The sequence below is a fragment of the Variovorax sp. 10N432 genome (assembly GCF_056394465.1).
This window is the reverse complement of record NZ_JBFTHX010000046.1, coordinates 1-43,709: the sequence shown is the minus strand read 5'-3', so window position 1 is coordinate 43,709 and position 43,709 is coordinate 1. Positions and strand designations below refer to the sequence as shown.

Annotated in this window: 44 protein-coding genes and 1 pseudogene; 22 read left to right on the top strand and 23 right to left on the bottom strand. The window is 61.3% G+C overall.

Going from position 1 to position 43,709, the window contains the following annotated elements; all coding sequences use genetic code 11:
- Positions 1-68: 68 nt before the first annotated feature.
- Positions 69-806 (bottom strand): J domain-containing protein, encoded by a 738-nt coding sequence (locus AC1DF3_RS31995; protein WP_478142097.1) that lies wholly within the window; start codon positions 804-806, stop codon positions 69-71.
- Positions 807-918: 112 nt separating this feature from the next.
- Here AC1DF3_RS31995 and AC1DF3_RS31990 point away from each other — a divergent pair, with 112 nt between their 5' ends.
- The 4 genes from AC1DF3_RS31990 to AC1DF3_RS31975 all read left to right on the top strand — a co-directional run bounded on the left by AC1DF3_RS31990 (position 919) and on the right by AC1DF3_RS31975 (position 3,005).
- On the top strand, positions 919-1,200 hold the full coding sequence (locus tag AC1DF3_RS31990) for a hypothetical protein (protein WP_478142096.1): 282 nt from the start codon (positions 919-921) through the stop codon (positions 1,198-1,200).
- Positions 1,201-1,352: 152 nt separating this feature from the next.
- Entirely contained in the window at positions 1,353-1,910 is a 558-nt protein-coding gene (locus tag AC1DF3_RS31985) for a hypothetical protein (RefSeq protein WP_478142095.1), read from the top strand.
- 177 nt (positions 1,911-2,087) lie between these two features.
- Entirely contained in the window at positions 2,088-2,435 is a 348-nt protein-coding gene (locus AC1DF3_RS31980) for a KTSC domain-containing protein (protein WP_478142094.1), read from the top strand.
- 81 nt (positions 2,436-2,516) lie between these two features.
- The gene (locus tag AC1DF3_RS31975; RefSeq protein WP_478142093.1) at positions 2,517-3,005 is read left to right on the top strand and encodes a GNAT family N-acetyltransferase; all 489 of its coding nucleotides are present in this window, start codon (positions 2,517-2,519) and stop codon (positions 3,003-3,005) included.
- Between the two features lie 363 nt (positions 3,006-3,368).
- Here AC1DF3_RS31975 and AC1DF3_RS31970 read toward each other — a convergent pair whose 3' ends face one another.
- Positions 3,369-3,887 (bottom strand): H-NS family nucleoid-associated regulatory protein, encoded by a 519-nt coding sequence (locus tag AC1DF3_RS31970; protein ID WP_478142092.1) that lies wholly within the window; start codon positions 3,885-3,887, stop codon positions 3,369-3,371.
- A 435-nt stretch (positions 3,888-4,322) separates the two neighbouring features.
- Between AC1DF3_RS31970 and AC1DF3_RS31965 the strand changes: the two genes are divergently transcribed.
- A complete protein-coding gene (locus tag AC1DF3_RS31965; RefSeq protein WP_478142091.1) occupies positions 4,323-4,673 on the top strand; it encodes a hypothetical protein in 351 nt (116 codons plus the stop codon).
- 407 nt (positions 4,674-5,080) lie between these two features.
- Here AC1DF3_RS31965 and AC1DF3_RS31960 read toward each other — a convergent pair whose 3' ends face one another.
- The gene (locus AC1DF3_RS31960; protein ID WP_478142090.1) at positions 5,081-5,296 is read right to left on the bottom strand and encodes a hypothetical protein; all 216 of its coding nucleotides are present in this window, start codon (positions 5,294-5,296) and stop codon (positions 5,081-5,083) included.
- A 338-nt stretch (positions 5,297-5,634) separates the two neighbouring features.
- On the bottom strand, positions 5,635-6,834 hold the full coding sequence (locus AC1DF3_RS31955; RefSeq protein WP_478142089.1) for an IS256 family transposase: 1,200 nt from the start codon (positions 6,832-6,834) through the stop codon (positions 5,635-5,637).
- 331 nt (positions 6,835-7,165) lie between these two features.
- On the opposite strand from AC1DF3_RS31955, the gene AC1DF3_RS31950 reads away from it, so the two are divergent.
- The 4 genes from AC1DF3_RS31950 (at position 7,166) to AC1DF3_RS31935 (ending at position 8,750) form a co-directional block, all read left to right on the top strand.
- Complete coding sequence (locus AC1DF3_RS31950; protein WP_478142088.1) at positions 7,166-7,687, top strand: P-loop nucleotide/nucleoside kinase family protein; 522 nt, start codon at positions 7,166-7,168, stop codon at positions 7,685-7,687.
- 169 nt (positions 7,688-7,856) lie between these two features.
- On the top strand, positions 7,857-8,057 hold the full coding sequence (locus AC1DF3_RS31945) for a hypothetical protein (RefSeq protein ID WP_286508959.1): 201 nt from the start codon (positions 7,857-7,859) through the stop codon (positions 8,055-8,057).
- Between the two features lie 83 nt (positions 8,058-8,140).
- Positions 8,141-8,374: a toxin-antitoxin system YwqK family antitoxin gene (locus AC1DF3_RS31940; protein ID WP_478142087.1), complete on the top strand. Its 234-nt coding sequence runs from the start codon at positions 8,141-8,143 to the stop codon at positions 8,372-8,374.
- Between the two features lie 55 nt (positions 8,375-8,429).
- The gene (locus AC1DF3_RS31935; RefSeq protein ID WP_478142086.1) at positions 8,430-8,750 is read left to right on the top strand and encodes a hypothetical protein; all 321 of its coding nucleotides are present in this window, start codon (positions 8,430-8,432) and stop codon (positions 8,748-8,750) included.
- A gap of 97 nt (positions 8,751-8,847) precedes the next feature.
- On the opposite strand, the gene AC1DF3_RS31930 is transcribed toward AC1DF3_RS31935, so the two are convergent.
- Together AC1DF3_RS31930 and AC1DF3_RS31925 are read right to left on the bottom strand one after the other, a co-directional pair.
- Positions 8,848-9,195, bottom strand: a complete 348-nt coding sequence (locus AC1DF3_RS31930) for an AsnC family transcriptional regulator (protein WP_478142085.1) — start codon at positions 9,193-9,195, stop codon at positions 8,848-8,850.
- A 38-nt stretch (positions 9,196-9,233) separates the two neighbouring features.
- Entirely contained in the window at positions 9,234-9,608 is a 375-nt protein-coding gene (locus AC1DF3_RS31925) for a response regulator transcription factor (protein WP_478142084.1), read from the bottom strand.
- A 636-nt stretch (positions 9,609-10,244) separates the two neighbouring features.
- Here AC1DF3_RS31925 and AC1DF3_RS31920 point away from each other — a divergent pair.
- Positions 10,245-10,490: a hypothetical protein gene (locus AC1DF3_RS31920; protein ID WP_478142083.1), complete on the top strand. Its 246-nt coding sequence runs from the start codon at positions 10,245-10,247 to the stop codon at positions 10,488-10,490.
- A gap of 732 nt (positions 10,491-11,222) precedes the next feature.
- Here AC1DF3_RS31920 and ligD read toward each other — a convergent pair.
- Entirely contained in the window at positions 11,223-14,639 is a 3,417-nt protein-coding gene (ligD, locus tag AC1DF3_RS31915) for a DNA ligase D (protein WP_478142082.1), read from the bottom strand.
- Between the two features lie 254 nt (positions 14,640-14,893).
- Between ligD and AC1DF3_RS31910 the strand changes: the two genes are divergently transcribed.
- Positions 14,894-15,082: a DUF3606 domain-containing protein gene (locus AC1DF3_RS31910; RefSeq protein ID WP_478142081.1), complete on the top strand. Its 189-nt coding sequence runs from the start codon at positions 14,894-14,896 to the stop codon at positions 15,080-15,082.
- Between the two features lie 40 nt (positions 15,083-15,122).
- Here AC1DF3_RS31910 and AC1DF3_RS31905 read toward each other — a convergent pair whose 3' ends face one another.
- Positions 15,123-15,437 (bottom strand): hypothetical protein, encoded by a 315-nt coding sequence (locus AC1DF3_RS31905; RefSeq protein ID WP_478142080.1) that lies wholly within the window; start codon positions 15,435-15,437, stop codon positions 15,123-15,125.
- Between the two features lie 142 nt (positions 15,438-15,579).
- Between AC1DF3_RS31905 and ku the strand changes: the two genes are divergently transcribed.
- Positions 15,580-16,488, top strand: coding sequence for a non-homologous end joining protein Ku (gene ku, locus AC1DF3_RS31900; RefSeq protein WP_478142079.1), 909 nt, complete (start codon positions 15,580-15,582; stop codon positions 16,486-16,488).
- Between the two features lie 242 nt (positions 16,489-16,730).
- On the opposite strand, the gene AC1DF3_RS31895 is transcribed toward ku, so the two are convergent.
- Positions 16,731-16,973 carry a hypothetical protein gene (locus AC1DF3_RS31895; RefSeq protein WP_478142078.1) on the bottom strand — a complete coding sequence of 81 codons (243 nt, stop codon included), beginning with the start codon at positions 16,971-16,973 and terminating at the stop codon, positions 16,731-16,733.
- A gap of 190 nt (positions 16,974-17,163) precedes the next feature.
- A complete protein-coding gene (locus AC1DF3_RS31890) occupies positions 17,164-18,252 on the bottom strand; it encodes a mandelate racemase/muconate lactonizing enzyme family protein (RefSeq protein ID WP_478142077.1) in 1,089 nt (362 codons plus the stop codon).
- Positions 18,253-18,392: 140 nt separating this feature from the next.
- Here AC1DF3_RS31890 and AC1DF3_RS31885 point away from each other — a divergent pair, with 140 nt between their 5' ends.
- The 8 genes from AC1DF3_RS31885 to AC1DF3_RS31850 all read left to right on the top strand — a co-directional run bounded on the left by AC1DF3_RS31885 (position 18,393) and on the right by AC1DF3_RS31850 (position 28,921).
- A complete protein-coding gene (locus tag AC1DF3_RS31885; RefSeq protein WP_478142076.1) occupies positions 18,393-19,184 on the top strand; it encodes an FCD domain-containing protein in 792 nt (263 codons plus the stop codon).
- Positions 19,185-19,442: 258 nt separating this feature from the next.
- Positions 19,443-21,395 (top strand): sensor histidine kinase, encoded by a 1,953-nt coding sequence (locus AC1DF3_RS31880; RefSeq protein WP_478142075.1) that lies wholly within the window; start codon positions 19,443-19,445, stop codon positions 21,393-21,395.
- Positions 21,396-21,719: 324 nt separating this feature from the next.
- The gene (locus AC1DF3_RS31875) at positions 21,720-22,076 is read left to right on the top strand and encodes a hypothetical protein (RefSeq protein ID WP_478142074.1); all 357 of its coding nucleotides are present in this window, start codon (positions 21,720-21,722) and stop codon (positions 22,074-22,076) included.
- 76 nt (positions 22,077-22,152) lie between these two features.
- Positions 22,153-23,385: a TolC family protein gene (locus AC1DF3_RS31870; RefSeq protein WP_478142073.1), complete on the top strand. Its 1,233-nt coding sequence runs from the start codon at positions 22,153-22,155 to the stop codon at positions 23,383-23,385.
- Positions 23,382-24,896, top strand: coding sequence for an efflux RND transporter periplasmic adaptor subunit (locus AC1DF3_RS31865; RefSeq protein WP_478142072.1), 1,515 nt, complete (start codon positions 23,382-23,384; stop codon positions 24,894-24,896). Before AC1DF3_RS31870 ends, AC1DF3_RS31865 begins: the two co-directional genes overlap by 4 nt.
- The gene (locus tag AC1DF3_RS31860) at positions 24,893-28,057 is read left to right on the top strand and encodes an efflux RND transporter permease subunit (protein ID WP_478142071.1); all 3,165 of its coding nucleotides are present in this window, start codon (positions 24,893-24,895) and stop codon (positions 28,055-28,057) included. Before AC1DF3_RS31865 ends, AC1DF3_RS31860 begins: the two co-directional genes overlap by 4 nt.
- Positions 28,050-28,574 (top strand): DUF411 domain-containing protein, encoded by a 525-nt coding sequence (locus AC1DF3_RS31855; RefSeq protein ID WP_478142099.1) that lies wholly within the window; start codon positions 28,050-28,052, stop codon positions 28,572-28,574. The genes AC1DF3_RS31860 and AC1DF3_RS31855 overlap by 8 nt, the downstream gene beginning before the upstream one ends.
- Entirely contained in the window at positions 28,571-28,921 is a 351-nt protein-coding gene (locus tag AC1DF3_RS31850; protein ID WP_478142070.1) for a copper-binding protein, read from the top strand. Before AC1DF3_RS31855 ends, AC1DF3_RS31850 begins: the two co-directional genes overlap by 4 nt.
- A gap of 91 nt (positions 28,922-29,012) precedes the next feature.
- Here AC1DF3_RS31850 and AC1DF3_RS31845 read toward each other — a convergent pair whose 3' ends face one another.
- The 11 genes from AC1DF3_RS31845 to AC1DF3_RS31795 form a co-directional block, all read right to left on the bottom strand.
- Complete coding sequence (locus tag AC1DF3_RS31845) at positions 29,013-31,229, bottom strand: copper-transporting P-type ATPase (protein ID WP_478142098.1); 2,217 nt, start codon at positions 31,227-31,229, stop codon at positions 29,013-29,015.
- Positions 31,230-31,642: 413 nt separating this feature from the next.
- On the bottom strand, positions 31,643-32,296 hold the full coding sequence (locus AC1DF3_RS31840) for a methyltransferase family protein (RefSeq protein ID WP_478142069.1): 654 nt from the start codon (positions 32,294-32,296) through the stop codon (positions 31,643-31,645).
- Positions 32,277-32,525, bottom strand: a complete 249-nt coding sequence (locus AC1DF3_RS31835; RefSeq protein ID WP_478142068.1) for a DUF2933 domain-containing protein — start codon at positions 32,523-32,525, stop codon at positions 32,277-32,279. The genes AC1DF3_RS31840 and AC1DF3_RS31835 overlap by 20 nt, the downstream gene beginning before the upstream one ends.
- A 28-nt stretch (positions 32,526-32,553) precedes the next feature.
- A complete protein-coding gene (locus AC1DF3_RS31830) occupies positions 32,554-32,964 on the bottom strand; it encodes a hypothetical protein (RefSeq protein WP_478142067.1) in 411 nt (136 codons plus the stop codon).
- A 171-nt stretch (positions 32,965-33,135) separates the two neighbouring features.
- On the bottom strand, positions 33,136-33,390 hold the full coding sequence (locus AC1DF3_RS31825; protein WP_478142066.1) for a heavy-metal-associated domain-containing protein: 255 nt from the start codon (positions 33,388-33,390) through the stop codon (positions 33,136-33,138).
- A gap of 605 nt (positions 33,391-33,995) precedes the next feature.
- Entirely contained in the window at positions 33,996-35,084 is a 1,089-nt protein-coding gene (locus AC1DF3_RS31820; protein WP_478142065.1) for a methyltransferase, TIGR04325 family, read from the bottom strand.
- Between the two features lie 109 nt (positions 35,085-35,193).
- Complete coding sequence (locus AC1DF3_RS31815) at positions 35,194-35,538, bottom strand: copper-binding protein (RefSeq protein WP_478142064.1); 345 nt, start codon at positions 35,536-35,538, stop codon at positions 35,194-35,196.
- A gap of 61 nt (positions 35,539-35,599) precedes the next feature.
- The gene (locus AC1DF3_RS31810) at positions 35,600-36,106 is read right to left on the bottom strand and encodes a cupredoxin domain-containing protein (protein WP_478142063.1); all 507 of its coding nucleotides are present in this window, start codon (positions 36,104-36,106) and stop codon (positions 35,600-35,602) included.
- A 31-nt stretch (positions 36,107-36,137) separates the two neighbouring features.
- Entirely contained in the window at positions 36,138-37,556 is a 1,419-nt protein-coding gene (locus AC1DF3_RS31805) for a multicopper oxidase family protein (protein WP_478142062.1), read from the bottom strand.
- A 23-nt stretch (positions 37,557-37,579) separates the two neighbouring features.
- Positions 37,580-39,007, bottom strand: coding sequence for a TolC family protein (locus AC1DF3_RS31800; protein ID WP_478142061.1), 1,428 nt, complete (start codon positions 39,005-39,007; stop codon positions 37,580-37,582).
- Positions 39,008-39,453: 446 nt separating this feature from the next.
- A complete protein-coding gene (locus AC1DF3_RS31795; protein WP_478142060.1) occupies positions 39,454-39,840 on the bottom strand; it encodes a DUF2946 family protein in 387 nt (128 codons plus the stop codon).
- A gap of 333 nt (positions 39,841-40,173) precedes the next feature.
- Here AC1DF3_RS31795 and AC1DF3_RS31790 point away from each other — a divergent pair, with 333 nt between their 5' ends.
- The gene (locus AC1DF3_RS31790) at positions 40,174-40,584 is read left to right on the top strand and encodes a hypothetical protein (RefSeq protein WP_478142059.1); all 411 of its coding nucleotides are present in this window, start codon (positions 40,174-40,176) and stop codon (positions 40,582-40,584) included.
- A gap of 357 nt (positions 40,585-40,941) precedes the next feature.
- Positions 40,942-41,754, top strand: coding sequence for a methyltransferase, TIGR04325 family (locus tag AC1DF3_RS31785; protein ID WP_478142058.1), 813 nt, complete (start codon positions 40,942-40,944; stop codon positions 41,752-41,754).
- 501 nt (positions 41,755-42,255) lie between these two features.
- Here the strand turns inward: AC1DF3_RS31785 and AC1DF3_RS31780 are convergent.
- Both AC1DF3_RS31780 and AC1DF3_RS31775 read right to left on the bottom strand, forming a co-directional pair.
- Positions 42,256-42,459: pseudogene (locus AC1DF3_RS31780) on the bottom strand (transposase); the annotation flags it as partial.
- A gap of 69 nt (positions 42,460-42,528) precedes the next feature.
- The gene (locus tag AC1DF3_RS31775) at positions 42,529-43,563 is read right to left on the bottom strand and encodes an SEC-C metal-binding domain-containing protein (protein ID WP_478142057.1); all 1,035 of its coding nucleotides are present in this window, start codon (positions 43,561-43,563) and stop codon (positions 42,529-42,531) included.
- Positions 43,564-43,709: the final 146 nt, after the last annotated feature.

Below are 43,709 nucleotides of genomic sequence, written 5' to 3'. Positions count from 1 at the left end.
CACCAAGATCATGGACGACTGAGATACCATGAACCCCTTCACTCGCGTGCTTCCGTGATCGTCCACGATCACCTTGAAACACCGTCCGCGATCACGCTGAAACCAGCGTCCACGATCGCTGAAATGCGCACCCTCTCCTTGAGCCATGAGACTCGGCGTGCCAGGAACCATGCTATGACCGCCCCAAGGAGCAGTGAGCCCATTGGTGCGGCCATGACGTCCCAGAACTGACTGCTGAACATCTGGTCCGCGAAGGACAGCTTGTCCAGCCCATTGCCCTGGTGCTTGGAAATCTCGATGGCCCGGTAGCGCCCCCCGACAAAGCATGCCAAGACCACGTACCAAAAGAACGGCAATTTCTGAGCTTGGGCCGCAGGCTTGGCCTCAGCGGCTGGGGGAGGCGCGGCAACTTCCGCTTTGAAGGAAGACGCGGCCTCGGTGCTTGTCCGCGAAGCGCTGACCGGCCGCTCCGGCAAATCACCGCCTAGGACGGGCGCGATTGCGCGACCCGGCAGAGCCGTGGTGGCGTATACAGCTGGCTTGCCCATGCTGGATGATGGTTTCGGGCGCTTCATCGTAAGGTCATAGGTTGCACGGCGAATCGGGTTCGACAGCACTTCAAACGCCTCATTGAGCCGGTCGATGTGGGCGCGAGCTTCCTCCCCGCCGTCGCTCCCGTCTGCGTGATGCCTTTGCGACAACGTCTCGAATGCTGCTCGGGACAAGGTCTTAAAAGCTGCCTGGATGACTGCCTCGCTCGCGCCTGGGGATACTTGCAGGAGGTCGTAGTAGGTTTGGTTGGTCATTGGTGGGGTACCGCTTTCTTGGTCGCAGTCAGTGCGAAGGAGGTCGTCCGTTTAAAGGACAGGGCCACGCCCCGCCAATAGCGAGGGGAAGCTGACTCCCAAAGCGCGAGTGTTGTCGTGGCTGGCCGCGGTTCGCCAGCGCGCCGGCTTGCGCGTGCACTATCAATATCAATCGACGGCTTCAATGGGTTTGAAGGCTCGCATCATCGCCCTGCGTGCCGGCACAATTTACGGCTACCGATGGCATATTCGTGCGTTCTGCCACACACCAATCGATTTTCTTGATTTCGTGCTCGCTCGAAAGCTTGGCGTCCAATCGCACGAGGAAGGTTACCGGCAGCACCCGGCCAGAAGCAGCCGGTCGAGCCCGACCTCCAGTTCCACGAATGGATGAGCTGCTCACCGATTTGCATGTGTGTGCACGCTAACGTCAAGAATCGGAATGGAATGGCGCCAGCCGTTCAGCGTAGATTGCCTGCACGGGAGCCACTGCACCTTGGGAAAAGCTGGTTAGAGTTCAGCGTCACCTCAAATTGCAGGAAATGAATGGGCAAATCGGCATCGAGACTCGCGTTGGTAGAGGCACAGAAGTGGCTTGCCGAGATGGAGGCTGCTACAGCTCTTGACGACCTAGCTCACGCTTGGGAGCTCTTTCTCATCTACCACCAGCGAGTGTGGAACAAGAGCGAAGCTCATTATCGAGGCGAGCCATTCTGGACCGGCATAAGGGCAAGGTACTCGACACGCCGGAAGCAGGACTTGGTCCTTGAGTACGTTCACCAGGCTCGGCACGCAGACGAACATGGCGTCGATTTAATCTCGGAAGTCGCCAGTGCTCAGACGCGAGTGATGGGTCTTGGAACAATCATCGGCGGCAAGATTGTTGGAGGCGGAGACTTCGACTTAGCTCCGGGAAGTACGGTCAGCGTGCTTATAGACCCGGCAACAATCGTCGCGCGTGAAGTGACAAATCGAGGAGTGAGATTTGCAGTTCCATCTGTTCCTGGAAACGGTCGCCCGCACTCCGTAATCGCTATAGCTCGCCATGCGCTTCAGTTCTATGACGACCTCTTTCGTGATATCGATGCCGCAGGGGGCGACTAGCGGCCAGCGACGTTGAACGCGGCGCCCACGCTTCGAGTACCTCCACAGTTTTGAGGAGGATTCGACCCGCAGGATTGCGCTGCTCCGCCGGACCGATGAGGTCGCGTTAGCCCTGTGGCAGGATGCGGGGCCAGAAGCAGACGGCAAACCGAACCGAGTAACTACACTGGAGGCACGTTGAAGCCCATCCTCTTTTCCGCACTAGTCTTGATATCCCAAGTCGCCACGGCGGAGACCGTACAAGTCAAGTATCACGGTGTCGTTTCACTCGACGCCTTCGCGTGTGCGGAGGTCCAGGAGGGCAGTGACGTTTCGCGCATTTGCTACGACAAAGCAGAGCGATACATGGTCATTCAGCTCAAGACGACCTACTACCACTACTGCGAAATCGACGCCGCGACAGTGCAAGGCCTCCAAAGTGCCACTTCGAAACGGCGGTTCTTTGAAACCCGCATTCGCGGAAGTGGCTCGGACGGACCATTCGACTGCCGGACGCATCCTATCCCGAAGAAGTATCGGTCGTAGGCGTTCGGCGTCGGCAATTGGCCAGTTCCGGACCTTCGCTGCTGCCGCTCAACGAATAACGTCAAGCCCTCTTTGCCGCCCATGAACATCCAGGAAGCCCGCCCCTCTGATGTGCCAATGATTGCTTCCGTCCTGGAGGAGGCGGCGCAGTGGTTGGCCGGCGACGGCCGAGCGCTTTGGACTGCCGCTGATATTGCCAACGAACGCGTTCTGCGAGACGCGAGTGCCGGGCTCTTCCACGTAGCTCGCGACGGCGAGCAGCTGGCTGGCGTCATGAAGTTCGAGTTGGAGGATGCCCTTTTTTGGCCTGAGGTTCCGCCAGGCTCCTCAGCCTTCGTGCACAAGCTCGCCGTGCGCCGAGCGTGGGCGAAGAAAGGGGTCTCGACCGAGTTGCTGTCATATGCCAGAACTCGCGCGCAACAACTTGGACGTGCTCACCTTCGCCTGGATTGCGTCGCCAACCGTCAAGGGTTGCGAAGTCTCTATGAAGGCTTCGGATTCACCCTGCACAGCGTCATCCAGATAGGGAGTACCTCGTTTGCGCGGTATGAACTCCCGACCGCAACATAGCTCCGGCAACAAGCGGCCAATACCGGGCGGTCACCGGCGCCTCAGAATTCGCGGGATAGCGGACGTTCGCGGCACGCCCACGACTGCCGGTTCGACCGGCGGCAGGCGTCTGTGGCACTCGCCTAGTGAATGATGCCTGTGACAAAGATGGCGAGGCCGGAGGCGCTGATTGCAAGGCCGATGACTGTTTGGAGTTTCATGCGCTCATGGTGCCATCGGGCGCCGCCTGACAGGTTTGCGAATCTTGATGCGCGCTATTGAGCGGAGCTATTCCGCGCGCGACCTGTCGCCACAGGCGTTGGCTGCAACAGGCTACAGTCGACCAACTGCAGCCATTCGCGGTTGGTGCAAAACCCCCGGGGGCTAGACCGCAAGCTCTCCGAGCGTTCTGCCGGAGGCAACCAACTCCTTGAGCCACTTCGGCTGGGGACCCATTCCTGCCCAAGTCTTGCCACTCGCCGGGTCCGCATACTGCATTCTCGCGCGTCGCTTGTTCGCTCCCTTTGAGGCTTTGCCAGAAGCCAGCCTCGAAACCGCCTTCGCCTTGGCCACGGCCTTGCTCACCAAAAAGTCATCAAGGGACTTGCCCGCTTCTAGTTCCGTGCGCAGCCATGCCGGGCGGGGCCCCTTGCCTCCCCAGGCCTGACCCTGTCCATTGGCATACTTGGCCATGGAAGCATTCGAAGCCTTGCCTGAGGTCTTCTTGGCGACGACGCGCCTAGATGCGGAACCGAAGCCGAGTTGCCCGGCTGTAATACCGTACTCAGCGATTGCTACTTTGATGCGCTCAACGACGCCGCTCACCTCTTGCATTCGCAACTTCTCCGCCTCGAGTTGAAGTGCTTGGATTTGCTTTCGAACTTGCTCGTAGGTCTGAGCCATCACGTTCTCCTGAAATTTGACACGTGCCCAACTGTATCCCTTCAACCTGACGAATCCAGTCAATCTGCGGAAGCTGTAATCGGAATAGCCGGGCAAGTCGGGAGTCATCCGATGCGAGATGAAGGTCGGCCATGGGCCCCAGGCGAAGATGACGAAGTCGATGTTCGTCGAGCCTTGAATGAGGCGCGCTTTTTCACCAACTTTGGAACGACGAGGGTCTTCGTCGCGAGCTTGCTGTCCGTGAGTAGCTCATCTTGCATTCGTCAGCCCCATTACGGGCTGCCGCTTTACAAGACTTCACGTTCGGTGGGCGCGAAAAACAGAAGGATGTCACGGCGTTCTGTCATCCGGCGGCGGAACGCAGCGTTGTAGGTGTGACCAGGCCGAAATTTGAGGCTGGCCATAAACCTCTTCAACTCCTACCGTCACACACTCATGAAGCGCACCCTTCTCTCGTTCGCAGCCGTCACCTTCGCACTCGCCGCTGGCACCTCGTTCGCGCAAGCGCCCGCCGCAGCCGTTGCGCCTACTCCCGCCCCCGCTGTCGCAGTCGCGCCGGCGGCCGCGGTCAAGGCTCCGGCAGCTGTTGCAGTGCCCGCTCCCGCTGTCAACAAGGCCGCCGCGGCCGCCGTCGCTCCTGTGGTCGCCGCGCCCGCAGTCGAAACCGTGAAGCCGGCTGCCAAGGCTGCTGAGAAGCCGGTTAAGCACACCAAGCACGGCAAGGCTCACAAGAAGTCGAGCCCCGCTGTTGCCAACAAGGCAGCGAAATTGCCTGCCGCTGCCTGAGACCCGGGACTGCCGACCGCCCAGCGCGAAGCCCCCTCATAAGGGGGCTTTTCCGTGTCCGATGTAAATTGAACACGGGGAACTCGCGTTGGAGAGAGACAAAGGCCCCGACACTCGGGGCTTTTGTCATTGGGGATATGCGTCAATCCCTGAGTGCCTGATAGCCCGCGGGCAAGCTAACCCCCTGCCAAGCTCTGGCGGGTGGACGCTTGGTTCAGCAGGTCATGCGGAAACCCCAGGCTGGGCGCACCCGCCGCGTTCAAATTGCGAAAGTTGCTGGTCTGTGAGGTGCACATCCGCGGCGGCAAGGTTGCCCGGCTGATTCACCGCCGGCGCTGCAAGTACAGCGAGCCCATTCGCTCCCCAAACAGCGAGCAATGAGTACCACAGTAGACGACAACGTCAGCTTACTTTGGGGTCATGACTCCGACCATCAGGCTCGTGTTGAGCTTTGCCAGCTCCTGCACGAGCGACCACTGCTTCGCCATGAGCTCACTGAACGCAGGGTTCGTCGGAATGGCCTGACCCGACAAAGCAAGTTTGGCGGTCTCCTGAGCAATGGTCTGCTGCTCGGCAAGAATTGACTGGATGCTCGAGTTGTATTCTTCAAGGGTCACGTTCATGCTCCGTAGCCGGGCAATTGCCCTAGCGCATGTTAGCCCCAGTTTGGTTGCGGGAAAGCTTCCGCGCTCCTGGAAAGAGAGATTCTGAGAAGCGCCAAGACTGGCCGCTGTTGGCACGTTTGCGCGCGACAAGGACGGGGCCCCGCTCGGCTCCATCCCGCATGTGGAAGGATGCGGCCAAGAGCGGACCCTCGAACCGAACTCTCCGCGTGACTGGCATGCTGTAGGCAGCAGCCGTGGTCGGTTTGCCAAGACCGCCGGCAACGGCTATCCTTACTGGTCGCGTCCCATTCCGTGGTGTAGGTCCACAGCCCGGAGAGGGCTGAGTTGCACGGTACTCAGCGCGCCACTGCGGACAGCCGAGTGGGCGCAGTATCGCTCAGGGTCTGCAAGCCTTCCAGCTGCATGTATCGCCGGTTGAGGGACCACTCGTCGTTCTGTTCGAGCATCATCGCGCCGACCAGGCGCGTGATCGAGGCGTCGTTGGGGAAGATGCCCACGACGTTCGTGCGTCGCTTGATCTCGGCATTCAGCCGTTCCAGAGGGTTCGTGCTGTAGATCTGCGTCCAGTGCGCTCGCGGGAAGGTCATGAAGGCCAACACGTCGTTCTCCGCGTCGTCCATCAATGCGCCGAGCTTGGGGAACTTGTCTCGGAGCTGGTCGGCGACCGAGCGCCATTGCGCCCGAGCCGCATCGGCGGAGTCCTGCACGAATACCGTGCCGATGGCGGCTGAGACCATGCGCCGCTGCGTCTTGCCGGCATGCGCCAGGGCGTTGCGCATGAAGTGCACCCGGCAACGCTGCCAGGTGGCCTTCAGCACCTTCGCGGCGGCCGCCTTGATGCCCTCGTGGCTGTCGCTGATCACGAGCTTCACACCGCGAAGACCTCGGCGATTCAGGCTGCGCAGGAACTCGGTCCAGAAGGGCTCGGCTTCCGAGGCACCGACCTTCAAGCCCAGGACCTCGCGCTGGCCGTCGGTGTTCACGCCGACGGCCACTATCACCGCCACGCTCACGATACGCCCGGCCTCGCGCGTCTTCACGTAGGTGGCATCGACCCACAGGTAGGGCCAGTCGCCCTCGATCTGGCGCCCCAGGAAGGCGTTGACGCGTTCGTCGAGTTCGCCGCACAGGCGGCTGACCTGGCTCTTGGAGACGCCGCTCATGCCGAGCGACTTGACCAGGTCGTCCACGGAGCGCGTGGAGATGCCTTGAACATAGGCTTCCTGGATGACGGCCGTGAGCGCCTTCTCGGCGGTGCGCCGGGGCTCCAGGAACTCGGGGAAGTAGCTGCCCTGGCGCAGCTTGGGGATCTTCAGCTCGACGCTGCCGGCGCGGGTGTCCCAGGTGCGCTCGCGGTAGCCATTGCGGCTGTTGAGGCGCTCGGCGGGAATCTTCTCGTCATAGGCCGCGCCGCAGCGGCCTTCGACATCGAGTTCCATCAGGCGCTGGGCCATGAACTGCACCATCTGGCGCAGCATGTCGACGTCGGCTCCCTTCTCGGCGAGCTCCGCTAATGCCATAGTGGCGGTGGTCATTGTGATTTCCTTTGTGGACAGGGTTGGTGGGTCGCACCTCAACACTATCCGGACTTCACGATGACCACCCCCGAAGGGAGCGGTCGCTGCGCGGCAAGCCGCTTCGGGCTACGCCCTACGCGCCTTGCCGCGCAGCGAGTGAAAGAAGACTTACACCACTTCCAGGGACATCAACTCCTTACTCGCCATGGCTCGCTCGCACGCCGCGTCGATTATTCGCACCATCCAAAGGATGGTGGGTTAGCGCGCGGCCTGAGTAGCCATAAGCAACCCGCCCCGTGAGGCGGGTTTTTTCGGTCTCCCGGGGCTTTCAGTGCCACAGGAGATTGGAATGAGCGAACTCGATACGACGCGGACCAACACGGCCCTTTCGGTGCCCGCGGTGCTTCATATGGTCTGCGGGAAGATTGGGGCTGGCAAGTCAACGTTGACCAAGCGCCTCGCGACGGAGCCGAAGACGGTTCTCATCATTGAAGACGATTGGCTCGCACGTCTGTACCCGAACGAGATTGATGGCATCGAAGACTACGTGCGTTGTGCCGGCAGGTTGCGTGAAGCGATGGCCGGCCACATCGAGGCGCTGCTTGCAGCTGGCACGTCGGTCGTGCTCGACTTCCCCTCGAACACTGTCAAGACCAGAGCTTGGGCTCGCAGCGTTTTTGAGAAAGCTGGGGCAGCCCATTGCCTTCATTACCTGGATGCGCCCGACGAGGTCTGCAAGGCGCGCCTGCGTGCTCGGAACCTCTCAAGAGAACACCCCTTCGAAACGACAGATGAGGAGTTCGACCAAATCAGCAGCTACTTTGTCGCGCCAACGGCGGAGGAAGGCTACAACGTCGTCCGCTATAGTTGAGCGGCAGCGCTGGGGATGCCCCATGCCGGTATGCTGAGGTCGACTGTGACTGCCAGAACGAAGCCGGACCGGCTGTCCGCCCCGTTCCCTCATCAGTTCGGCCACTTTCTCTGCCGCGCGTCCACTTCTTCACGACGCAAGATGGTCTTAGGGGCGCAAACTGAGCCCCATGCTCAGGGTTCTGTTTCTCATTCTTGCTGTCCTTATGCCGATTGGCTTGGTCTACGCGTTCGGCGCGTGGAGCTTGCTCGTCCTGTTCGGAGCAGCAGTCGCGACGCTGTTGCTATCGACCAGGAAAGCTCAAGGCGCTGAGGCGACTCAAGGCGGCAATCTCACCGGATATCAAACCACAACATCGGCGAACTTCTAGGCTCCACTCGCGGAGCGAGGAGCCCCCTTGTGAAGCGTGCTGGACGGGCAGAATGCGGGCCATCAACGGACATAGGAAACCAGGTGCCGGTACCGGAAGAGCGAGTCGAATACTTCAAGGACGGTACGGTCCGCGCTCGTGGTCTGATGCTCGGCGGATTGTTAAACGGCTACTGGGAATGGTTCCGCAAGGATGGCGTTCGAATGCGCTCGGGCTACTTCGAACATGGGGTACAAGTCGGGACGTGGACGACCTACGACAAGCACGGTGGGGTGTACAAGGTCACCACGATGAAGCCGAAGGGCAAGGGCAAGTGACGGCCAAGACCAGACCTTCGCCGAGCACCTTCAGTTCCACCACCAATTCCAACATATGAGCAGCATCGGTGTCATCGTTCGTGCATCTCAGGAAATCGAAGAGCTCGATGCCGACTGGCTGCCGCAGCCGCTGGGCACGAGGCCTCATGTCCATGCTGTCATCCGCGAGTTGACCGGGGTCACGACGAAGTCACAGCGGTTCGACCTGCGTCCAAAGGGCATTACCTTGGAGCTTGAAGTCGGCGATGACGAGCCGCCGATGTCCGTCACCGCATCAGGAGTCTTCGACGAGGCGGCGGTTGCGATGCTGAACAAACTGTGCACGGCCCTGGCCGCCCGGTTCTACGACAGCGAGGAAGGTCGATTCATAATTTGAGCGACCGCCGGTAGCGGCCACAACCAGACGGTCGGTGGCGTCGCAGAATTCAAGATGAGGAAACGGTCACCATGTCTGGGAGCGACTACCGGTTGAGTCAGTGTGCGCAGGTATTTGCCGCCGTTGCTCGCGCCTCGTACAGCAATCGCCGGCCTTGCGGGCGCAGCGTGATGCTGCGCTTGCCCTCGCCATCTGCAGCGCGCTCTAACAACCCGGTTTTCTCCAGCGGCAGCAGCCGCAGCAGCAAACGAGAGGCGGGCATGCCCAAAGTGCGCGCGAGTTGCGGTGCGGTCGCCACGCCGCCAGTGCCATCCAATACCGTCAGCAGCACGAATTCGGCCCACGACAGGCCGTGGTGCGTGCCCAGTTCGTTGTCCAGCACGAGTTCCCACGCGGCGTGCGCCAGGTGCCGGTCCACGCAAGCTTGCAGGGCAGATTCGCTCATGGCGCCAGCCCTTGCAGCTTCGGCCGATGGTTCGACCTTCAGGAGGCGTTCCGACGTAGTGCTTTGTAAATGGCGTCCAGCAACTTGTTCTCGGGATAGGGCTTCTGCAAAAAGTCTACGGCGCCATCTCTGATGGCCTCGACCGCTGTCGCAATGTCGACGCTACCGCTGATGAACACAATCGGCAGGTGGATGTCCATCTCGTGCAGGCGCTTCTGCAGCGCGCGGCCATCCATGCGGGGCATGCGCAAGTCTAGGACTAGGCACCCCTGCCAAGTGGTGTCGACAGCGGACAGGAATTCGACCGCAGAACTGAAGACCGCGACCGCGAGTCCGACTGCGCTGACGAGTTCGCGAACGGAGTCGCGACAAGCAGCGTCGTCGTCGATGACGAATACAGTGGCCTTGCTCACCTCTTCCACCTCAACGGCCGTCCTGGCAGCCGGGCAACCCGGTCGCTCAGACCCAGCGCATTCTTGTTGTTTGTATGGTCACCAAGCTAACCGGAAAAGGAATGCGGCGATATTGCCCTTTGGGGCATTGCAACCCGGCCAAACGGGCCTCCACAGTTTTGATGAGGTTTCGTTCACAGCAACGCGTGGCCCGGCCTGACCCATGCGGTCGCGGCAGGTGCTGTGGCAGGATGTGCCGGCCAGGACCAGACAATCACCGGACCTCCCAAATGCTTGATGCACTCGTTTCACCCTGGTCTTGCCTTGGCGCCCTTGCTGGATTGGTGCTCGCGATGGTGGTCCACTGGGCCGTGCCAGGCAACATCGAAACCGTCCAGGCGGGGGCATGGTTGGTGGGCATCGGCTGGGTTGCCGGCCTTGCGTGGGACCTCAGTGGTCGCGGCAGTTCCAAGTAGCCCGCCGGCCCTCGAGTCTCCGTTGCGGCGCCGGCAGGAAACCGGCAGGAACGGTCCTTCGGACGTGCCGCAGAATTGATAAGCAGACATTCGCGGCGCCGGGGCAACAGTTCCGCCCTGAGGCAGGAATGCGCAGTTCGAAGCGCGTGCACACAAACAGGCATATGTGAACAATCGGCGAATGCCCAGCCCAGCGCCCCTTTCCTTCAATTTCGTGCTCTTCGTCGCCATCGCTGCACTGACCGGGCTGGCCATATCGCTCGTAGTCGGCCTCCTTATTGGGGCGGCGCTCCTGCCGCGCGGCCATCCCGCGGCAGACCGCCTTCGTCAAATCGCTGGCGAGATGCCTCGGTTTGCGCTGGCAGCCCTGGTCTGGATTCCTACCGTTGCGTTCGTCGGCGTCATCGCGTTCTTCGCCCTCGTATAAGCATGCGGCCAGGACCAGTCACTCGTGTCCACCTGCTGGATTCAACAACTATGAGCCAACCCTGGACCTTCGCGGGCGTCGGCGCTGGACATCCGTACTAGCTATGAAGTGCAGTCAATGTTCCAGTGTCGTTAGAGTTCTCTCCCCTGAGTGGCAAAGGCAGCGCGAGAAAAGTGAGAAGACATGTCCATCGTGTGGCGAGGCGGTTGAAGTTGTTTTCGGCGGAATCAAGTTCGCCAAATGGCTCCTCGTGTCGGGCGCAATTGTGTCCGCCATATCGTTCGCCATAAGGGGGTCGGCGGTTCTGGCTGTGTTTCACGGATTGATGGTTGGAGTTTGCGTTTCGCTTTTTCCGAGCATCGAACTACGGCCCCGGAACCACTTCAACTCAGGAATTCGTCATGCACTGAATCGCCCGCGCACCCTCCCAAGATGGCTCAGTCCACCGGACTGGCTCAAGCTTGTCGGCGGGGCGACGTGGGCCGTTTGTGCGAAGCTGCTTTTGCTCGCCGTCATCGCATTGAGCGTCCCGCCTCCATGGTCGGGAATCTTGCTCATCGTCCTGGGCGTCTTTGGAACCTTGCCGTGGGCGCCCTCCCCTGGCACATCAAAGGCTGTGAAGCTCGGCGCAGTTTGTCAAGTCGTAGCAGGTCTTGCGATTCTTGTCCGCTACTGACCTATCTGCTCCGCCCGGCTGCAAACGAGGAAGCAGTCATCTGCGCCAGGAGTTCGCTAGTTTCGCACGCTGGCGAGCTTGCGGATGGCTGCGGCGAGCGTCTGTCGCTTCTTCCAGTAGGCGGTCCACGGGTCTTCACGCTGAAAGCTCAAATACTCGCGAGCGGTGGCGACAGTCCACTGAGCGCCGCTCCGCAGTTCCCGAAGCTGGTCCCAGCTCACAGGTATCGAAACGCCAAGCCCAGGCCGAGACCTTGCTGAGAACGCGGCAGCGGTCGTCGCACCGTGGCCGTTGCGCAAATAGTCGACGAAGAGTTTGCCGACACGGTTCTTGGGGCCGCTCTTAGCCACAAACCGTGACGGTATGGCCCTCGCGAGGTGCTGGACTATTGCTTGGGAAAAATCCTTGACGGTCTCGTAGTCCAGACGGGGAACCAGTGGCACGACGACATGCAGGCCTTTGCCCCCGGAGGTCTTGAGCCAGCAGTCCAACCCAAGCTCTTCGAGAAGTGCCCGTACAAGCAGGGCCGCCTCTTGGACATGTTGCCAAGCCGTGCCTTCACCAGGGTCTAGGTCAAAGATGATGCGGTCCGGCTTGTCGATGTTCTTGGCCAGCGAGTTCCAAGTGTGAAACTCGATGACATTCATTTGCGCGCAGGCCACCAATGCTTGGGCGGTCGGGACCTCTAGAAGCTCGCCATGGCCCGGCCAAAGATTTGCGGGCAGGTTGCGGACGTGCGGGATGGAGAGCTTGTCGTCATGCTTCTGGAAGAACAGCTCGCCCGTGACGCCTGTGGGGCCACGGACAAGCGACGTTGGCCGGCCTTTCAGATGCGGAAGCATCCACTCGGCTACGCTCTCGTAGTACCGCACGAGGTCAACCTTGCGCAGCCCAGTGGAAGGGTCAATCACCCGCTCGGGATTTGTGACCTTGACGCCGGTGCCCTTGGGCACCTTCTTCGCAGGCGTGCCCGTTCCCATTGGTTTGGCACGTTCACGAACGATGACGGCGGCGGGTTTGTCGGTACGCACGCCGCGGAAGACGGGGTGCCTGACCCGCCCGTCCGGCGTCCATTCAGAGAACGCCACCTCGACAACCATCGAAGGTTTGACCCACCGCTCGGTACCGGCCGCGCGTTTGGACCATCGCCCCGGCTTGGCTTCCTCAGGCGCAACCGGCGGCCGGCTAACCTGCAAAGGTGATAGCTTCTTCTTTAATTCTCGACCGGTCGCGGCAGCCCACCCGGTGCCCACGGAGCCAGCAAAGCGCACTTCGGTGCCTTCGTTGTAGCCAAGAAGCAGGCTGCCCACTTCAGTCGGTGCGCCAGACCGGTCGGTGAAGCCGACCACGATGAACTCCTGCCGGTGCGAGCACTTCAGCTTCAGCCAGCTCTCTGTGCGTCCCGGCGTATAAGGCGATTCGGCGCGCTTGACCATGACGCCTTCCATGCCCATGCGGCAAGCTGCATCCAGCAAGTGGCTCGGCTGGACGTCGAAGGACTGGCTGAACCTCACGATGCCTTCCTCGCGCTGGTCGAAGAGCTTGCGAAGTGCCGCTCGCCGACTCGCCAACGGTACCTCGCGCAAGTCCATCCCGCCAAGGAACGGTACGTCAAAGAGGAACATCTGGATGTCGCCCGTGCGTGAGTTGTCGATGGCGTTCTGCAGCCTATTGAAGTCGGGGAGACCGGCATCGTTCAGCACCACGATTTCGCCGTCCAGCCAAGCGCTGTCCAGACCCAGGTCTTTCACTGCCCGTGCAATGGGTTCGAGCTTGCTAGTCCAGTCGTGACCGTTTCGGGTAAAGAGCCGCACGTCGTCTTTGTCGATGCGCGCCAAAAGTCGGTAGCCGTCGAATTTGCTCTCGACAATCCAGTCTCCCTGGGGCACGGACGAGACCAAAGTGGCGAGCTGAGGCTGCAGCTTCGCGGGCAGGGGGGCTCGCTTGGCCTGCTGCAGGTCAGCAGTCTCGGCGCGAGGTCGCGAGACGTCGGTGCTTCGCGGTTCGCGCTCCTCAATCAGCCCTAAGGGGTTGGCGACGACGCTGTCGGGCAGGGCGGCAATGACATCGTATTGAGTGCTGGGCCTCGCCCACGCATCGCCGCGCTTCTTGAAAAAAATCCACTGTTCCTGCTTCTTCTCGCCAGGCTTGGAGATGCGCACGAACTCCCATAGGCCAGCAAGCTTCTGGCCGTGCAGCTTGAAAAGGAGCTTGCCCTTAATCAGACCTTCGCGCGGGTCGCCGACAGGCTCCCAGGTGCCTTGGTCCCAAACGATGACCGTTCCCCCGCCGTACTCGCCCTTGGGTATCTCGCCTTCGAAGGTGTTGTAGCCGATAGGATGGTCTTCGACATGGATGGCCAGTTGCTTGACGGCTGGGTCATAAGAGGGTCCTTTGGGGACGGCCCAGGAAACCATGACGCCGTCCAACTCCAGACGCACGTCATAGTGCAGTCTGCTGGCCCAGTGCTTCTGGATGACAAAGACAAATTTCTCGTCCCGGTTCGACTTGCTTCGCCGCACCGCGCCACCGGCCGGCTCAGCCGTCTTGGTGAAGTCGCGCTTGGCGTTGTACCGCGTCAGCGGCTGGACTTCCTGTTCGGTTTTTCGCTTCGTCTTTCGCGCTTTGGGGGTGGTAGTTCTTCGGGACTCGTTGGCCTCAGGGGCCGCGGAGGCGAGGGTCGCCCGGGTTGCCCGTTTCGCTCTCGCGGGCTCTATTTCTGCCCACACAGGCGCATGGTCGCTTGCACCCTCTCGCCCGCGCTCCTCGCGGTCGACGCCGGCGTCGACAACCTTCAACGATTGACTGACCAGGATGTGGTCGATGCGCAGGCCCGCATTCCGCTCCCAGCGCTTGCGCCGGTAGTCCCAGAATGTGAATAGCTTCTCCTTGGGGCCGGCGGTCTGAAGTGCATCTGTCCAACCTTGAGCCAGAACCGCCGCGTACGCCTCACGTGGCTCGGGTTGAAGCAAGGCATTCTCGCGCCAAGTGTCCGGCTTGTAGATGTCCTCGTCTGTCGGCACCACGTTCCAGTCACCGAGAAGGACCACTGGTTGACCCGACTCCCGCAGTTCGTTTGCGCGCAGGCGCATGCGCTCGAACCAGCGCAGTTTGTAGTCGAACTTGGGTCCCGGCTGGGGATTGCCATTCGGTAAGTACAAGCAGGCGAAAAGCACCCCGTTGACGGCTGCTTCCAAGTACCGAGCCTCTGTGTCTTTCGGGTCGCCCGGAAGCGCCGTGACTACTGGCAAAGGTTCATGTCCCCGGGCGAGGATGGCTACGCCATTCCAGGTGCGCTGCCCGACGACTAGGCACTCGTACCCTAGGTCCTTCAGCCGCGTGAGTGGAAAGTCGACCGTAGGAGTCTTGAGCTCCTGCAGCGCCACGACGTCCGGCCGGGTGCGCTCGAGCCAGTCGCACAGCAGCCCTAGCCGCTTGACGACGTTGTTGATGTTCCAAGTCGCGACTCGCATGGTCAACCCACTCGGAAAATGGTGCACTCATCCGCCAAATCTCGTCTGCGCATTGAACCTCCAGGCCGCTCGCCAGTATGGCCGCGCCCGTCGGGAGTGCTGTAGGGGAGCTATCCCGTCGTCAATCCCGCCAATGCCCTCGCGCTTGTCAGCGTTTTCTGGCGCGAAGAGTATTCTCGCGCTGGCGGACGTGTCGCCCGGTAGACCGAATCATTCGGGTACCGCGGCCCCGGCCGCATTGTTAGGAGCACCAGATGGCTGACGACAGGACCAAGAGTGGAGGCGCCGACCGCAAGCGCATCAACGTTAGCGAGGACTATGAATTGCGCGACTGGTCAAGGAAGTTCAACGTGACGCCCGAGCAGCTGAAGAAGGCTGTACAGGCCGTCGGCACGAGCGCTGATGCAGTCGAGAAATACCTGAGAAGTGGCGCGAAGAGTTAGGAGCACGGCCTCTCCACCGTACAGCTCTCCATACGTAGCGCTACCGCGCCGGTCCGAACCCAAAGAAGGCCTTGCCGGGCTTGGGCGCATCTCCATCCTCCTGCCTTGTGGGGTGGTGCTCCTTGGCAGCGGGTGGCGCGTCGTCCTCGCCGGAGCGAGGCCCGACATCCAGGTCTTCCACCATCCTCTGGAGCGCAATGAGCCCTTCTGCCATGCCCTTCTGATAGGTCCCGGCGGCCGAGTCAGATTTCTCGATGACGCCCCAGGATTTCCCGGAGCGCTCAATGAGCACCCAACGAAACTCCCCGGCGCTGGGTTCCTCGACATAGACCGCGATGTGGCGCAAGGAGGGCATGCCTCCAGCGTAGTCGGTTCCCTCACCCTTGGAAAGTGCAGTCCCCCTACGACGAGAAGTTGCGCCAGCCTACGAAAAGGGCGGCTTCGCCCGCCGCAGACTCCGCGCTGTCGGGGGTTTCCCCGTACGCGGAGGATTTAGCATGGCAACAGGTAGTCGAACGCTTTGGAAGGGGGCTATTACTTTCGGCCTTGTGCACATCCCTGTCGGTCTTCACACCGCGGCAACCGAGCAAGGTGTTGACTTCGACTGGTTGGACAAGCGCTCGATGGACCCCGTTGGCTACAAGCGCGTGAACAAGCGCACCGGCAAGGAAATCACCAAAGAGAACATCGTCAAGGGTGTCGAATACGAGGATGGCAAGTACGTCATCATCAGCCCAGAAGAGGTTGAGGCGGTGTTTCCCAAGACGACCCAGACCATCGAGATTGAACGCTTCATCGATGCTGGGGAGATGCCGTTCATYTTCCTGGAGCGCCCTTACTACGTGGCCCCCATCAACAAGAGCGACAAGGTCTACGCRCTCCTTCGCGAGGCKTTGGTCGACACCGGGAAGATTGCATTGGCCAAGGTTGTCATCGCGACCAAGCAGCACCTTGCGGCCCTTGTACCATCCGGACCCGCACTCGTTCTGGACCTGCTGCGCTGGGGCGACGAAGTGAAGACGCTCGATTCGTTGGACCTGCCGCCTGCCGGACGGAARAACCTCAGCGCGGCAGAACTCAAAATGGCCAAGCAGCTCATTGCCGAGATGTCCGGCAAGTGGGACCCAGAAGACTTCAAGGACGAGTTCCGGCACCAGGTCATGAAGCTCGTGGACAAGAAGGTGAAGGCTGGCAAGACCGAGACGGTCATCGAGCCAGAGGAGGATGCCCCTGAGAGCAGCAACGTCATCGACCTGACTGAATTGCTACAGCGGAGTCTGAAAGGCGGTACCAAATCCGGGGGCACAGGTTCGTCAAAGACAGCGGCGAAAAAGCCCACCGCAAAGAAGGCCGCTGCTAAGCGGCCGGCGACGACAAAGAGCACGTCAGAACGAAAGGCGGCATGAGCGCGAGCCGCAAGCTGCAAGCAGCGGGCAGCAAGAAATGTCCTCAAAGGGGAGTGGTAAGCCGCAAGGTCAGAGTTCCTAACGCCACGCGTGAGCTCCCGCCTAGCAAGGGAGAGAGGCAGTCGAAACTACCGGCCGAGGAGAGTCTGCTCGACACGGTGGAGCGAGGCGTAGGAGAAGGTGGCACAAGCCCGTCAACTGAGCAAGAAACGTCCGCAAGCCCGCCTTGAATGAACCGGTAGCTATCGACCGGCGGTCCGCCGCAGATAGTCGTCAATCCAACGGCGTGCCTTGTCAGCAAGGGCGGCCCTGGCTGCAGCCTCATCGTCATCATCAGGACGTACGACGGACACGCGGCACATCACAATCGCTGATTTCTTGACCTCTGCGGTGAATTGCTGGCCTTCGCGCATCACGTCCATGCTCCACTGTGGGGGCGCTAAGGGCTCCAAAGTCGTTGCTGCGCTGGCTTTATCGAGATTCATTCTCATTCGCTCTAGAGCTGTCGTAGCAGAGGGAGCGCACATCGACGTTGACAGCGCCCCTCAGTGGACCCTGCGCAGGCAGCGCGCCCGAGAAGACGCAGTTGAGCTTCCACATCCAGCCCGGCCCATTCCGCACCACTGTTGTCGCGGGACTGTTTGGGGGCGCCGTTACCGTCGAATGCGCCAGTGACTATGCCCGTTCCCGTTCGAGCCGCTCCCAATTAAAGTTGATGCCGTGCCCCGTCCGGCCGGGTGCGAGGGCAAACCCCTCTTCAATCGTCAGAGGCTGCTCGATGTAGCGGTCAAGCCCAAAGCCGTGGGCCTCGAGGTAGGAGCGGTTGGGCAACGCCGCGAGAACTTGCACAGTCACGTCGTGCGCGCCGTGTGAGGTGACCGGGAGATTGAAGGATTCGGCCAAGTGCGCAATCTTCATGAACGAAGTGACGCCGCCGCAGTTGGTGACATCCGGCTCGGGGTAAGTTACTCCACCCATCTCGATGAGTTGCTTGAATTCCCAAAGCGTTCGGAAGTTTTCTCCTGCGGCTATGGGCAGACCGCCTTCGCGCACCACGCGGGCTTGGCCTGCGAAGTCATCGGGAATCAGTGGCTCTTCGAGCCAGAGCGGCTGGTACGGTGCGAACTCGCGCGCCGCGCGAATCGCCTGGTCGGCCGACCACTTCATGTTGGCATCGACCATCAGGGGAAATTCGTCGCCGAGGTGCTCGCGCATGGCCTTCAGGCGCGCCACGTCCTCCGAGAGCCTCTGCCGGCCGACCTTCATCTTGATGGCACGGAAGCCCTTGCGCAGGTTCGCATCGGTCTGGTCGATTAGCTTGTCGAGCGTGAAATCCAGGTCGATGCCGCCCGCATAGCAGGGCACGTGCGGGTCGAAGCCGCCCAGGAGTTCCCACATCGGCATCCCGGCCCGCTTGGCTTTCAGGTCCCACAGCGCAATGTCAAAAGCGGACAGCGCAAGCACCACAGGGCCGCCGCGACCGCCGTAGTGCAGCGCCCACCAGAGCCTCTGCCAAAGCGCCTCGATTCGGTTGGCTTCCTGTCCCACGGCTAGTTCGCGGAACTCGCGTTCCAGCAGCGCATGGATGGCCACGCCATTCCGGCCGACGGTGTACGTGTAGCCCATGCCTTCTGCGCCATCGGCGTCGCGCACGCGCACCGTGTTCAGCTCAAAGTTGGGAATCGCCCCGTGCATGCTGTCGCTCAATTCAGTCTCGAGCGGAATGCGGTAGTAGCTGGGCTCGACCGCGGTGATGGTGGACATGTCTCAATCCTCGATTTGGTAGCACCAACCTTAGTTCCTACACGAAATCATCGTCAAGAAATCGATTTTGGTCAGAGCAAATTGATGCCTCGCATGATTTGGTACGAGCAAAATGGCGGTTCGCACGCAGCAACGACACAATGACCCCCTATCCCAACACGACTGATGCGCCCGCCGGCAACGAGACTGCGGGCAGGCGTCTGCGTCGGCAACTGGCCGACATGATTCGGTCCGGTCAGCTGAAGGCGGGGGACCGTCTTCCGACGGAGCGGCAGCTAATGGCCGACTTCGGTGTCGGCCGGTCGGTGGTACGCGAAGCCATTGCGGAACTGGCCAGCCAGGGGCTGCTGAAGACGCGCGCTGGCTTCCGGCCAGTCATCAGTCGGCCGGAGGTGGTGTCTGCACTGGGTTCGCTGGCGCAATTCGTCAACCACCTCACCATGGGCAGCGAGGCAGGACTGAAGAACCTTTTCGAGACGCGCGTCTTCATTGAGGTCGGCCTTGCGCGATGGGCTGCACTGCACGCGCGGCGCGAGGACATCGTCGAACTCAGGGCGGCACTGGCGGCAAACAAGGAGACCATCGGAATTCCCGGTGACTTCGAGCGCAGTGATGCAGCCTTCCATCACGTGCTCTACAAAATCCCGCGCAACGAGATTTACCCAGCCATCCACCGCGCCTACGTGGATTGGCTGTATGACCACTGGGGAGCCATTGAGGCCACGCCCGAACTGGACACGCTCTATCACGGAGGACACGAGGCCATCCTGGCCGCGATTGTTGAGCGAGACCCCGACGCTGCGGAAGACGCTGCGCGTCGTCATCTCGCATTCGCCTGGGAGAAAGTTCGCGTGACCTTCGCCGCGGTCGATTCCGCAGAACGCCAAGTGGGTGGCAAACAGGGCGTGGTGCGACTGGTCAAGGCGGCTTGAATCCGCTACTTCCGCTCAGAGTACTCTTTCGTCAATCGGCAACGGCACAGTACGGCCCAGAACCCGTCGTTCGCCGATAGGAGGGCACTTCGCTTGGAAGCCGACATTCGGAAGGTGTCACAATAAAAGCTCTCGCCTGGAAGCACAGCGATTGGCCAAGAACTCGAGCGTCTGAGCGCTCTGCCATATCGGCAACGCGAAGCGGGTAAACCCTGATTCCGGCATTGCGGACTTTCCGTGCCGTAACATCGCCGCACAATGGAGCCCACAAAAGCATTACCTTCGTTGGCTCTTCCGGATGACGGCGAGCGCCACTCGCCCTTCTCCTTGCTTCAGGTTGTCGAAGCCGAGGACGGAAAGATTTTTCGACGTCTTGTCGAGACCGTTCTTGACTACGCCATCTTCCTGCTAACGCCGGAGGGGCATGTCGCGTCTTGGAATGCCGGCGCGGAGCGCATCAAAGGCTACCAAGCCAACGAAATCATCGGGAAGCACTTTTCGGTGTTCTACCCGCCCGAAGCTCTCGCCCGCGACTGGCCAGCAGAAGAGCTGCGTCGGGCCGTGATGGACGGGCGGCTCGAGGATGAAGGGTGGCGAGTGCGGAAGGATGGCTCCCAGTTCTGGGCCAACGTCATTATCACGCCGGTGCTGAGCCCCAACGGCGCCCTGCTTGGTTTTTCCAAGGTGACGCGCGACTTGACAGAGCGCCGCCGTGCCGAGGAACGCATACGTGACAGCGAACGCACGCTCCGGCTCCTGGTCGATTCGGCGCAGGACTACGCCATCTTCTTGCTGGACCCTCAAGGGAAAATCACGAGCTGGAATTTGGGTGCCGAGCGCATCAAAGGCTACACCGCACAAGAGGCTGTCGGACGTCACTTCTCCATGTTTTACGAGGCGGCCGCGCTTGCTGCTGGCTGGCCGCAAGAAGAACTTCGACGCGCTGCTGCAGATGGTCGCTTCGAGGACGAAGGCTGGCGGCTCAGGAAGGACGGCACGCGCATCTGGGCGAACGTTGTCATCACGGCGCTGCGAGGACAGAAAGGTGAACTGCTTGGCTTCTCAAAAGTCACGCGTGACCTGACGGAACGCAGGGCACACGAAGAGGCTTTGCGCGAAAGGGAGGAGAGCCTACGTCTCCTGGTCGACGGCGTCAGAGACCATGCAATGTTCTTCTTGGACCCGAATGGCCGCGTTCAGTCCTGGAATCTAGGAGCTCAGCGGGTATTTGGATATGCGGCTGAGCAAGTCATTGGTCGAGACGTGTCAATGTTCTATCTGGCTGAGGACCGCCTTGCAGGCAAGGTTGAAGCCGAAATTTCGGCGGCCCTCATCGCTGGGACTACCACCATCGTGGCCACACGGTGCAAAGCGGATGGCTCTGCGTTTTCGGCAGAGATAACGACCACGGCCGTGCTCGACAGCAACAGGAAGTGCAAGGGCTTTGTCCGCATTGTGCGTGATACCACCGCAACCAAGCGCGCGGAAGCTCTCGAGTATGAAAGTAAGAAGATTTCCGAGTTCATTGCTGTGCTCTCTCATGAACTGCGCAATCCCTTGGCCGCCATAAAGAATGCCATGGCCGTCCTGCAGCGGCTCGTGGACAAGCCAAAGGCCACGCGGTTCGTCGACATCGTCGATCGCCAGGTCATTCTCATGGCACGGTTAATTGATGATCTTCTTGATGTCAACCGAGTCACGCGAGGAAAGGTGCGACTTGACCTAGTCGACCTTGACCTCGATGCTCTGGTGAGTCGGGCCGTCGAGTCCGTTAGGTCGGCAGCCGAGGCACATGACCACACTCTGCACGTTCGCCTCGCTGGCCGCAGTACGCGCGTTCGCGGAGATGCCACCAGGCTGACCCAAGTCGTCGTCAATCTTGTGACCAACGCAGTCAAGTACACACCGGACGGAGGGCATATCGAAGTGGCAGTGAACGACGACGCAGAGGTTGCGCGAATTGAAGTTAAGGACAACGGCGTGGGAATGACCGACGTTCTGCTCCATAGAGCCTTTGAGCCTTTCGTCCAAGGAGTCTCACATGCAAACGCCGAAGGTGGGTTGGGCATCGGCCTCGCGCTGGTCAAAGGCTTTGTCGAGCAGCACGGTGGCCACGTGGCGGCAGAGAGCGCCGGCCCCGGGCAGGGCAGCACTTTTACGGTCACGCTACCATTGGCCAAGGCGTCTACGGCGGACCTTCGGCCCAAATGACGGGTGAGCACGTTGGCGAACGACTGAACGTCCGCTTTGGCAATAGCCCGAACTTCGGCTCAGGGCCCGTTGCCGTCATTCCGAACGCTCCAAAGCGGTCGTTCGGCCTAGTGGGTGACTGCGCACTGATACTCTTCGTTTCGCGCGCAGTTTGACGACGCCGGAGAAGAGCCTTCGGTGCGTTAGCCTGCGCGCGGGCAAGCGGGCGGCGGCGGTCATGAGCCTGCTGCACTCAGCGCGCATCAACGGACACGAGCCCTACTGCGACGGGTCCCACGCCGCTACACTCTCGATTTCATGCTTAGCCGCCACATCCATCGCTGCATGACCACGTTCGCTGTGGTCATCTCGCTGCTGTTCTCACAGCTAGCGCTGGCGAGCTACGTCTGTCCTGGCATGACCGACGCCGATGCGATGGCAGAAATGATGGCTGCTGGCGAACCCTGTGAGGGCATGGATTCGGCGCAGCCGGTGCTTTGTCATCAGCATGCTGCCGACATGAAACTGTCGTACGAGCAGGTCAAGTTGGCCACACCATCGCTTCCGGCGGTCATCCAGGTGCTGATCGTCCCGCTTGTCCTCGAGGTGCAGCTGGCAGCGGCCGCTCCGGTCGGCCCGAGCCCGGAGCTCAGACCGCCCCCCGACCCCCTCTTTCTCTCCACGCTCAGACTCCGAGTCTGAAATCTCCGTCGACTGAACGGCGCTGGTGCGGCTTGCCCGCTCACCAGCTGTGTTGCCATTTGTCCTCGGAGTCTCCATGCAACCCCCATTCCTGCGTGCGGCCGCCTTGGCCGCCGCACTGCTGCCCTCTTTGGTGGGCGCGGCGCCCCTCACGCTCGACGCCGCCCTCGACCAAGCCGTCCAGCGCTCCGAGTCGGCTCGCGCAGCGCGAGCCGGCGCCTCGAGCGCATCCGAACTCGCCCACGCGGCGGGCCAGCTTCCGGACCCCACGCTGCGAGCCGGCATCGAAAACCTGCCGGTGACCGGACCGGACCGTTTCAGCACCACACGCGACCCGATGACGATGAAGCGCATCGGCATAAGCCAGGAATGGCTGTCGAGCGAGAAGCGGAATGCTCGCCGAGCGGCGGCCGAAGCGATGGTCGCAAGAGAAAGCATCCAGACGCGCGCCGCGGTTGCCGAAACCCGACTGAACACCGCGCTCGCCTACCTCGACGCCTACTACGCGGGCGAGGCTTTGAAGCTCACAACGCTCGTGGAGCACCACGCTCATGAGGAGTTCGAGGCAGCACGCGCCCGATTGGCTTCGTCCGCCGGAAGCAGCCAGGAAGCGCTCGCCCTCGCCGGTGCGCGTGGTTCGGCCGAAGACGAGTCGGCCGAGGTTCGTCAGCTTCGAAGCGCGGCTCAAGTCACGCTCCAGCGCTGGGTCGGTGTCGACGCCGACGAATTGGCGCCCATAGCCGAGGTTCCGTTGCCGACGGAGCAGGCCTACGTCGCGGCCAATCCAGTCGTCCTCGCAAAGCAGTTCGACATCGATGTGGCCACGCGAGCAGCCGCGGTCGCGGCCTCGGAGCGCAAGCCGAACTGGACCTGGGAGGTTTCATACGGGCAACGCACGGGCTATTCGGACATGGCGACTTTCGGTGTGAGCATCCCGCTTCAGGTCGCTCCGTCCGAGCGCCAGGACCGCGAGACCGCGGCGAAGCTCGCGTTGGCCGACAAAGCCGAGGCAGAGCTTGCAGAAGCCACGCGCGGGGCGACCGCCGAATATCGAGCGCTCGCCAGTGACGCCCAACGCCTGCGCGAACGCATCGAGCGGTATCGCGCCGGCGTCGTGACTCCGGCCCTGCAGCGGACCACCGCAGCTACCGCTGCATATCGGTCGAACCAGGGCCCTTTGCTGACCCTCTTCGAGGCACGGCACGCCGAAGTCGAAGCCAAGCGAAAACTCCTCACGCTTCAACGCGACCTCGCCAAGACGCAAGCACAACTTGCATTCAAACCTCTCGCACAAGGAGCCGACAAATGAAACGCACTCACCTCACCGCGCTTCTCGTTGTCGGCAGCGCCGTCCTCGCTGGTGGCAGCTTCCTGCTGGGACGCCACACCAGCAATGACGGTACCTCCAGAGCTGCCAACAGCGCCGGCACCTCGTCACCCGACGGGCGCAAGGTGCTCTATTGGCACGACCCGATGGTCCCCGGCCCGCGCTTCGACAAGCCAGGCAAATCGCCTTTCATGGACATGCAGCTCGTGCCGGTTTACGCCGACAGCGACCAGAGCGCGTCTGGTGTCAAGGTGAGCCCCTCGGTACAGCAGAACCTGGGCATACGTTACGCCAACGTGCGACGAGCTGAGGCCTCGAGTTCGTTCGATGCCATCGGCACTGTGCAGTTCGACGAGCGGTTGAGCGTGGCCGTACAGACGCGGGTTGCGGGCTACGTCGAGCATTTGGCCGTTCGCGCCCCGATGGAACGCGTGCGCAAAGGTCAAGCCCTGGCGACCATCTTTGCACCGGAATGGCTCGGGCCACAGAGCGAGGTCCTTGCGCTCAAACGGGCCGGTGTCGCGCCCGACCTCATCGCAGCGGCACGCGAGCGGATGCGCGCGATGTCGATTCCGGAAAACCTCATTCGCCGGAGCGAGGAGACGGGGACGGCACAGGCGCGCTTCACCCTGAGCGCACCAGCAAGCGGGGTGGTAGCCGAACTCGGCGTGCGGGAAGGCGTTGCTGTCACGCCCGGCATGACGCTGTTTCGCATCGCCGGGCTTGAAAAGGTCTGGGCCGTGGCCGAGGTGCCGGAAGCTCAGGCGGTGCGCTTGATCCGCGGCCAGAAGGTCAAGGCCGTATTGCAGGCCGACGCCTCTCAGACCTTCGAGGGCGAACTCAGGGAAATATTGCCAGAGGTCAGTTCGAACACACGCACCCTGAAGGCGCGCTTCGAGGTCGACAACAAGGAAGGCAAGCTCACGCCGGGGATGCTGTTGCGCCTGCAAGTGACAGGACCGACGAGCACGCGACTGGTCGTCCCGGCCGAGGCGGTCATTCGCACGGGCAAGCGCGCGGTCGTCATCGTCCGCAACGACGCCGGCGCGTTCGAGCCGCGCGACGTATCGCCAGGCATGGACCTGGGCGATGACATCGAGGTTGTGCAAGGGTTGAAGGAAGGCGACCAGGTGGTCGCCAGCGGTCAGTTCCTCATCGACTCGGAGGCCCGGCTGCGCTCGGTGCTGGGAGGCATGGCCGCGTCTGCCACATCGCCCGTGCCCGCTGCCTCATCGCCGGCTGCCAAGGCATCGGCAACCCACTCAGCCGAAGGCAAAGTCGAGAGCGTCGAACCAGATGGCATCACGATCTCCCACGGCCCGGTTGCGACCCTCAAGTGGCCGGCGATGACAATGGGCTTCTCGAAGCCGGCTCCCGGCGCTTTCGCGGAGGTGAAATCTGGCGACACCGTCCGGTTCGAGTTCAGGGAGGGCGGCCCCATGGGCTATGAACTCCTCTCCGTTCAGCGTGTACAACCGGGCACGAAGCAATGATTGCCGCGCTCATCCGATGGTCGATTGGCAATCGACTCCTGGTGCTCTTTGCCACGCTGTTCCTTGTGGTCGCTGGAATGTGGTCAGCGACTCGCATTCCGGTGGATGCCCTTCCGGATCTGTCGGACGTGCAGGTCATCATCCGGACGCCCTTCTCTGGCAAGGCACCACAGGTGGTCGAGGACCTGGTGACATATCCGCTGACGACCACGATGCTAAGCGTGCCGGGGGCCAAGACCGTCCGCGGCTACTCGTTCTTCGGGGACTCGTTCGTCTACGTGCTCTTCGACGACAAGACGGACCCGTACTGGGCCCGCTCCCGGGTTGTGGAGTACCTCAACCAGGTGCAAGGCAAATTGCCCGCAGGCGCGAATGCGTCACTGGGGCCCGACGCGACGGGCGTCGGATGGGTCTACGAGTACGCGCTGGTGGACCGTTCGGGCAAGCGGGACATCGGGCAGCTGCGCGCGTTGAATGATTGGTTCCTGAAGTTCGAGCTGAAGACCATACCCGACGTGGCCGAAGTCGCGAGCATCGGCGGCATGGTGCGACAGTACCAAGTGGTGCTCGACCCTGACCGCATGCGAGGTCTCGGCGTCACACAAGCGACGGTGGTGTCGGCGCTTCAGAAGGCAAACCAGGCCTCAGGCGGCTCGGTGGTCGAACTCGCGGAGGCGGAGTACATGGTGCGCTCGCGAGGCTACCTGAAATCGCTGGATGACTTTCGCACGATTCCGCTCGCAGTCTCCGGTAGCACCCCGGTGCTCCTGCGCGATGTCGCCACGGTGCAGGTTGGCCCGGAGATGCGACGAGGCATTGCCGAGCTCGACGGCGAAGGGGAAGTCGCAGGAGGGGTGGTGGTGATGCGCTCAGGCAAGAACGCGCGCACCACCATCCAGGCCGTCAAGGAAAAGCTTGAGACGCTCAAATCCAGCCTCCCGCCGGGCGTCGAAATCGTTCCCACCTACGACAGGTCGCTGCTCATCGACCGCGCGGTCGAGAACCTGCGCTACAAGCTGCTGGAAGAGTTCGCGGTCGTTGCGGCAGTGTGCGCCATCTTCCTGTTTCACATGCGCTCTGCCCTCGTGGCGGTCGTTGCACTTCCCATCGGCGTGCTCGCAGCTTTCATCGTCATGCAATGGCAAGGCGTCAACGCCAACATCATGTCGCTTGGCGGCATCGCCATCAGCATCGGCGCCATGGTGGACGGGGCCATCGTCATGGTCGAGAACGTCCACAAGCACCTTGAGGCCTTCGAGACGACGCATGGCCGAAATCCCACACCTGCCGAGCGATGGGAATTGGTCGGCAGAGCATCGACGGAGGTCGGGCCCGCCCTATTCTTCTCGTTGCTCATCATCGCGCTCTCGTTCGTACCGGTGTTCTCGCTCGAAGCACAGGAAGGCCGGCTCTTTTCCCCGCTGGCATTCACAAAGACCTATGCGATGGCAGCGGCGGCGGGCCTTTCCGTGACACTGGTGCCTGTGTTGATGGGATACCTCATCCGCGGACGCATCCCCCACGAGGCGGCGAACCCCGTGAACCGCTTCCTCATGGCAGCGTATCGCCCCGCGCTGGAGGCCGTCCTTCGCTTTCCCAAGGCCACGCTGGTGGTGGCAGGTGTGCTCCTGGCCATCACGCTCGTCCCGGTGATGCGTCTTGGCGGCGAGTTCATGCCACCGCTCGACGAGGGGGACCTGCTGTACATGCCATCGGCCTTCCCCGGGCTCTCCGTATCCAAAGCGTCCGAGCTCCTCCAGCAGACGGACCGGCTCATCAAGACGGTCCCTGAGGTCGAACGCGTCTTCGGGAAGGCGGGTCGCGCCGACACGGCGACCGACCCGGCGCCGCTCGAGATGTTCGAAACCACCATTCAGTTCAAGCCGCGCGCACAGTGGCGCGCCGGCATGACCCCTGACAAGCTTGTCGAAGAGTTGGACCGCGTCGTGAAGGTACCGGGTCTCACCAATGTCTGGGTTCCGCCCATCCGCAACCGCATCGACATGTTGGCGACCGGGATCAAGAGCCCTGTCGGCATCAAGGTGTCCGGGACCGACTTGGCCACTATCGACAGGCTCACGACACAGATTGAAGCCGCAGTCAGGAGCGTGTCGGGAGTCTCTTCGGCCCTGGCGGAGCGGCTGACAGGCGGACGATACATCGACGTCGACGTGGACAGACTCGCGGCAGCTCGCCATGGCCTTTCAGTGGCCGACGTCCAGGCCATCGTTTCGACAGCCATCGGCGGCGACAACGTGGGCGAGGTCATTCAGGGCCGGGAGCGCTATCCCATCAACGTGCGCTACCCGCGAGAGGTTCGTGACTCCTTGCAGCGTCTGCGGGAACTCCCCTTCGCGACCGAACGGGGAGCGCAGCTTCTGCTTCAGGATGTCGCGAAGGTCACCATCGAGGAAGGACCACCGATGCTGCGCAGCGAGAACGCGCGCCTCTCCGGTTGGGTCTATGTGGACGTGCGAGGCCGAGACCTCAGGTCTGTTGTCAACGACATGCAGTTTGCGGTCGCGCAGTCGGTGACGATGCCTACGGGGTACGCTGTGTCTTGGTCCGGGCAGTTCGAGTATCTTGAGCGAGCCACGCAAAGGCTCAAGCTGGTAGTTCCCGCTACCTTGGCGGTCATCTTCGTGCTGCTGTACCTACTGTTCAAATCGCTTAGGGAGGCTGCTTTGGTGATGGCTGCCGTTCCCTTCTCGCTCATCGGCGGGTTCTGGCTGGTCTGGGCACTGGGTCACTCCGTTTCTGTGGCTACAGCGGTCGGATTCATCGCGCTTGCCGGCCTAGCCGCGGAATTCGGCGTCGTGATGCTCATCTACCTCAAGAATGCGCTCGCGCGACGCATCGTAGCCGGGGCCCCGATGAACGACGAGACTTTGCTCGCAGCCATCCGAGAGGGAGCGGTGCAACGCGTTCGCCCGAAGGCAATGACAGTGGCGGTGGTCATGGCAGGCTTGCTGCCCATCATGTGGGGAAGCGGAACCGGCTCGGAGGTAATGACTCGAATAGCTGCGCCGATGGTCGGCGGTATGGTGACAGCCCCTTTGCTGAGCATGCTCGTCATGCCGGCGGCCTGGTATCTGGTGCACCGCAGCCGACCCAAGCGACGCCTTGAGGGAATCGTTGTTCCAGCAGCAAAGGCTGCTTGAATCGCCTGCGCCTGAACCAACATCAAACTCCTCAAAGGGTACATTCATGAACAGACGCTCACTTCTCGGCGCTATCGCAGCGCTCCCGCTGCTGCGGACGCTCCCCGCACGGGCCGCAGCCTCAAAGGTCCATGTCTACAAAAATCCCGGTTGCGAATGCTGTACCGCGTGGGTCGAACATCTGAAAGCAGCTGGATTTTCTGTTGACGTCTCCGAGACAGACGACACGTCAGCCGTGCGGAAGCGTCTCGGCATGCCGGAACGCCTCGCCAGCTGCCACACTGGCATCGTCGAAGGCTATGCGATTGAGGGGCATGTGCCCGCAGCCGACATCAAGCGGCTGCTGGCCGCCAAACCGCAGGCTATCGGCCTCGCCGTGCCCGGGATGCCCGTTGGGTCGCCCGGTATGGAGTACGGAGAGCGCAAGGACCCGTACAAGGTTCTTCTGGTCGACCCCAAAGGTCGCGAGACGGTGTTCGCGAACTATCCCGCCCACCAGGCATCGTCAAAGTCATGATGAACCGCATAGCCATCATCGCCGCGCTCTTGCTCATGGCGTGCGCCAGTACGCAGTCACAGACAGCAAAAGGCCCGACTTCCGCCCCTGAAAAGGCTTGGAGCATTGGCACTCGTCCCGCGATGGCCCTCACGGTGGGCGAAGTGGAAAGGGTCGACAAGGAGCACAGCGAGGTCGTCATCAATCACGGCGACCTGCCCAACCTCGGGATGGAAGCGATGACGATGGGTTTCGCCGTGGCCGACAAACGGATGCTGGACAGATTGAAGCCTGGCGACAGGGTGCGATTCAACGCTGAAATCAAGAACGGCGAAGCGACAGTGACGTACATCGAGTCTGTGCGCTGAGTACCATTGCTCTCTTCTTGGCTCGAGGCGTCCGGCACTTGCTCTTGACCCCCCGCAGCGCAGCCCCCTCCAGTTGACGTCCTCCCGGTCGTCAGTCGTTTAGCTTGGCCGTTCGCAACCGAAGGGAGTTGGCGATGACGCTCACCGAGGACAGCGCCATGGCGGCAGCAGCCACAACTGGTGAGAGCAAGATGCCAAAGAATGGATAGAGCACCCCGGCCGCAACGGGGATGCCGAGCACGTTGTAGCCGAAGGCGAACCAGAGGTTCAGGCGGATGTTGCCCATAGTCGCCTTCGACAACTGGCGCGCCTTGACGATACCCATAAGGTCACCGTGCAGCAGCGTTACGCCTGAACTTTCCATTGCGACATCGGTTCCCGTGCCCATGGCGATGCCGACGTCTGCCGCGGCAAGTGCCGGTGCGTCGTTGACGCCGTCTCCCGCCATGGCAACGACCCGGCCTTCGGTCTTCAATCGCTGCACTACTGACGCCTTGTCTTCAGGAAGGACCTCTGCGACGACCTCGTCGATGCCCAGTTCCCGACCGACCGCCTGCGCAGTGGTCTTCCCGTCGCCGGTGAGCATCACCACACGGATGTTTGCCTTTCGCAATGCGGCGATGGCTTGGGCCGTGCTTGCCTTGATGGGATCCGCGATGCCGACGAATCCGGCCAGGCGACCATCGATGCCGACGAATATGACAGTGGCCGCCTTGGCACTGACGGCCTCGGCAGCCGTGATGAGCGTGGCGACTTCGATGCCGTTCTCCGCCAGGAACTTCGCGCCGCCGCAGACGACACGGACGCCGTCCACGACACCGAGCACACCCTTTCCAACGGGCGAATCGAAGTCGGTCACAGGCGAGAGCGAGAGCTTCCGTTCCAGCGCGTCCGCGACGATGGCGGCAGCCAGGGGATGTTCGCTGGCTCGCTCCACGCTGGCCAGCTTCTGAAGAACGTTGCCCGCGTCGAAGCCTTCGACCGGTTGCACGGTCACGACCTTGGGGCGACCTTCGGTCAGAGTGCCCGTCTTGTCGACCACCAGCGTGTCGACCCTTTCCATTCGTTCCAGCGCTTCAGCATCCCGAATGAGCACGCCACTCTGCGCACCGCGCCCGACCCCCACCATGATTGACATCGGCGTTGCGAGGCCCAGGGCACAGGGACACGCGATGATGAGTACAGCGACCGCGGCGATGAGCGCATATGAGAAGGCTGGACTGGCTCCCCACACGAACCAAGCGACGAAAGCGAGCACTGCTATGGCAATGACGACCGGAACGAACCATCCTGCAACCTGGTCCGCCATGCGTTGAATCGGCGCGCGGCTGCGCTGAGCGGCGGCCACCATGTGGACAATCTGCGAGAGCAGGGTATCGGCGCCGACCTTTTCGGCCCGCATCACGAAGCCGCCGGTCTGATTGAGCGTTCCTGCGGTCACCTTGGAGCCAGGCGCCTTGGCCACCGGCATCGGCTCGCCGGTGACCATCGACTCGTCGACGGTACCCTTGCCGTCGGTGAGTTCGCCATCGACCGGCACCTTTTCGCCGGGTCGCACGCGCAGCAACTCACCGACCTGCACGGTTTCCAAGGGGACCCGCTCGTCGGTGCCATCGGCCGTCACGCGAAGCGCCTCCTTTGGCGCCAGGTCAAGCAGTGCGCGTATCGCGCCCGATGTCTTCTCCCTGGCCCTCAGTTCCAGCACCTGGCCAAGGAGCACCAGCACGGTGATGACCGCGGCGGCCTCAAAGTAGATGGCCACGGCACCGCCGGGCCCCCTGAACTCGGCCGGAAAGACCTGCGGCATCACCGTCCCGACGATGCTGTAGACCCAGGCCACACCGGTTCCCAATGCGATGAGGCTGAACATGTTCAAGCTACGGTTCTTGACGGACGCCCAAGCGCGGACAAAGAACGGCCAGCCCGCCCATAGCACCACCGGGGTCCCGAACAAAAGCTGAATCCAGTTCGAGGTCTGCTGCCCGATGAGGTGATGGATGTCCATAAGGTGCGCGCCCATCTCCAGCGCGAAGACCGGAATGGTCAGCGCGAGGCCGACCCAGAAGCGTCGGGTCATATCGCGCAACTCGGGGCTCTCGCCGGATTGCGTCGTGGCCACCACGGGCTCGAGCGCCATGCCACAGATGGGGCAGTTTCCCGGGCCCCTCTGCCGCACCTGCGGGTGCATGGGACAGGTGTACTCGATGTCCTTTGAGCCCGCCCTCGGCGTGCTCGTCGGAGGGGACTGCGCATGGCCGGTGTGCGCGCCGTGGCCATGAGGGTCGGGATGGGCCATGTGGTCGTGCATCTCGGCCGTGTCCAGCTTGGACGAGGTGTCGGACGTCATTGGCATCTTCTTTCCAGCATTGGTGATGGCCCAGTCTCCACCCTCCCATGATAGGAAGGTCAAGACGGCATAGGTTTCGTTTGCCTTAGGTCTGAGGCTGGGCAACCACGAGGAAAGCGATCCACCCGAGGGTCGCCAATAGAAAGGCCCAGCAAGCCCAGAACAACGCACGGTCCCACCACTGCGGTTCGCGACCCCCAGCCTCGAGCCGATACTTGAGCGTCATCCCCGCGCCATGGAGGAGCACACCGGCACCCAGCAGCGTCAGTGCGTGCCGCTGTATTGTCAAGGGCGCAAGCAACCCTAGTCCCACTCCGAGGACGACGGCACCGACCCCTGATAACAGCTCGGCGCTCTTGACGCGAGCCGTCCCACTAAGCATGTCGATGGCGACCGCCGCCCCAGGCGGGAATGAAGCGAGGCGTCACTTGTGCGTAGGCGCGCCAAGCTTCTCCGAACTCGCGCTCTGAATCATCTTCCTCGGAAACGGCGAGCCGGACGTACATGAAAACCAGCACCGGGAACATCGCCAGAGTCAGCATCGTCGGCCACTGAAGTAGGAATCCGAGCATGATGAGTACGAACGCGACGTATTGCGGATGCCGAATGCTGCGATACGGGCCGGCTGTGGCCACCTCATGGCGCCGCTGCGCGTGATACAGCACTTGCCATGCCTTTGACAACAGCATGAAGCCAACAAAGATGGCAATGAAGCTCAGGATGTGCAGTACGCCCGCGTGTGGATTTCCGTGCTGGCCCGTAAACAACCACCACAGGTGCCCGGCGTCGTGCCCGAACAGGTTGACGCCCGGAAACTTGGCACCGAGCCAGCCGGACAGCAGGAATATCGTGAGAGGGAAGCCATACATCTCTGCGAACAGGGCCACGATAAACGCCGAGTAGGCGCCAAAACTCCTCCAGTCCCGCAGCGTAGACGGTTTGAAGAAGCTGTATGCGAACCCGATGAAGACGGCGGAGTTCAGGAGCACCAGGCTCCACAAGCCGTAGTCATTGCTCGCGCTGTTCATGGTCGCCTCCCGACGGGTTGTGCCCGGAGTGCTTTCCTCCGTGATGGTGCCCGTGGTGCATGAAAACATGCATCAGCGGACAAGCGAGGATGAAAAGAAATGGAAGCCATCCAAGCAGGTGCGCCCGGTGTTCGGTGACAAGGAAGAACCCGCCGACAAGGGCGACGACAAGCAAGCCGATTCCACCGGGTGAGCGCCAGAAAGGTGGCTCATGGTCGTTCGTGTCCATCTCAATGCTCCCCAACAATTTGTGCCTGCTACCTGGCCGCGGGAGGCGTTGCCGCCTCGCGGTCCACCATCATCTGCATCATCATTTGCATCATGGCCATGTGCTGCATCATGTCTTTCTGCATGCCGCCGGGCATCGAGGACATGCCCCCGCCCTGCATCGGCATGCCGCCGCCCATCTGCCCCATCATCGCCATGCCATCCTGCATGACCTTCATGTGGTCCTTCATCAGCGCGGCACGCTCTGCGGGCGTCTTGGCGGCCATCATCTTCTGATGCATCTCCTGCATCGTCTTCATTTGCTGGTCGAACTTGGCCGGGTCGAGCTTTGGTGCGGCTTCAGCCGCCGGGTGATGCGTCTCGTGCTCTTCGGCCTGTTTGGCCCCCGAGCCGGGAAGCGAGGAGCAGCCGGCAAGCGTGACCGCTGCGGCCGCAGCCAAGATACATATGCGCTTCATGGTTCTTCACTTTGTGCCTTGGGTGCTCGGGACAGCACTCCACGGCTCCACAATGCTCCCAAGGTCCGCCTTCGCTCTTGATGCAAATCAAGGCAGGTGCGCGAGCGCCGGCTGACTTCCATAAACCCATGAGGTCTTACGCGCTGCCCTTGGCTATCCGCAGCAGCAGCCGCTTCGCTTCGTCGCCGCAGAGGTGGGCGAGGTGCCGTCGACGACCGACGGGCTGTAGCCAGCGTCCCGGATGGCGTCGCTCAACTTCTGAGCGGTTGCAGCCGCCGGCTCGATTTGAACTCGGTGTGCGGGTAGGTCTATTTGGATTCTCGCGCCATCGTCGACGCTGGCTACCGCCTTGCTGATGGTGCTCACGCAGTGACCACAGGTCATGTCGCTAACTTCAAAGGTAATCATTGCTTTGCTCTCCAGGGTGGTTTCGATAAGACAAATGTCAACCCTCCCATGATGGCAAGGTAAAGTCGCCAAGCAGTACCCCTAGTGAGTCAAACTTTTTCTGAGATTGGTTGACCTTCCCATGGGGGCAAGCTCTAGAGCTCGCCGTTACGCCCTTCGAAGGTTCCGCCTTCATGCTGTCGCCCGTGAAGTCCCCCTCCGAGCTTCGTCTCGAAGCGACAAGAGGGGCCCCACGAACCATCTGACCCAGACAGGCCTCTCTGAGAGGATAGGGCTCGTTCGTCCTCCGCACGGGCAACGGTTGGCCAGGCTCTGCCTAGGCCCGCGATCAGATGCATCGAACATGAAAAACCACATCAAGATTTTGCCAGGCGCCTTGTCGCTCGGCGTCCCGCTATGGACGGCCGCGCAGACCACGCGGATCGAGCCGGCAGTCGCTAGTTCACCTGCGCAGGCAAGCGCAGCAGCATCCGTGAGCATGTGCGCCACGTCTGAGATGAGCGCGAGGCTCCCAACCCACGAGCGGGGTGACAAACAAGACGGCTCAAAATTCTAGATAGCGGAAAGTCCCATCACCGGGCTCGCGACCGCTTTGCTCTGAAGGCTCATGCTCGACGCTCCTCAATCCAAAATGTTGCATGGCCGAAGCGATCTGAGGCCAGTGCCAGTGCATCGAGTACCTTGCGTCTGTTCTGCGGCGTGTCCGGCAGCCATACGTTCGGTGTAACGACAGTCCCATGAATAGGTCTGACGACATCGTCGCCGTTCGCCAGCCTGATTTCGTACGGCACACGAAACGACCAGTGGTCCTCGACAGGCCGACCTTTCGACGTTAATTCAGAGTACGGCTGTTTCGCACCATGCGATCCGTTGTTGACCCGAGGGGGGGCGCGTCTGTCTTCTTTGCAGAAATACAGCCCCGTAAAGTGTGGGATCGAGCGTTCGGGGAAGCCCGGCAAGTGGAGGGCGCGCTCATGGACTGACCATTCATCGTTCAGGACGTACCCCTGCGCCTCAACGGCATCGATGAAGGCATTGCGGTTGAAGACACGCATCGGGGCAAAACAGCCCCCTCCTAAGTTCTGCGTGGTGATGAAGCCTTCACCGTCAATAAGCGGCAGCTTGTTGAAGAGAAGCCGCGAGGGTCCGTGCGCCATTCGCTTGATGAGACTGGCCGGTCCAACGTCCTCGAGATACTGAAGGGTCCCAGTGCACATCAATAGGTCAGCACAGACCCGGGACAGGCTTTCGTTCAAGTTTGGAGAGAACTCGAGCGCAGCTGCTTTGCGCACAGCGGCCAGCGTTCTGCCCATCGCAACGACCGATGGAACCTCGACTATGTTCCAGCTCAGCGTCTCCGGCATATCGATGAATGGAAGGTAGCGGTAGTAGTGCACGCCCACAGACCCCCCGACGTCCAAGATGCTCTGAGCACCATCTCGGAACGCGGCCGAGAGCCACCACATCACGGGATAGTCGGAAGCGAAGACTCTTCGAGTCCGAGCCTCGACGTGTTCCTTGTGAATTGCATTTGTATTGAACTCCGAGCTCACCGGTAACCAGCGTCGTGCACTGTCGAAACTGTCAAAGATCCCAAAATGCAAGCCGGTTCCGCGCTCTGAAAGAAAATGTTTTCGCCCCCAATGCATGAGGGCCGGTCGCGCTAGGGGCCCATCCAGGAAGTCGCGGATCATCTGTGCTGTACTCGCATTTCTCATCGGTCTCTTCTCCACCACCGTACCAACAAAGATCTCTTCTTATGAAAGCAGCATCCGCCGTCGCCTTGGCGGCGGATGCAGAGGACTAACGCAGAGCCTCCAGCCTAGTGACCGTGAACTTGCCGTCGATCTTCTCGGCCCGGAACTCCACCTTGTCTCCGACTTGGACCTTGTCCAGGACCGTGTCGTCCTTCACCTGAAACACCATGGTCATCCCAGGCATGTCTAGATTCTTCAGGGGCCCGTGCTTGATCGTGAGCTTCTTGGCATCCTTGTCCACCTTGCGGACCTCGCCTTGCGTGAGTTCGGACGCGTCGGAGGCGCTTGCGTTTGGGATCGCCGTCGATGTTCCGCTTGGCTGCCCAGTCGCCAGACTTGGGAGTGCCAACACGGAAATGAGGAGGCCTATAGCAATTGAAGTTTTGAGCATGAGAGTTTCCTTGAGGTGTGTTGAGGGCGCCGGGGCGCCGCGAGCCAATCGTGAGCTGTGCCTAGTGTTGCTTCGTGGAACTGTTAGTCTTGTCTACCATCACGCTGCCCTTCATTCCTGCGTCGTAGTGGCCGGGCTGAAGGCAGGCAAAGTCCACCTTCCCTGCCTTGGTGAACTGCCAAACGATCTCGCCGGTCTTGCCCGGGGCCAGGGTCACCATACCCGGGTCGGCGTGCTCCATCTCTGGGTTCTTCTTCATCGCTTCGTAGTGCTCCTTCAGCTCCTTCTCTGTGCCGAGAACCAGCTCATGCTTGAGATGTCCTGAGTTGCTGACGACGAAGCGAACGGTCTCGCCTTGCTTGACGGCCAGAGTCGATGGGTTGAACCGCATGCTGTCCGTCATGTCGACCTTTACGATGCGATCAGCTTTGGTGGCATCCCCGGACTTGCCGAAGGCGTCGGCGGCGTTGTGGCCATGGCCGCCGGCGTGGTTGCCGGAGGCGGCCGCAATAGCGGTGAACGTAGTCGCGAGGGCCGCAAGCAACGTGTTGCGATGGTGGGTGTTCATAGGATTTTCCCTTGGTTGATCTGAGGAATGGTCAGTGGCCGGCGTGGCCACCACCAGCTGGTTTTCGAACTTGAACTTCAATGTTTTTGGCGGGCATATGCTGCGCCCGCATGGAACTGGCGCCTGCATTGCTGGCGCGGGCTGGTGCCGGCGGCTCACCGGCGAACTCATAGGCGATCGTCCGCTGCGGGTGTTTGAACCAGCCAGGATTTGAGTAGTCACCGGGCTTTTGGCCCTTGCGAACTTTGACAACGCTGAACATACCGCCCATTTCCACCGAGCCGAACGGGCCTTCGCCGGTCATCATTCGAGCGGTGTTGTCGGGAATGGGCATTTCCATCTCGCCCATGTCGGCCATGCCGCGCTCCCCCATGACCATGTAATCAGGGACCAGCTTCGTGATCTTCTTGACCACATCTTTGTGGTCAACACCAATCATGGTGGGCACGTCGTGGCCCATCGCGTTCATCGTGTGATGGCTCTTGTGGCAATGGAACGCCCAGTCACCTTCCTCGTCTGCCAAGAATTCGATTTGCCGCATCTGGCCAACCGCGACATCGGTGGTGACTTCGGGCCAGCGAGTGCTCTTTGGCGTCGGTCCGCCGTCGGTGCCCGTGACCATGAACTCATGCCCATGCAGGTGCATCGGGTGGTTGGTCATCGTGAGGTTGCCGAATCGAATGCGGACCTTGTCGTTCTGGCGCACGTTCAGCGAATCAATGCCAGGAAAGATGCGGCTGTTCCACGACCAAAGATTGAAGTCGAGCATGGTCATGACCTTGGGCGTCGCGCTGCCGGGTTCAATGTCGTAGGCATTGAGCAGGAAGACGAAGTCGCGGTCGACTTCTTCGATGAGCGGGTGCCGCTCCCTCGGGTGAGTCACCCAGAATCCCATCATCCCCATCGCCATCTGGACCATCTCGTCGGCATGAGGGTGGTACATGAACGTCCCCGGCCTTCTCGCCACGAACTCATAGACGAAGGTCTTCTCAGGTTGAATGCCCGGCTGGGTTAGGCCGGTGACGCCATCCATTCCGTTGGGCAGGCGCTGGCCATGCCAATGAACGCTGGTGTGTTCCGGAAGCTTGTTGGTGACGAAGATACGCACCCGGTCACCCTCGACCACCTCGATAGTCGGCCCTGGAGACTGGCCGTTATAGCCCCAAAGGTGTGCTTTGAAGCCCGGCGCCATCTCGCGAACGACGGGCTCGGCCACGAGGTGAAACTCCTTCACACCGCCGTTCATGCGCCAAGGAAGTGACCAACCGTTAAGCGTCACCACAGGATTGAAGGGTCGCCCCGTCGACGGCGCGAGCGGCGGCATGGTGTCAGGCTTGGTTTGCAGCACTGGCTCTGGCAACGCTGCCATGGCAACCTTGCTGACCGAGGCGGCGGCCAGGGCACCCGTGATAGCGCCTGCTCCGCCTAGAAAGTTTCGTCTGTTCTTCATCTGCAGTGGATCGAGTAAGGAGTTCAGTGAGCGGCGGCCGCGTCCGAGGTCGAGGCGGGGCTGGAAGAAGAAAAAGAGGTCATGCCTGCCATGGGCCTACCAATGACCGCAGCCTTCAGAGATGCATCGGCGAGCCAGAACTGCTGCTGGGCATTGATGGCACTTGTCACGCTGGCTATCTGGTCCCGAGCCTCCGCGAGAAGCTCGAAAACCCCGATGAGCATTCCGTTGTATCGAAGGACGTTTTCTTCAGCCATCGTCTGCCTCAACGGGACAATTTCGTCGCGGTAGTGGCGCGCGATGTCGTACGCCGTTCGATAGGCCGAATAGTTTTCCCGCAGCTGCGAGGTGGCACCGCGCACCGCTGCGTCGTACCGGTTGGCGGCGGCGAGGGCTTGAGCGTTCAGCGCGTCTCGGCGCGCAGTTCCCCAGTCGAACAGCGGCAGCTGAATGTCGAATTCCCAGCCACGCCGTGTAGCGCTACCGCCGCCGGCGTTGTCGAATACCGTGTCGTGCCGATACCCTGCCTCCACGTCGATGAAGGTTGAGAGCAGGTTGATGCCCTGCGACTTGCCAGCAACCTCCAATTGGGCCTTGGCTTGTTGAATGTCCAGCCGCTGCTCCCCGGCGGCAGACGCGACCTGACTAGCATCGCGAGGAGCCCTGGGGAGATCGGGAAGGCGCTCGGGAAGCTTCAGGTGGACAGCTTGAACATCGGTCAGGCCCAGTGCCCTCGTGAGTTCTTCCCGTGCAGCGGTCGTGGCATGGCGCGCCGAAGCCAATTGGGTGGTCGCATCCGCATAAAAGACCTGCTGACGCGCTCGCTGCAGCTTGCTGAAGTTTCCGACCGCTTGCATCCGTCGTGCAAGCTCGGCACTGGCTTCAGCAGATTCCTTCACCTGCTCCGCATACTTGAGAGACTGCTGAGCCGCCACCGCTCGGACCCAGACTTGGCGCACCTGAGTGACCTGGTCAACGACCGCGCCGGTCAGCTGTACTTGAGCCTGGGCGACCAGACTCTCGGCAATGGATACGCGCTTCGGTAGAAGCAGCAAATCCACCAATCCAAACGATAGCAGGCGACCGATTTCGAGTTCATCACCCAGACGAAATCTCTCGAACGTGAAGACCGGGTTGGGAATGCGGCCCGCTTGGTTGGCCGCAGCGAGATCGACCCAGTTCTGCGCGATCAAAGCTTGCACCGTGGGGCTATTTGCCAGTGCGAGGCGCACCGCATCGTCCTGGGACAAGGGCTTGCTCAGCAATTCTTGCGCGAGGCCTGCCCGGGCCTTTTGCTGCTCGTCGGTACGACTGAGCTCCAGATTCCCGTCGGTGAATTGAGAAGCGGAAGTGTTGGTCGATTTCAGCGCGTCATCGATTCCGAGCGATGCACAGCCGGCGAGGAAAACCGCCCCGACCAAAGCCGAAAGAACGCGGACTGCGCGCCTCATGGCTTTTCCTTAGCAGGCGCCGCTGGAGGCATGGGTGCGGAGTGAGCCTCGTGAGCGTCCGATGGCGAACGCTCACCGTCAGTCTCTCCGGACGCTTCTTTGGCGTAGGCCTGCCAGCCACCTCTTTGGTGGACCGTTTCGTTTGCCTGGCGCCACGGGACACTAGAGCCAGCCGCGAAGGGCTTGTAGCCCTCCATCGCCGACTGGAAGGTGAGTGCGGGGGCCGCCGCGTCTTTCGCTTTGGCCTCGTCGCCCGACTGAGCGGCCGCTGCCAACGCCACAAGAACCGGCAACGCTGCCAGCCACCGGGCTGGCGAAAAATTGAACATGGAATCCTCGCGTGTTCATGAACGAAGTGCCATCAGCGGCCGGCGGCCGTGCGACAACAAGCGGAACATGCGCGTCCACCCATCAGCAACAGAAGTTCGCTGACGGATCAGACGCGGTCAGACGCGAGGAGGTTTTTGGGGAACAGGGGGCGAGATGCTTGACACCGGATGGAACGGCTCCAGCAGGTCCGCCTGCGGGAGCCCCTTCCAAAGAATCGGTTCCAGCGTTGGAGCCATGCCGACGGCGTGACACGCCGCGCAGTTGCCACACGTGTGCGACGCGCTTTGATCGTCTTGGTCGTGCTGATGGGGAGCCTGATCGCTCGCTTCATGTTCGTGCGCAGCTGGCGACGCAGCATGGTCGTGACTGGCGTGCTCATGCACCAGCCCCGCCTCGAGTTCCGTTCCCGACGGCGCGCAAAAGGCCATAGCTGCCGCCGCGTAGCCCTGAAAGGGTACGGCGAGCATCAAGAGCCAGAGCAGGATTGCGCGCAGGCGAACCATCCAGAAAATTCTATACATTGCCCGCAAAACTGCAGGAAAGACTGAGTTTGAACCTTCCTATGGGGGGAAGGTCAAGAGAAAGATCCTGCGCCGTTGGGCCGGAGTCGCTGCTGTTCACCGAAGCGGTTGGAGCAGCCCCATGGCGTCGCGCGGCCCAACTGCTGGAGTGTCGCCCGCACACATCCAACTCAGCCCCTATTGGCAGGCCGATGGGGGATAGGCCTGTTGACAAATCGCCCGCATGATTTTGCCCACATGCTTGCAGGCGCGCAGAGGTTGCCAGTTCCAGGCACTGCGTTGGCAAAGGCCAGGCAACCTCTTACAATTTCCGCGATGGCCTGTTTCCGCGCCTTTCTGCTGTGGTTTGTGGTGCTTGCGGTGCCCTTTCAGGGCTACGCGGCGGCAGCCATGACGTTTTGCGCACCTGAGCCGGCGCACGCGAACTCGGGCGCCGTCCACGACCACAGTGGGCACGATCACCGCGCACAAGGCGCTGAGCATCATCATGCAAAGATGGCCAGCGGTGACAGCGCGGACCACCATGTTGCCCGGGGCTCGCCCGACGATCCGTCGGACACGCCTCCCCACAAATGCGGCAATTGCGCCGCGTGTCATTCGGTCGGAATGATGCCGACTCTTGGCACGGCCATTCTTCGCGGTCTGCCTCAGGCCGATTTCGCCGAGCCTCTACGCGCTTTGGCGACCGTGTCACCTAGCGTTCCCCACAAACCACCTCGCGTCTGACCGCGTCCGAACCGTCAGCGATCTTCAGTTGCTGACGCGTCGACGCACATGTACCGCTCGTGTCGTCACGCCTTGCCCGGGCTTGACGACGGCACGCCGTTCATGAATTTCGCGAGGTCACCATGCTCACTTTCTTGCCAGCCCGTCCGTTGGCTGCCTTGGCACCGGGCGCTCGGCTCGGCTCTGCGCTGCCCCCTCGATGCCGCCGCCGAAGCTGCGTCCGCGTCTTCCCTGCGATCGGCGATGGAAGGCCTCGGGCCCTGAGCCGACGAAGTCCCGAGGAGAAACCACAAAGCGGCTGCCACAGCACATGTCGATCACACGCGCCGTACGGGTTCTGAAGACTAGGAGGCAAGGATGACGATGCTCAATTGGGCCAGACGGTTGCAGCAGCTGAAGAATGTCCCGGTGCTTCGCTCGACAATGCTCCGGTTGAAAGCCGAAGAGTTCCTCACGCCGGAAGGATTCTGCAACTATTTTGGCGTCTTCGAGAGTTTCGACGCCGCCCGTGCCTGGCTGCCCCTCAATAAAGGATTCGATCACGCGGCATTGGCTCGAGGCTACGATGAGCATGTCCATCACGTGTTTGCCTATGACTATCCCGTCATGTGGTGGCTTCAGCACGCTTTTGGCGATGGCTCCAGAACGCTGCTGGACATCGGTGGCTCCTTTGGCGTGCACTACTATGCCTATCGGCGCTATATCGAATTGCCGGATGACCTGATCTGGGAGGTGGCCGAGCTGCCGGCAATGATCTCCATCGGCAAGGAGTTCGCCGCTCAGAAGAAAACCGCGCTTCGTTTCACTGGCGACCTTCAGGAGGCCGGAAGGCAAGCCAGCATCTGGCTTTCCTGTGGCACCCTCCAGTACATGGACGAAGGGCGAATAGGTCGCATGCTCGGCATCTCCGCGGCGCAACCGACTCACATCCTTCTAAACAAACTTCCGATTTGTGAAGGAAGCGACTTCGTCACGGCTCAGAACATCGGCTATGGCTGCTACTCGCCGGTGCAGGTCTACAACCGCGCTAGCTTCATCAGAGAGGTCGAGGACCTTGGCTACACGCTGAGGGACGAATGGAAGGTTCATGAGAGAAACATGTGGATTCCAGGACACCCGGAGTGCACCATACAGGCCTTCTCAGGGTTCTATTTTTCGCTGGCAGGTTAGTTTCTCTCGTTGCATAGAAAACAAGATGCTTGAAAAGATAGTGCCGTCTTCGATGCGCCAGTCGCGTATCGGCAAGAATGCCTGAACAATCGCGAAGAGCACTTGTTCTTGGGGTCCTACAAAACCTTCGACGCTGCAATCGCCGCACTCCCGAAGTCCAAGCCGATTGGATTTGACAACCTTGAGGAGGCCAAATGCCTCTTCACTTCACAGATACTTTTCTATGGCTACCCGGCGCTCTTCTGGCTAGGACGGTCATTCGATGATGGGCTGCGAAGCGTGTTCGACCTCGGTGGCCATGCCGCCATCAAGTACCACGCGCGACAGTCCCAAGCAGCAAATCGTTGCCGACCTTGCTCGATCGGGCCGTCTCGCTGCGACCTGACCTTGTTCATTCAGACGTGATTGCAAAACGGGTTCTGCAGACTGTCCTAGGTTTCTTTCTGCATCAGCAAAGATACATACTGCCACGAGGTCGAACGACCGCTGCTGGCTGCGGATTCAACCGGTCGATGCAACGATTTGGCTGAACATCTCAGCCGGTGTGTGGAAGTCGGGGGTCTTCCGTGGTCGCTCGTTCAATTGTCTTGCAACGGCATTCAGCTTGGCCTGTGAATGGCTCGAGAGATCGATCCCTTTAGGGAAGTACTGCCTGAGCAAGCCGTTCGTGTTCTCGTTGGTTCCGCGGTGCCAACGCTGGCGCGGGGATGCCGTACGCCCGGCGAACCCAGTTCGACGCCGCCAGCGAGGCCCGGAAACTGCGCGCGCCGGTTCCTAGGGCCTGCAGCATTTCTTGAACTTTCGGCCTGAACCGCAGTAGCAGGGTGCGTTCACGCCGGGCAGTTTGTCCGGTGGTGTTACTGCCCAGGAGCTATCGAAGATTCGAGGGGCGAGCATGCTGGGGCGATAGCTGCTCGAAGCAGAATCGCCGAGGGTGGACAAGATCTGGTGCTCTTCCATCATGGCCAGGGTCTCAGCTTTCTCTGCCTCGGACAGATTCGGGTTGCCCTCCGCAACCATTACGGTTTCGGAACTTCCAGGCGAGCCCTTTGTGTCTGCGCCCAGAACGACAATCTCCGCATAGGTGGGGAATTTCACTTGCGCCGCGCGCGCATAGAGCTCCATGCAAGCCTTCCGCTCCGCACGATAGCCGTCGTAGGTGACGTGCGCGTCGATCCATGGGAAGAGCAGGAAGATGTAGATCCGCTCTGGATGCGTCAAGGAAGCAACAACACGAGCACTACGAGCTTGGCCGGGCACCGTGTTGAACTTCTCAATGAGCATGTGGCCCAGCGCCGCCCTAGATGCCCGGTTCTCTGAGGCCATCGTTCGAACAGCGCGCTCATGAGTAGCCAGCGACTCAGTGCTCACCTCGCTGCCAACGTCGGCGGAGAGGACGGCTTCGGAGAGGTCGTTGGTGATTCGCTTCCAGGCCATCGCAGCTTTTCGCTGGCCTTCGAAGAGCGCATAGATCCTGGAGTTTCGAAGGGCTGACCACATGCCTTCCTCGAGAGTGAGAAGGCAGTCGTCGACGTCGGCTGGAATCGGCCGGTAGGGACGATAAGCACCAAAGCCGTTGGGTTGCAGGTTGCTGAAGTACACGGCGAGAAAGTCTTCCTCGCCGTAGATCACCGACAGATGTTCCTTCCGGATCGCGCGTTCGCGCTCGATAAGGTAGTGAATGAAGTCAGGGCCGGCATCCAGCTCGGTCAAGAGCAGATCCAGGGATCCTTCATCAAAGATGTGAACGAAGGTTTTGCTGGGGTCGATGTCTCCCACCCAGAGAGCCAGCCGCGCAAATCTGAACACGCCGCAAAGTGGATAGGCTGCTCCCATGGGCGAGGACAGAGCCCGGATGACAGGAGCAGACGACATGAGCAAAAGACCCCGCCGCAATCACTCAGCGGCATTCAAGGCCAAGGTGGCGATCGATGCGCTGGGCGATCGATGCGCTG

What these genes read in the sequence shown, in the direction of transcription:
- AC1DF3_RS31995 (WP_478142097.1), bottom strand. Translation starts at nt 806, where the DNA reads ATGACCAACCAAACCTACTACGACCTCCTGCAAGTATCCCCAGGCGCG.
- AC1DF3_RS31985 (WP_478142095.1), top strand. Translation starts at nt 1,353, where the DNA reads ATGGGCAAATCGGCATCGAGACTCGCGTTGGTAGAGGCACAGAAGTGG.
- AC1DF3_RS31975 (WP_478142093.1), top strand. Translation starts at nt 2,517, where the DNA reads ATGAACATCCAGGAAGCCCGCCCCTCTGATGTGCCAATGATTGCTTCC.
- AC1DF3_RS31970 (WP_478142092.1), bottom strand. Translation starts at nt 3,887, where the DNA reads ATGGCTCAGACCTACGAGCAAGTTCGAAAGCAAATCCAAGCACTTCAA.
- AC1DF3_RS31965 (WP_478142091.1), top strand. Translation starts at nt 4,323, where the DNA reads ATGAAGCGCACCCTTCTCTCGTTCGCAGCCGTCACCTTCGCACTCGCC.
- AC1DF3_RS31960 (WP_478142090.1), bottom strand. Translation starts at nt 5,296, where the DNA reads ATGAACGTGACCCTTGAAGAATACAACTCGAGCATCCAGTCAATTCTT.
- AC1DF3_RS31955 (WP_478142089.1), bottom strand. Translation starts at nt 6,834, where the DNA reads ATGACCACCGCCACTATGGCATTAGCGGAGCTCGCCGAGAAGGGAGCC.
- AC1DF3_RS31950 (WP_478142088.1), top strand. Translation starts at nt 7,166, where the DNA reads ATGAGCGAACTCGATACGACGCGGACCAACACGGCCCTTTCGGTGCCC.
- AC1DF3_RS31945 (WP_286508959.1), top strand. Translation starts at nt 7,857, where the DNA reads ATGCTCAGGGTTCTGTTTCTCATTCTTGCTGTCCTTATGCCGATTGGC.
- AC1DF3_RS31935 (WP_478142086.1), top strand. Translation starts at nt 8,430, where the DNA reads ATGAGCAGCATCGGTGTCATCGTTCGTGCATCTCAGGAAATCGAAGAG.
- AC1DF3_RS31930 (WP_478142085.1), bottom strand. Translation starts at nt 9,195, where the DNA reads ATGAGCGAATCTGCCCTGCAAGCTTGCGTGGACCGGCACCTGGCGCAC.
- AC1DF3_RS31920 (WP_478142083.1), top strand. Translation starts at nt 10,245, where the DNA reads ATGCCCAGCCCAGCGCCCCTTTCCTTCAATTTCGTGCTCTTCGTCGCC.
- ligD (WP_478142082.1), bottom strand. Translation starts at nt 14,639, where the DNA reads ATGCGAGTCGCGACTTGGAACATCAACAACGTCGTCAAGCGGCTAGGG.
- AC1DF3_RS31910 (WP_478142081.1), top strand. Translation starts at nt 14,894, where the DNA reads ATGGCTGACGACAGGACCAAGAGTGGAGGCGCCGACCGCAAGCGCATC.
- AC1DF3_RS31905 (WP_478142080.1), bottom strand. Translation starts at nt 15,437, where the DNA reads ATGCCCTCCTTGCGCCACATCGCGGTCTATGTCGAGGAACCCAGCGCC.
- AC1DF3_RS31895 (WP_478142078.1), bottom strand. Translation starts at nt 16,973, where the DNA reads ATGAATCTCGATAAAGCCAGCGCAGCAACGACTTTGGAGCCCTTAGCG.
- AC1DF3_RS31890 (WP_478142077.1), bottom strand. Translation starts at nt 18,252, where the DNA reads ATGTCCACCATCACCGCGGTCGAGCCCAGCTACTACCGCATTCCGCTC.
- AC1DF3_RS31885 (WP_478142076.1), top strand. Translation starts at nt 18,393, where the DNA reads ATGACCCCCTATCCCAACACGACTGATGCGCCCGCCGGCAACGAGACT.
- AC1DF3_RS31880 (WP_478142075.1), top strand. Translation starts at nt 19,443, where the DNA reads ATGGAGCCCACAAAAGCATTACCTTCGTTGGCTCTTCCGGATGACGGC.
- AC1DF3_RS31875 (WP_478142074.1), top strand. Translation starts at nt 21,720, where the DNA reads ATGACCACGTTCGCTGTGGTCATCTCGCTGCTGTTCTCACAGCTAGCG.
- AC1DF3_RS31870 (WP_478142073.1), top strand. Translation starts at nt 22,153, where the DNA reads ATGCAACCCCCATTCCTGCGTGCGGCCGCCTTGGCCGCCGCACTGCTG.
- AC1DF3_RS31865 (WP_478142072.1), top strand. Translation starts at nt 23,382, where the DNA reads ATGAAACGCACTCACCTCACCGCGCTTCTCGTTGTCGGCAGCGCCGTC.
- AC1DF3_RS31860 (WP_478142071.1), top strand. Translation starts at nt 24,893, where the DNA reads ATGATTGCCGCGCTCATCCGATGGTCGATTGGCAATCGACTCCTGGTG.
- AC1DF3_RS31850 (WP_478142070.1), top strand. Translation starts at nt 28,571, where the DNA reads ATGATGAACCGCATAGCCATCATCGCCGCGCTCTTGCTCATGGCGTGC.
- AC1DF3_RS31845 (WP_478142098.1), bottom strand. Translation starts at nt 31,229, where the DNA reads ATGCACGACCACATGGCCCATCCCGACCCTCATGGCCACGGCGCGCAC.
- AC1DF3_RS31840 (WP_478142069.1), bottom strand. Translation starts at nt 32,296, where the DNA reads ATGAACAGCGCGAGCAATGACTACGGCTTGTGGAGCCTGGTGCTCCTG.
- AC1DF3_RS31835 (WP_478142068.1), bottom strand. Translation starts at nt 32,525, where the DNA reads ATGGACACGAACGACCATGAGCCACCTTTCTGGCGCTCACCCGGTGGA.
- AC1DF3_RS31825 (WP_478142066.1), bottom strand. Translation starts at nt 33,390, where the DNA reads ATGATTACCTTTGAAGTTAGCGACATGACCTGTGGTCACTGCGTGAGC.
- AC1DF3_RS31820 (WP_478142065.1), bottom strand. Translation starts at nt 35,084, where the DNA reads ATGATCCGCGACTTCCTGGATGGGCCCCTAGCGCGACCGGCCCTCATG.
- AC1DF3_RS31815 (WP_478142064.1), bottom strand. Translation starts at nt 35,538, where the DNA reads ATGCTCAAAACTTCAATTGCTATAGGCCTCCTCATTTCCGTGTTGGCA.
- AC1DF3_RS31810 (WP_478142063.1), bottom strand. Translation starts at nt 36,106, where the DNA reads ATGAACACCCACCATCGCAACACGTTGCTTGCGGCCCTCGCGACTACG.
- AC1DF3_RS31805 (WP_478142062.1), bottom strand. Translation starts at nt 37,556, where the DNA reads ATGAAGAACAGACGAAACTTTCTAGGCGGAGCAGGCGCTATCACGGGT.
- AC1DF3_RS31800 (WP_478142061.1), bottom strand. Translation starts at nt 39,007, where the DNA reads ATGAGGCGCGCAGTCCGCGTTCTTTCGGCTTTGGTCGGGGCGGTTTTC.
- AC1DF3_RS31795 (WP_478142060.1), bottom strand. Translation starts at nt 39,840, where the DNA reads ATGGTTCGCCTGCGCGCAATCCTGCTCTGGCTCTTGATGCTCGCCGTA.
- AC1DF3_RS31790 (WP_478142059.1), top strand. Translation starts at nt 40,174, where the DNA reads ATGGCCTGTTTCCGCGCCTTTCTGCTGTGGTTTGTGGTGCTTGCGGTG.
- AC1DF3_RS31785 (WP_478142058.1), top strand. Translation starts at nt 40,942, where the DNA reads ATGACGATGCTCAATTGGGCCAGACGGTTGCAGCAGCTGAAGAATGTC.